Annotated in this window: 54 protein-coding genes (1 of these 54 cut by a window edge); 18 read left to right on the top strand and 36 right to left on the bottom strand. The window is 70.8% G+C overall.

Annotation, left to right across the window (positions count from 1 at the left end; translation table 11 throughout):
* Window positions 1–186: 186 nt before the first annotated feature.
* The 3 genes from JJ691_RS46550 (at window position 187) to JJ691_RS46540 (ending at window position 2,706) form a co-directional block, all read left to right on the top strand.
* On the top strand, window positions 187–675 hold the full coding sequence (locus JJ691_RS46550) for a beta-class carbonic anhydrase (protein WP_211765773.1): 489 nt from the start codon (window positions 187–189) through the stop codon (window positions 673–675).
* Between the two features lie 209 nt (window positions 676–884).
* Complete coding sequence (locus JJ691_RS46545; protein ID WP_211765772.1) at window positions 885–1,955, top strand: hypothetical protein; 1,071 nt, start codon at window positions 885–887, stop codon at window positions 1,953–1,955.
* Entirely contained in the window at window positions 1,945–2,706 is a 762-nt protein-coding gene (locus JJ691_RS46540) for a hypothetical protein (protein WP_211765771.1), read from the top strand. The genes JJ691_RS46545 and JJ691_RS46540 overlap by 11 nt, the downstream gene beginning before the upstream one ends.
* A gap of 16 nt (window positions 2,707–2,722) precedes the next feature.
* Here JJ691_RS46540 and rlmN read toward each other — a convergent pair whose 3' ends face one another.
* Window positions 2,723–3,829, bottom strand: coding sequence for a 23S rRNA (adenine(2503)-C(2))-methyltransferase RlmN (gene rlmN / locus JJ691_RS46535; protein ID WP_211765770.1), 1,107 nt, complete (start codon window positions 3,827–3,829; stop codon window positions 2,723–2,725).
* A gap of 126 nt (window positions 3,830–3,955) precedes the next feature.
* Between rlmN and JJ691_RS46530 the strand changes: the two genes are divergently transcribed.
* The gene (locus JJ691_RS46530) at window positions 3,956–4,603 is read left to right on the top strand and encodes a PadR family transcriptional regulator (protein WP_249227468.1); all 648 of its coding nucleotides are present in this window, start codon (window positions 3,956–3,958) and stop codon (window positions 4,601–4,603) included.
* 12 nt (window positions 4,604–4,615) lie between these two features.
* Here the strand turns inward: JJ691_RS46530 and JJ691_RS46525 are convergent, their stop codons facing one another.
* Window positions 4,616–5,341: a class I SAM-dependent methyltransferase gene (locus tag JJ691_RS46525; protein WP_211772161.1), complete on the bottom strand. Its 726-nt coding sequence runs from the start codon at window positions 5,339–5,341 to the stop codon at window positions 4,616–4,618.
* A gap of 125 nt (window positions 5,342–5,466) precedes the next feature.
* Between JJ691_RS46525 and JJ691_RS46520 the strand changes: the two genes are divergently transcribed.
* The gene (locus tag JJ691_RS46520) at window positions 5,467–6,237 is read left to right on the top strand and encodes a VOC family protein (protein ID WP_211765769.1); all 771 of its coding nucleotides are present in this window, start codon (window positions 5,467–5,469) and stop codon (window positions 6,235–6,237) included.
* Here the strand turns inward: JJ691_RS46520 and JJ691_RS46515 are convergent.
* Window positions 6,234–7,253, bottom strand: a complete 1,020-nt coding sequence (locus JJ691_RS46515; RefSeq protein ID WP_211765768.1) for an ROK family transcriptional regulator — start codon at window positions 7,251–7,253, stop codon at window positions 6,234–6,236. The two genes, JJ691_RS46520 and JJ691_RS46515, sit on opposite strands and share 4 nt — an antisense overlap.
* A 105-nt stretch (window positions 7,254–7,358) precedes the next feature.
* Here JJ691_RS46515 and JJ691_RS46510 point away from each other — a divergent pair, with 105 nt between their 5' ends.
* A complete protein-coding gene (locus JJ691_RS46510) occupies window positions 7,359–8,588 on the top strand; it encodes a DUF1479 domain-containing protein (RefSeq protein WP_211765767.1) in 1,230 nt (409 codons plus the stop codon).
* A gap of 115 nt (window positions 8,589–8,703) precedes the next feature.
* On the opposite strand, the gene JJ691_RS46505 is transcribed toward JJ691_RS46510, so the two are convergent.
* The 5 genes from JJ691_RS46505 to rpsB all read right to left on the bottom strand — a co-directional run bounded on the left by JJ691_RS46505 (window position 8,704) and on the right by rpsB (window position 12,864).
* Entirely contained in the window at window positions 8,704–9,495 is a 792-nt protein-coding gene (locus tag JJ691_RS46505; RefSeq protein WP_442912809.1) for a phosphatidate cytidylyltransferase, read from the bottom strand.
* 128 nt (window positions 9,496–9,623) lie between these two features.
* A complete protein-coding gene (gene frr, locus JJ691_RS46500; RefSeq protein WP_211765765.1) occupies window positions 9,624–10,181 on the bottom strand; it encodes a ribosome recycling factor in 558 nt (185 codons plus the stop codon).
* Between the two features lie 61 nt (window positions 10,182–10,242).
* Window positions 10,243–11,019: a UMP kinase gene (pyrH, locus tag JJ691_RS46495; protein ID WP_211765764.1), complete on the bottom strand. Its 777-nt coding sequence runs from the start codon at window positions 11,017–11,019 to the stop codon at window positions 10,243–10,245.
* 92 nt (window positions 11,020–11,111) lie between these two features.
* On the bottom strand, window positions 11,112–11,927 hold the full coding sequence (gene tsf, locus JJ691_RS46490; protein ID WP_211765763.1) for a translation elongation factor Ts: 816 nt from the start codon (window positions 11,925–11,927) through the stop codon (window positions 11,112–11,114).
* Between the two features lie 94 nt (window positions 11,928–12,021).
* On the bottom strand, window positions 12,022–12,864 hold the full coding sequence (gene rpsB, locus JJ691_RS46485; protein WP_211765762.1) for a 30S ribosomal protein S2: 843 nt from the start codon (window positions 12,862–12,864) through the stop codon (window positions 12,022–12,024).
* 360 nt (window positions 12,865–13,224) lie between these two features.
* On the opposite strand from rpsB, the gene JJ691_RS46480 reads away from it, so the two are divergent.
* The 5 genes from JJ691_RS46480 to JJ691_RS46460 all read left to right on the top strand — a co-directional run bounded on the left by JJ691_RS46480 (window position 13,225) and on the right by JJ691_RS46460 (window position 17,508).
* Window positions 13,225–13,920: a M23 family metallopeptidase gene (locus JJ691_RS46480; protein WP_211765761.1), complete on the top strand. Its 696-nt coding sequence runs from the start codon at window positions 13,225–13,227 to the stop codon at window positions 13,918–13,920.
* A 140-nt stretch (window positions 13,921–14,060) separates the two neighbouring features.
* Window positions 14,061–15,566, top strand: coding sequence for a class I adenylate-forming enzyme family protein (locus JJ691_RS46475; RefSeq protein ID WP_211765760.1), 1,506 nt, complete (start codon window positions 14,061–14,063; stop codon window positions 15,564–15,566).
* A 44-nt stretch (window positions 15,567–15,610) separates the two neighbouring features.
* On the top strand, window positions 15,611–16,378 hold the full coding sequence (locus JJ691_RS46470) for a phosphosulfolactate synthase (RefSeq protein ID WP_211765759.1): 768 nt from the start codon (window positions 15,611–15,613) through the stop codon (window positions 16,376–16,378).
* Window positions 16,379–16,402: 24 nt separating this feature from the next.
* A complete protein-coding gene (locus JJ691_RS46465; RefSeq protein WP_211765758.1) occupies window positions 16,403–16,801 on the top strand; it encodes a VOC family protein in 399 nt (132 codons plus the stop codon).
* Window positions 16,801–17,508: a histidine phosphatase family protein gene (locus tag JJ691_RS46460; protein ID WP_211765757.1), complete on the top strand. Its 708-nt coding sequence runs from the start codon at window positions 16,801–16,803 to the stop codon at window positions 17,506–17,508. Before JJ691_RS46465 ends, JJ691_RS46460 begins: the two co-directional genes overlap by 1 nt.
* A 179-nt stretch (window positions 17,509–17,687) precedes the next feature.
* Here JJ691_RS46460 and JJ691_RS46455 read toward each other — a convergent pair whose 3' ends face one another.
* The 18 genes from JJ691_RS46455 to ffh form a co-directional block, all read right to left on the bottom strand.
* Complete coding sequence (locus tag JJ691_RS46455) at window positions 17,688–18,551, bottom strand: FliA/WhiG family RNA polymerase sigma factor (RefSeq protein WP_396521737.1); 864 nt, start codon at window positions 18,549–18,551, stop codon at window positions 17,688–17,690.
* A gap of 70 nt (window positions 18,552–18,621) precedes the next feature.
* Window positions 18,622–19,695 carry a tyrosine recombinase XerC gene (locus JJ691_RS46450; protein WP_211765755.1) on the bottom strand — a complete coding sequence of 358 codons (1,074 nt, stop codon included), beginning with the start codon at window positions 19,693–19,695 and terminating at the stop codon, window positions 18,622–18,624.
* A 184-nt stretch (window positions 19,696–19,879) separates the two neighbouring features.
* Window positions 19,880–21,004 carry a DNA-processing protein DprA gene (dprA, locus tag JJ691_RS46445; protein WP_211765754.1) on the bottom strand — a complete coding sequence of 375 codons (1,125 nt, stop codon included), beginning with the start codon at window positions 21,002–21,004 and terminating at the stop codon, window positions 19,880–19,882.
* A complete protein-coding gene (locus tag JJ691_RS46440; protein WP_211765753.1) occupies window positions 21,001–22,512 on the bottom strand; it encodes a YifB family Mg chelatase-like AAA ATPase in 1,512 nt (503 codons plus the stop codon). Before JJ691_RS46440 ends, dprA begins: the two co-directional genes overlap by 4 nt.
* Window positions 22,512–22,892, bottom strand: coding sequence for a YraN family protein (locus tag JJ691_RS46435; RefSeq protein WP_211765752.1), 381 nt, complete (start codon window positions 22,890–22,892; stop codon window positions 22,512–22,514). The genes JJ691_RS46440 and JJ691_RS46435 overlap by 1 nt, the downstream gene beginning before the upstream one ends.
* A 251-nt stretch (window positions 22,893–23,143) precedes the next feature.
* Window positions 23,144–23,485: a DUF2469 domain-containing protein gene (locus JJ691_RS46430; protein ID WP_043722832.1), complete on the bottom strand. Its 342-nt coding sequence runs from the start codon at window positions 23,483–23,485 to the stop codon at window positions 23,144–23,146.
* Window positions 23,482–24,237 (bottom strand): ribonuclease HII, encoded by a 756-nt coding sequence (locus JJ691_RS46425; RefSeq protein WP_249228353.1) that lies wholly within the window; start codon window positions 24,235–24,237, stop codon window positions 23,482–23,484. Before JJ691_RS46425 ends, JJ691_RS46430 begins: the two co-directional genes overlap by 4 nt.
* Before the next feature lie 19 nt (window positions 24,238–24,256).
* Window positions 24,257–25,225, bottom strand: coding sequence for a signal peptidase I (gene lepB, locus JJ691_RS46420; RefSeq protein WP_211765750.1), 969 nt, complete (start codon window positions 25,223–25,225; stop codon window positions 24,257–24,259).
* A gap of 56 nt (window positions 25,226–25,281) precedes the next feature.
* On the bottom strand, window positions 25,282–26,106 hold the full coding sequence (lepB, locus tag JJ691_RS46415; protein ID WP_211765749.1) for a signal peptidase I: 825 nt from the start codon (window positions 26,104–26,106) through the stop codon (window positions 25,282–25,284).
* 21 nt (window positions 26,107–26,127) lie between these two features.
* Window positions 26,128–26,490, bottom strand: coding sequence for a 50S ribosomal protein L19 (gene rplS / locus JJ691_RS46410; protein ID WP_211765748.1), 363 nt, complete (start codon window positions 26,488–26,490; stop codon window positions 26,128–26,130).
* Window positions 26,491–26,704: 214 nt separating this feature from the next.
* The gene (gene trmD, locus JJ691_RS46405) at window positions 26,705–27,469 is read right to left on the bottom strand and encodes a tRNA (guanosine(37)-N1)-methyltransferase TrmD (RefSeq protein ID WP_211765747.1); all 765 of its coding nucleotides are present in this window, start codon (window positions 27,467–27,469) and stop codon (window positions 26,705–26,707) included.
* Window positions 27,469–27,996: a ribosome maturation factor RimM gene (gene rimM / locus JJ691_RS46400; protein WP_211765746.1), complete on the bottom strand. Its 528-nt coding sequence runs from the start codon at window positions 27,994–27,996 to the stop codon at window positions 27,469–27,471. Before rimM ends, trmD begins: the two co-directional genes overlap by 1 nt.
* The gene (locus JJ691_RS46395; RefSeq protein ID WP_043722819.1) at window positions 27,993–28,232 is read right to left on the bottom strand and encodes an RNA-binding protein; all 240 of its coding nucleotides are present in this window, start codon (window positions 28,230–28,232) and stop codon (window positions 27,993–27,995) included. The genes rimM and JJ691_RS46395 overlap by 4 nt, the downstream gene beginning before the upstream one ends.
* A complete protein-coding gene (gene rpsP / locus JJ691_RS46390; RefSeq protein ID WP_184865902.1) occupies window positions 28,229–28,681 on the bottom strand; it encodes a 30S ribosomal protein S16 in 453 nt (150 codons plus the stop codon). Before rpsP ends, JJ691_RS46395 begins: the two co-directional genes overlap by 4 nt.
* 219 nt (window positions 28,682–28,900) lie before the next feature.
* Window positions 28,901–29,626, bottom strand: a complete 726-nt coding sequence (locus tag JJ691_RS46385) for a CPBP family intramembrane glutamic endopeptidase (protein WP_211765745.1) — start codon at window positions 29,624–29,626, stop codon at window positions 28,901–28,903.
* A gap of 45 nt (window positions 29,627–29,671) precedes the next feature.
* The gene (locus JJ691_RS46380) at window positions 29,672–30,349 is read right to left on the bottom strand and encodes a CPBP family intramembrane glutamic endopeptidase (protein ID WP_211765744.1); all 678 of its coding nucleotides are present in this window, start codon (window positions 30,347–30,349) and stop codon (window positions 29,672–29,674) included.
* Window positions 30,350–30,365: 16 nt separating this feature from the next.
* Window positions 30,366–31,439, bottom strand: a complete 1,074-nt coding sequence (locus JJ691_RS46375) for an amidohydrolase family protein (RefSeq protein WP_211765743.1) — start codon at window positions 31,437–31,439, stop codon at window positions 30,366–30,368.
* 73 nt (window positions 31,440–31,512) lie between these two features.
* Window positions 31,513–33,066 carry a signal recognition particle protein gene (gene ffh / locus JJ691_RS46370; RefSeq protein ID WP_211772160.1) on the bottom strand — a complete coding sequence of 518 codons (1,554 nt, stop codon included), beginning with the start codon at window positions 33,064–33,066 and terminating at the stop codon, window positions 31,513–31,515.
* A 70-nt stretch (window positions 33,067–33,136) separates the two neighbouring features.
* Between ffh and JJ691_RS46365 the strand changes: the two genes are divergently transcribed.
* The 5 genes from JJ691_RS46365 (at window position 33,137) to JJ691_RS46345 (ending at window position 38,379) form a co-directional block, all read left to right on the top strand.
* Window positions 33,137–34,198 (top strand): zinc-binding dehydrogenase, encoded by a 1,062-nt coding sequence (locus JJ691_RS46365; RefSeq protein ID WP_211765742.1) that lies wholly within the window; start codon window positions 33,137–33,139, stop codon window positions 34,196–34,198.
* A gap of 11 nt (window positions 34,199–34,209) precedes the next feature.
* The gene (locus tag JJ691_RS46360) at window positions 34,210–34,857 is read left to right on the top strand and encodes a Crp/Fnr family transcriptional regulator (RefSeq protein WP_211765741.1); all 648 of its coding nucleotides are present in this window, start codon (window positions 34,210–34,212) and stop codon (window positions 34,855–34,857) included.
* A gap of 87 nt (window positions 34,858–34,944) precedes the next feature.
* Window positions 34,945–35,718, top strand: a complete 774-nt coding sequence (locus tag JJ691_RS46355) for a hypothetical protein (RefSeq protein ID WP_211765740.1) — start codon at window positions 34,945–34,947, stop codon at window positions 35,716–35,718.
* Window positions 35,715–37,610, top strand: coding sequence for a hypothetical protein (locus JJ691_RS46350; RefSeq protein WP_211765739.1), 1,896 nt, complete (start codon window positions 35,715–35,717; stop codon window positions 37,608–37,610). The genes JJ691_RS46355 and JJ691_RS46350 overlap by 4 nt, the downstream gene beginning before the upstream one ends.
* A 4-nt stretch (window positions 37,611–37,614) precedes the next feature.
* On the top strand, window positions 37,615–38,379 hold the full coding sequence (locus tag JJ691_RS46345) for a hypothetical protein (RefSeq protein ID WP_211765738.1): 765 nt from the start codon (window positions 37,615–37,617) through the stop codon (window positions 38,377–38,379).
* A 78-nt stretch (window positions 38,380–38,457) separates the two neighbouring features.
* Here the strand turns inward: JJ691_RS46345 and JJ691_RS46340 are convergent, their stop codons facing one another.
* From JJ691_RS46340 to ftsY, 6 genes are all read right to left on the bottom strand, one after another.
* Window positions 38,458–40,812 (bottom strand): [protein-PII] uridylyltransferase, encoded by a 2,355-nt coding sequence (locus JJ691_RS46340; protein WP_211765737.1) that lies wholly within the window; start codon window positions 40,810–40,812, stop codon window positions 38,458–38,460.
* Window positions 40,813–40,820: 8 nt separating this feature from the next.
* Window positions 40,821–41,159: a P-II family nitrogen regulator gene (locus tag JJ691_RS46335; RefSeq protein WP_211765736.1), complete on the bottom strand. Its 339-nt coding sequence runs from the start codon at window positions 41,157–41,159 to the stop codon at window positions 40,821–40,823.
* Window positions 41,156–42,436 carry an ammonium transporter gene (locus tag JJ691_RS46330; protein WP_249228351.1) on the bottom strand — a complete coding sequence of 427 codons (1,281 nt, stop codon included), beginning with the start codon at window positions 42,434–42,436 and terminating at the stop codon, window positions 41,156–41,158. Before JJ691_RS46330 ends, JJ691_RS46335 begins: the two co-directional genes overlap by 4 nt.
* Before the next feature lie 245 nt (window positions 42,437–42,681).
* Window positions 42,682–44,160, bottom strand: coding sequence for a sodium:solute symporter family protein (locus JJ691_RS46325; RefSeq protein ID WP_211765734.1), 1,479 nt, complete (start codon window positions 44,158–44,160; stop codon window positions 42,682–42,684).
* A complete protein-coding gene (locus tag JJ691_RS46320) occupies window positions 44,157–44,351 on the bottom strand; it encodes a DUF3311 domain-containing protein (RefSeq protein ID WP_211765733.1) in 195 nt (64 codons plus the stop codon). The genes JJ691_RS46325 and JJ691_RS46320 overlap by 4 nt, the downstream gene beginning before the upstream one ends.
* Before the next feature lie 212 nt (window positions 44,352–44,563).
* Window positions 44,564–45,886, bottom strand: a complete 1,323-nt coding sequence (gene ftsY / locus JJ691_RS46315; protein WP_442912808.1) for a signal recognition particle-docking protein FtsY — start codon at window positions 45,884–45,886, stop codon at window positions 44,564–44,566.
* Window positions 45,887–45,960: 74 nt separating this feature from the next.
* Between ftsY and JJ691_RS46310 the strand changes: the two genes are divergently transcribed.
* Window positions 45,961–47,094: an anhydro-N-acetylmuramic acid kinase gene (locus JJ691_RS46310; protein WP_211765732.1), complete on the top strand. Its 1,134-nt coding sequence runs from the start codon at window positions 45,961–45,963 to the stop codon at window positions 47,092–47,094.
* The gene (locus tag JJ691_RS46305) at window positions 47,081–48,565 is read left to right on the top strand and encodes a sodium:solute symporter (RefSeq protein WP_211765731.1); all 1,485 of its coding nucleotides are present in this window, start codon (window positions 47,081–47,083) and stop codon (window positions 48,563–48,565) included. Before JJ691_RS46310 ends, JJ691_RS46305 begins: the two co-directional genes overlap by 14 nt.
* On the opposite strand, the gene JJ691_RS46300 is transcribed toward JJ691_RS46305, so the two are convergent.
* The 4 genes from JJ691_RS46300 to smc form a co-directional block, all read right to left on the bottom strand.
* Window positions 48,498–49,667: an MFS transporter gene (locus JJ691_RS46300; protein ID WP_211765730.1), complete on the bottom strand. Its 1,170-nt coding sequence runs from the start codon at window positions 49,665–49,667 to the stop codon at window positions 48,498–48,500. The two genes, JJ691_RS46305 and JJ691_RS46300, sit on opposite strands and share 68 nt — an antisense overlap.
* On the bottom strand, window positions 49,664–50,926 hold the full coding sequence (locus tag JJ691_RS46295; RefSeq protein WP_249227467.1) for a GGDEF domain-containing protein: 1,263 nt from the start codon (window positions 50,924–50,926) through the stop codon (window positions 49,664–49,666). Before JJ691_RS46295 ends, JJ691_RS46300 begins: the two co-directional genes overlap by 4 nt.
* Window positions 50,927–51,182: 256 nt before the next feature.
* Complete coding sequence (locus JJ691_RS46290) at window positions 51,183–54,464, bottom strand: AfsR/SARP family transcriptional regulator (protein WP_211765728.1); 3,282 nt, start codon at window positions 54,462–54,464, stop codon at window positions 51,183–51,185.
* Window positions 54,465–54,503: 39 nt separating this feature from the next.
* A protein-coding gene (gene smc, locus JJ691_RS46285) for a chromosome segregation protein SMC (protein WP_211765727.1) crosses the window boundary here: on the bottom strand, window positions 54,504–56,808 show its 3' portion. 1,523 nt of this gene lie beyond the right edge of the window; 2,305 of the gene's 3,828 nt are visible here — the last part of the coding sequence; its start codon lies off the right edge, out of view; it ends in the stop codon at window positions 54,504–54,506.

Here is a 56,808-nt window from a genome sequence, read left to right as displayed (position 1 = left end):
TGCGTGCTTGCGCATGCGCTGATTGGTTCAGTTCACTGACGCGATGGGCGTGACGTCGTTTGAGGCCTTCTGGCCCACCCGGCGCGTCCGTCTGTTCGACGAAGCCTGTCACTAGGCCGCGCCCCACCTGTCGTGGGCGCGGCCTACGTGTGTCTCTGTCTCCTTTTCGAGCAAAGGACCACAGGTATGTCCGTCACCGATGAACTGCTCGCCAACAACGCCGCCTACGCCTCAACCTTCACCGGGCCACTGCCCCTGCCGCCGGCCAAGCACATCGCCGTCGTCGCCTGCATGGACGCCCGGCTCAACGTCTACGCCCTGCTCGGCCTGGCCGAGGGCGAGGCGCACGTCATCCGCAACGCCGGCGGCGTCGTCACCGAGGACGAGATCCGCTCCCTGGCCATCAGCCAGCGCCTGCTCGGCACCCGGGAGATCATCCTCATCCACCACACCGACTGCGGCATGCTCACCTTCACCGACGACGAGTTCAGGGCCGGCATCCAGACCGAGACCGGCATCAAGCCCACCTGGGCAGCTGAGGCCTTCCCCGACCTCGACGCCGACGTCCGCCAGTCCGTCGCCCGCATCAAGGCCAGCCCCTTCGTCCCCCACACCGACCAGGTCCGCGGCTTCGTCTTCGACGTCGCCACCGGCCGGCTCACCGAGGTCGTCTGAGCTGTCCACTTCGGACATGAGCCGTACTCAGATGCGGCTCATGTCCTTGTGCTCCAGGGATCCAGCACCATCACGCTGGGATAGCCGGCGAGTGTCTCTCCTCCGGCAGCGGACACGGCACTTGCCGAACCAGTTCACGCAGGTCAGAGCATCATGTGACCCCATCCCCGCCGACATGACACCGAAGATGTTCGGTGTTCGGTATTGACATGACACCGAACATTTACGACCATCGGGCTGTGCCCACCGATCCGCGAACCGCGCTGGACGCCGCCATAGTGGCGTTTGCGGCAGTAGGCATCAATGCCACACCGCCAGCGGCATCCGATCCTCAAGCCGACCTGGTGCTTGATGTTCACGGAACACCGCTGGCCGTGAACATCAAGGTCGTCGCGACCGCCACGCCGGAGATCGTGGCCAAATGGCTTCGCACACCGCCGGTTGCCTCATCAGACCACGGCCCAGCATGCCTGGTCATCGCCGACCGGGTTGTCTCCGGCGCTCGGCAGCTCTTGACCGACAGCGGCTGGGGCTGGCTCGACCTGCGTGGGCATCTACGTCTGTCCAGCCCGGGTGTGCACATCGACACCAAGGTGCCCGCGACGTCTCAGCCCATGCGACCCTCGCGAGTGTTCGCCGGCAAGGTGACGCTTGAGGTCGCAGCGTCCCTACTGCTTGTTCCCGACCGACCTGCCTCGATTCGCGGACTCGCCCGCGAGCTCAGTCGGTCTCCGAGCAGCATCTCCGCCGCGGTCTCCGCATTGCAGAACGCGCAACTGGTCGACGATCGACATCTCCCGGTCGTACCCGATTTGTTCTGGGAAACGGCCGATGCGTGGCGGCCGGCCACGATCGCAGTCAGCAGAATTGACCTGCTCCATGATCCGGCGATCACCGGAGTCCTACGCACGGCCTGGGACGACGTGGTTGGCAGCAGCGGCTGGGCGCTCACCGACACGCTGGCCGCAGCCGCCTACGGCGCACCGGCGGGAGTCCGCGCCGACTATCCGCCGGACTTCTACGTCCCGGACGAGGCGATAGCTCATAGAGCCGCGACCATGCTCGGCGTTCCCACATCGGAAGCGGCCCGCGGCGCGACCCTGCACATAGCACCGGTACGCCAGGTGTGCGCAACCCGCCGGCCAGCCCGAGACGCCGCGACACGCTGGCCGCTGGCTCATCCGCTGTTCGTCGCGCTCGACCTGGCAGCCGACCCTGGCCGTGGCCGCGAGATTCTGGACGGCTGGACGCCACCTGCGGACGTGACCCGTGTCTGGTGATCCGCCCACACGGGTTGACCTGTTCGGACAGGTCACACTCGCGCTTCTGCAAGCGATTCCCGAGGTCGAGTATCGGTTGGGCCGACCCGTCACGCTCGTCGGCGGCCTGGCTGTGCTCTCTCGCCTCGGCACGGCCGCCCACCGCGTCACCACTGACGTCGACACCGTGAACCGACGCGCAGATGGCGAACGAGGCCAGTTGGAGGTCCTACTCGCCAGCGGCGCGACTGCGATCGACGGTGCCGGGGCAATGATCACCACTGAGTCCGGCGAAGTCCGAATCGACGTTCTCGAGATCAGCGAACGGGAACTCGCCGAGCTGTCGGAGGATCCTACGGACCGGCTCTACGCTCTCGCTCACGACTGGGCTCTCAGGACAGCGACACCACTCCAGATCCGCGCCGCCGCGGGTGGAACGGCCTTCGAACACTCCGTCAAGGTGGCCGAACCGGGGCCACTCATAGCCACGAAGCTCCAAGCATTGCCGAACCGCTCGAAAACCAAGGAAGCCACGGATATCCTCGACATCATCCGGCTCGCTCTCGACCCACAGACCGGTCCCGCGATTCGCAGGCAGTTGGCATTTTCCGACAGTCAGTTGAGGCATGACGCCGCCCTGCACGTCCAGGCCTGGTTCGTCGACAACGCCAGCCGGACGCTACGCCTCGTTCGAACAACCCCGGCAGGCGCCGACACTGCGTCCGACACCGTCGCTCTCGTCGGGGAACTGCTACTCGCCAGTCTGCGGTAATCGCCGCCTCAGAACCTCAACCCTCGGCGGCGAGTTGGCCGCAGGCGGCGGCAATCTCCTGGCCACGGGTGTCGCGCACGGTGCACTCCACGCCCTGATCCTTGACCCGCTGCACGAACTCGTCCTGCACGGGCTTCGGGGAGGCGTCCCACTTCGAACCCGGGGTGGGGTTGAGCGGGATCAGGTTGACGTGCGCGTACTGGCCCAGGTGCTTGTGCAGCTTCTTGCCGAGCATGTCGGCGCGCCAGCCCTGGTCGTTCACGTCGCGGATGAGGGCGTACTCGATGGACACCCGGCGGCCGGTCTTGTCGGCGTAGCCGCGAGCGGCCTGCAAAACCTCCGACACCTTCCACCTGGTGTTGACGGGGACGAGAGTGTCGCGAAGCTCGTCATCGGGGGTGTGCAGGGAGACGGCCAGCCGAACGTGCAGGCCCTCCTCGGTCAGCTTCCGAATCGCCGGCACGAGCCCGACGGTCGACACGGTGACGGAGCGCTGTGAGATACCGAGGCCGTCGGGGGCGGGGTCGCAGATGCGGTGCACGGCGTCGATCACCCGCTTGTAGTTCGCGAGCGGCTCACCCATACCCATGAACACGATGTTCGACAGGCGGCCGGGACCGCCGGGCAGCTCGCCGTCGCGCATGGCGGCGGCCGCGGCCCGGACCTGGTCGACGATCTCGGCGGTGGACAGGTTGCGGGTGAGCCCGCCCTGCCCGGTGGCGCAGAAGGGGCAGGCCATGCCGCAGCCGGCCTGGCTGGAGATGCACAGGGTGGCCCGGTCGGGATAGCGCATGAGCACGCTCTCCAGCAGCGTCCCGTCGTGCGCCCGCCACAGCGTCTTGCGGGTGGTGCCGTCGTCGCAGCTGAGCTTGCGCACCTCGGTGAGCAGGCTCGGCATCAGCTGGCCGACGAGCCGTTCCCGCGTGGCGGCCGGGATGTCGGTCATCTCGGCCGGGTCGACGGTCAGCCGGGAGAAGTAGTGGTTGGACAGCTGCTTGGCCCGGAACGGCTTCTCCCCCAGGTCGGCGACGGCCTGGGCGCGTTCGGTCGCGGACATGTCGGCCAGGTGCCGGGGCGGCATGGCGCGACGAGGGGCATCGAAGACAAGGGGGAGCGCAGTCATAACCCACCCATTCTCCCACGCCAGCGAACGTGACACGGGTCACACTATCGGCCGTTGTATCGCGATATGTCAGCGATATATCGTTAGCGTCGTCAGAACGACACACCACCCCGAAGGGAGCGCATCATGCGCAGGCATCACTCTCACTTCCAGCACGAACACGGGTTCGGCACGCTGCCGGGCTTCCCGCACCACACCCCGCCGCAGCGGCCGGAGCCGCCGATGGGCCCGATGCCCTTCGCGGCGGGCGGCCCCTGGCCGGGCGCGCTCGGCGCGATGGCCGGCTTCCGCGGCGGTCGTCGCGGCGGCCGCCGGCAGCGCCGTGGCAACGTCCGCGCGGCGGTGCTCGCCCTGCTGGCCGAGCGTCCCATGCACGGCTACGAGATGATCCAGGAACTCGGCGAGCGCACGAACGGCGTCTGGCGACCCAGCCCCGGCTCGGTCTACCCGACGCTGCAGATGCTCGACGACGAGGGCCTGATCATCGCGGACGCGGCCAGCGGCAAGAAGCTGTTCACGCTCACCGAGTCCGGCCGGGCCGAGGCGGCCAAGCTGGGCGAGGCCAAGCCGTGGGCGGACGCGGTCGGCGAGGCCGACGAGGTCCGCGAGCTGCACACCGCCCTGCGGCAGCTGTTCATGGCCGTGGAGCAGATCACCCAGGCCGGCACCGAGGACCAGAAGTCCCGCGCCGTCGACGCCATCAACGAGGCCAAGCGCCGGGTCTACGGCCTGCTCGCCGAGGACGTCGACGACGATGACACTGAGTCGATTTGATCGGCGATGTAATCACAACAGGATGATCCCGGTCGGTTTGCGCCGCACGTGCAGCCGATAGCCGACCGGGATCTCCGTGCCGGCCGTCTCCGCGATGGCCCGCTCGGCCACCTTGGCCGCGAACTCGATACGCAGCACGGCTTCCAGGTCGGCTCGCCGCTCGAACCGCCACACCGTGGCGATCCGCACGGTGCTGAATCCCTGTTCGTCGAAGAACCGTTGCACCGCAACGGGATCGTAGCCACGGACGTCATCGCACAGCCACCGTCCGTACGGCGGCGCGGCGCCGTCGAGGTCGACGATCGCCAGGGCGCCGCCCGGCCGTAACACCCGATCCGCCTCGGTCAGCCCGGGTTCACAGCCGGGCCCGAAGAAGTAGGCCGTCCGCGCGTGCACCAGATCCGCGCAGCCGTCCGACAGCGGTAGTCGCTGAGCGCCGCCCTCATGCACTCGAATGTTGTCCACGTCACGCGTGCGCGCCTTGGCCCGTTCCACCAACGGCGGGTGCGGCTCCACGCCCGTGACACTCGCGGCGTCCTGGGCGAACACCGGCAGATGGAAGCCGTCGCCACAGCCGACGTCCACGACGTCGAGCCCGCGCCAATCACACTCGGCGCGCAGCGCCCGCCAGATCTCACCGGTGCTGTCCTGAGCGCGGTTCTCCACCGCGTACAGCTCGGGCCACTGCCAGATGTTGGGGCTGGGAAGCACGTGCACGGCTGTCAGTCTGGCCCTCATCCGCGCCGCGAGCTGCGGCACCCACGTCATCCCCATGGCACAAGCCAATCATGTGGCGGCTTGCCATGGGGATGATGCTGTGTCAACTATTGACTACACGCCGTGAACACGCGAGGAGGTGCGCCATGCCGCACACCAACGGCCTCCTCTCCGGAACCCCGTGCTGGGTCGGCCTCGACAGCACGGATCCGCCCGCCAGCCGCGACTTCTACGCCGCGCTGCTCGGCTGGCGGTACACAGTGGACCAACGCGGGGGCGCCCTCGCCCACGTCGGCCCGGACGCGGTGGCCGCCGGCATCGATCCCGGGCGACGCCACGAATGGCGGCTGCACCTGGCCATCCGCAATCCCTGGATAGCCGCCGAACGGGTGCGCCAACACGGGGGCCGGGTGGTGCGCGGCCCGCTGGAGGGCCGCACCGTGATCGCCGAGGACCCCAGCGGCGGCCTGATCGCGCTGAGCGCGCCGAGACCGGATGTCACACTGGCGTACGGGATTCCGGGTTGCTTCGAGTGGGCCGATCTGAACACGCGGGACGGCCAGTTGGCGGACAAGTTCTTCCGCGGCCTGTTCGGCTACAGCCAGGGCCAGGTCGGCGACGGCGTCGACCTGGACTACACCGTCTGGTGGCTCAACGGCGAAGCCGTGCTGGGCCGATACCGGATGGGCCAGGAGTTCCCCGCCAGCACTCCGCCGCACTGGATGGTGTTCTTCCAGGTCACCGACACCGACGAAGCGGCCCGCTGCGCCCGCCGGCAGGCGGGAACCGTTGTGGTGGAACCCTTCGACTCCGCCTACGGCCGGGTCGCCGTGCTGACCGACCCGCAGGGCGCCACGTTCTCGGTGATCGAGCCGGCCGAGGAGGTGGAGGAACCGGTCGACCCGTACGACGACTAGGCCAGCAGCTGGTCGCGCCCATGGTCGACGGCCCAGGCCAGGGCGCCCCGCATCGGGGCGGCGTCGCCGAATTCGCCGGCCGCGACCCGCATCGGGGCCGGCGTCGCGCCGTCCAGCGCGGCCCGGATGTGCGGCAGGATCTCGGGATGGCCGCCCAGCGGCCCGCCGAACAGGACCAGTTCGGGGTCGAACACCGTGCACGCCGAGGCGACCGCCCGGCCGATCGCGGCCCCGAACGCCTGCTTGTCGCCGGCCAGCACGGTCGGCACGTCGATCGCCGGCGGCGTGCCGAATCCCTGACGCAGCAAGGCATCCGTCAGCGTGACGTCGTTGTCGTCCTTGAGGTAGCCGATTTCGCCGGCCAGTCCGTGGGCGCCGCGGACGAGCTGGTCGCCGAGGCAGAGGCTCATGCCGATGCCCGCCCCCACGTGCACGTAGGCGAAGCTGGCGGCCTCCTTCGCCGCGCCCTCACGCCGTTCGGCCAGCGCCGCCCAGTTGACGTCGTTGTCCACCACCAACGGCGCGTCGACGACGTCGTCGAGGCGGACGAAGCCTTCGGGGAACGGCGATCCCGACAGCGGGATCACCGCCCGGGTCGCCGGGTCGACCGGGTTGGCGACCGACACCGCCACCGCCCGCAGCGGACCGGGGGCCTCGATGCCGGCGATGGTCGTGCGGACCTTGTCGGCCAGGTCGCCCCCCGGCTCGGCCCGCCGCTCGGCGATCGCCGTCTGCCGCAGGTCGTAGGCCATGACGTGCACGCCGAACTGGTTCAGTTCGAGCGCGATGACGTGCCCGGTGTCGGCGCCCAGCTCGTAGAAGGTGGCGATCCGCCCGCGCTGGCCGGTCTCCCGTGACCCGGTCGCGGTCAGCAGCCCGGCCGCTTCCAGCCGGCGGACCGATTCGGAGATGGTCGGTCGGGAGATGCCGGTACGGTCGGCCAGGTCGACGCGGGTCACCCGGCCGTGGGCGAAGACGTCGGCCAGCACGGCCCGGTCGGTCAGCTCCCGCAGCATCTTCAGGCGCGGTAGCGGCCGGGCGGCGGCGTCTTGTGGCTGGCTGGCGATGGGGCTACCGTAGCAAAGCGTTCTAGTTAGGAGTCCTAATCAAAAGGAGCCGCCGTGGTCACCGCCCTGCCCGCCGACGTCCGCGCTGCCATCCGGGACACCAAGGCCCGGCTCCGCCGGCAGATCGGCGACGTCGCCGGCCTGTTCGCTGAGGTCGAGAAGGCGATGCTGGAAGAGGTGCACGCCGTCACGAGCGCCGGCGCCGCCGCGTTCCCCGTCGTCCAGTACGACGACGTCGCCGCCGGCACCGTCCCCACGACGGTCATGGACGCCATCCGCCGCCGTGGCTGCGCCGTCGTGCGCGGCACCTTTCCCCGTGCGCAGGCCGAATCCTGGGACGCCGAACTGGCGGATTATCTGGCCCGCAACAACTTCGCCGGCACCTATGCCGGCCCCGCCGACGACGTGTTCGGCGGCCTGTCGTCCAGCAAGCCGCAGATCTACCCCATCTACTGGTCCAGGCCCCAGCTGCAGGCTCGGCAGTCCGACCGGATGACCACCGTGCGGACGTTCCTGAACTCCTTCTGGCGCAACGAATCCGAGGGCCGCGTCTGGTTCGATCCCGCTCGGGACACCGGATACCCCGACCGGATCCGCCGCCGTGAGCCCGGCTCGTCGTCCAAGGGCCTGTCCGCGCACACCGACTCCGGCTCGGTCGAACGGTGGCTGCTGCCGGCCTACCAACGGGTTTTCCGGCACGTCCTCGCCGGCCGCTGGTCCTCCTACGATCCCTGGGATGCCGCCCACCGCACCGAGGTCGACGAGTTCGAGTCCACGGTCATGTGCTCCGCGTTCCGGACCTTCCAGGGCTGGACCGCGCTGTCCGACATGCGGCCCACCGACGGCGTGCTGCACGTCGTGCCCATTCCGTCCGCCATGGCCTACCTGCTGCTTCGGGCGCTCCAGGACGACGTCGCCGAGGACGATCTCTGCGGCGCCGCCAACGGCCGTGTCCTCGCCGTCACCGAGCAGTGGCATTCCCTCCTGCTGCCCGCCCTCACGCCCATCCCGGCCGTCGAGCCCGGCGACACCGTCTGGTGGCACTGCGACGTCATCCACTCCGTCGCCGACGTCAGCGACCAACAGCGCTGGGGCAACGTCATGTACATCCCCGCCGCCCCGCTCTGCGAGAAGAACGCCCGCTACGCCGCCGACTGCGGCCGTCACTTCCTGACCGGCACCAGCCCCGGCGACTTCGCCGCCGAGGACTACGAGGCGGCATGGCCCGACCGCGCCACCCTCGCCGACCTCACCGACACCGGCCGCGCCCAGCTAGGCCTCTAAGCAGCCCCCACCACTCCCGGGGGGCGACCCCAGACTCAGCCTACCCGCCCAACACCGTAGTCGATCTTGCACATGGGCCACCTGTGGACAACTCGAGCCCTGTGCACAACTGCCGTCACGCGGGAATGAACGTCCGCAGCAGCAGCCAGGCCACCACCGCCGAGGGCAGCAGCGAGTCCATCCGGTCCATCAGACCGCCGTGACCGGGCAGCAGATTGCCCATGTCCTTGATGCCAAGGTCCCGCTTGATCAGCGACTCCACCAGGTCCCCGACCGTGGAGGTGATCACCAGCGCCGCGCCGAGCAGCACGCCCTGCCACCACTGGCCGTGCAGCAGCAGGGTCACCGACAGGGCCGAGCCCACCATGCCAGTGAGCATCGAGCCGGCGAAGCCCTCCCACGACTTCTTCGGGCTGATCAGCGGGGCCATCGGGTGCTTGCCGAACAGCACACCGGCCGCGTAGCCGCCGGTGTCCGAGCAGACCACGCCGATCAGGAAGCACAGCGCCCGGTACACGCCGTCGTCGGGCACCACCAGCATGGCCGCGAACGACGCGAACAGCGGCACGTAGGAGGCCACGAAGATGGTCGCGGTCACGTCCCGCACGTAGCCGTCCACGCCCTCCCGGAACCGCCACACCAGGCAGGCCAGGATGGTCACCACGAACGCGGCCAGCAGGCCGACCCGCTCGAACGGCCACGACAGCCACACCATGGCCTGTCCGCCGACGAGCACCGGCACCAGGGCGACATTGATGCCGCCGGCCCGGCGCAGCGCACCGGCCAGCTCGACCGTGGAGATCGCGACCGCGACGGCCACGATCCCCACGAACAGCTTCGGCACGGTGAACAGGCACGTCAGGATGACCGCGCCCAAGCCGACACCGACCCCGATCGCGGCCCACAGGTTGCGGCCCGCCCGCGAGGACTTTGCCGGCGGCTGGTCGCCGGAGTCGCCCGCGGACGCGTCCTGGTCGTCCCGCCGGCCCCGTGTGGTCGTCACGTCCGTGAACTTCTTTCCTGCCGGCCGGTCGGTCAGACCTCCAGCAGCTCGGCTTCCTTGTTCTTGACGAGCACGTCGACCTGGCCGACGTACTTGTCGGTGAGGTTCTGCAGTTCCTTCTCGGCCCGCGCGACCTCGTCCTCGCCGGCCTCGCCGTCCTTGGCGATGCGGTCCAGCTCCTCCTTGGCCTTGCGGCGGATGTTGCGCACCGCGACCTTGGAGTCCTCGCCCTTGCTCTTGGCCACCTTGACCATCTCCCGGCGGCGTTCCTCGGTCAGCGCCGGGATCAGCACGCGGATGATCGAGCCGTCGTTGCTCGGGTTCACGCCCAGGTCGGAGTCGCGGATCGCCTTCTCGATCTCCTTGAGCTGGCTGACGTCGTACGGCTTGACGACCGCCATCCGGGCCTCGGGAATGGTGATGCCGGCGAGCTGGTTGAGCGGCGTCAGCGAGCCGTAGTAGTCGACGTGGATGCCCTGGAACATGGTGGCGGTGGCACGCCCGGTGCGGACCGAGGCGAGATGGTCCTTGGCCACGGACACCGCGGTTTCCATCTTCTCCTCGGCGTCGAGAAGGGTCTCGTCGATCACGGCTGCTCCTTAACGATGCTGCTGGCCGGTTGTGACTTTGCCGGTGCTCACGATCCCAGCGTCAGGCCGAGGGCCTGTCGTCAGGGGTGCTCACCACGGTGCCGATCCTCTCACCGCGCACCGCGCGGGCGATGTTCCCCTCGGTGAGCAGGTTGAACACGATGATCGGCATGTTGTTGTCCTTGCACAGCGCGAACGCCGTCGCGTCGGCGACCTCGAGGCCGCGCTCGAGCACCTCCTGGTGGGAGATGGTCTCGAACTTGCTCGCGTTCGGGTTGCGCCGGGGGTCGGAGTCGTAGACGCCGTCGACGGCCTTGGCCATCAGCACCACGTCGCAGCCGATCTCCAGGGCCCGCTGGGCGGCGGCGGTGTCGGTGGAGAAGTACGGCATGCCGACGCCGGCGGCGAAGATCACCACACGGCCCTTCTCCAGGTGCCGCTCGGCCCGCCGCGGGATGTACGGCTCGGCGACCTGCCCCATGGTGATGGCGGTCTGCACCCGGGTGTCAATGCCCTGCTTCTCCAGGAAGTCCTGCAGCGCCAGGCAGTTCATGACGGTGCCGAGCATCGCCATGTAGTCCGCGCGGTCCCGGTCCATGCCGCGCTGGCTGAGCTCGGCGCCGCGGAAGAAGTTGCCGCCGCCGATGACCACGGCCACCTGTGTGCCGCCGCGGACCACGTCCGCGATCTGGCTGGACACGGTGTGCACCACGTCGGGGTCGACGCCGACGGCGCCCCCGCCGAACATCTCGCCGCCCAGCTTCAGCAGCACCCGGCGGTAGCCGTCACCGCCGCCGGCCGTGGCGTCCTTGGTCGATCGGTCCTGGGTCAACGACATCGAAGCTCGCTTTCCTCTCGTCGTCCGCTGTGGTCCTGGCGTGCGAAAGCGGGGCCGCCACGTACTGTGGCAGACCCCGCCTGCGCCGGGCCTCAGCCCTGGCCCACCTCGAAGCGAGCGAAGCGAGTCACGGTGACCCCGGCCTCGTCCAGCAGGGCCTTCACGGTCTTCTTCGACTCCTGCACCGACGGCTGCTCCAGCAGCACGACGTCCTTGTAGAAACCGTTGACCCGACCCTCGACGATCTTGGGCAGGGCCGCTTCCGGCTTGCCCTCCTCGCGGGCCGTGGCCTCGGCGATGCCGCGCTCGTGCTCGACGATGTCGGCCGGCACCTCGTCACGGGTGACGTACTTGGCCTTCATCGCGGCGACCTGCATGCCGACGCCCTTGACCGCGTCACCGTCCGGGCCGGTGAACTCGATCAGCACGCCGACGGCCGGCGGCAGGTCGGCGGAGCGACGGTGCAGGTAGATGCTGGTCTGGCCGTCGAAGACGACGACCTTGGCCAGCTCCAGCTTCTCGCCGATCTTGGCCGACAGCGCCTGCACGGCGTCCGCGACGGTGCCCTCGCCCAGCTTGGCGACGGTCAGCGCGGCCACGTCGGTGGCGCCGGAGTCCTTGGCGGCGGCCACGATCTTGGCGGCCAGCTCCTGGAACTCCTCGTTCTTGGCGACGAAGTCGGTCTCGCACTGGAGCTCGATCATCACGCCGGCGTCGGCGGCGACCAGGCCGTTGGCGGTGGCCCGACCGGCCCGCTTGCCGACGTCCTTGGCGCCCTTGATACGCAGGATCTCGACGGCCTTGTCGAAGTCGCCGTCGCTCTCCTCAAGAGCCCTCTTGCAGTCCATCATGCCGGAGCCGGTGAGCTCGCGGAGTCGCTTCACGTCGGCCGCGGTGTAGTTCGCCATCGTGCGGTGTCCGTTTCCTTCTGCGGGTGCGCGCGGGTAGTGCGGTGGGCACACGCCCGCCCGCGCTGGGTGGCGCGGGCGGGCGGGTCGCCGGTCAGGACTGGGCGGTGACCTCGGTCGCGGCGGCGGCCGGGGCCTCGGCGGCGGCCGGGGCGGCTTCGGCGTTCGCGCCGACCAGGAGCTCCTGCTCCCACTCGGCCAGCGGCTCCTCGGCCGAACCCGGCTTGTCGGCGGCCTGGGTGCGAGCGCCCGAGCGGGCGATCAGGCCGGCGGCGGCGGCCTCGGCGACCACCTTGGTGAGCAGCGTCGCGGAGCGGATGGCGTCGTCGTTGCCCGGGATCGGGTAGTCGACCTCGTCCGGGTCGCAGTTGGTGTCCAGGATGGCCACGACCGGGATGTTCAGCTTGCGCGCCTCGCCGACGGCGATGTGCTCCTTCTTGGTGTCCACGATCCACACGGCGCTGGGCACCTTGGACATGTCGCGGATACCGCCGAGGGTCTTCTCCAGCTTGTCCTTCTCACGGGTGAGCATCAGGATCTCCTTCTTGGTGAGACCCTGGAAGCCGCCCGTCTGCTCCATCGACTCCAGCTCCTTGAGCCGCTGGAGGCGCTTGTGCACGGTGGTGAAGTTGGTGAGCATGCCGCCCAGCCAGCGCTGGTTCACGTACGGCATGCCGACCCGCAGCGCTTCCTGCGCGATCGCTTCCTGCGCCTGCTTCTTGGTGCCGACGAACAGGATGGAGCCGCCGTGCGCGACGGTCTCCTTGACGAACTCGTAGGCGCGGTCGATGTACGACAGCGTCTGCTGGAGGTCGATGATGTAGATGCCGTTGCGCTCGGTGAAGATGAAGCGCTTCATCTTCGGGTTCCAGCGCCGGGTCTGGTGCCCGAAGTGGACGCCGCTGTCGAGCAGCTGCCTCATGGTGACGACGGCCATGGCCGGTTGCACCTCTTGGTGTCGTGCGCGCCGGGGTGGCGCGCGGTTCGGTTGACGCAACGGGTCGGGTGACCCAGTGCCCTGGTGCCTGGCCACCGCCCGAACCCGCCGGCCGCGCTCACCTCTCGGGAGCGCCGCCTTCGGGACCGCCGGACGGCGTGCCCCTATTGATCAGGGGCAAGCGCTGGCACGCGAAGTCGACCCGCGATACACAGGTCGCGGCAGAAGTGTACGCCCGAACCCCCCGAACGCCCGAATCGGGCTCCCACTTGTCCACAGCCCCCGCCGCCCGGACCCCGTTGTCCACAAGTGGATCATCGCCCGTGGTCAGACCCGCCCCGCCCGGTCGACGCTGGCCCCATGCCCACCGCACTCGTCCTCGCGTCGCTCCTCCTGACTCTGGTCGTCCAGGCCTGGCCACCCGCACCGGCCGCCCTGGCCACCGCGCCGGCCGACCGGCCCCAATCATCGATCGCCCCCACCATCACCCGCCCCTCCCGGCCACCCATTTCCCCCGCCGCGATCGCTTTTCTCACCGCGCTGCCCTTTCCCGCCGCTCACCTTCTCCTGCCGCTCCCGGTCATCCGGGCCAAGCCGCCGCCCGCGACCACCCGCTATGACTGGCCGCTGGCCCCGCCGCATCCGGTGCTGCGCCCGTTCCAGCGGCCGAGCAGCCCCTACGGCCCGGGCCATCGCGGCGTCGACCTGGGCGCGGACGCCGGTCAGCCGGTGCTGGCGGCGGCCGACGGAGTGGTTTCCTTCGCCGGCTCGGTGGCAACCCGAGGCGTGGTGGCGGTGGCGCACGCGGGCGGCCTGCGCACCACCTACGAGCCGGTGCAGCCGGAGGTGACGGCCGGCCAGCGGGTCCGGCGGGGCGAGGAGGTGGGGCGGCTGATGCCTGGTCACGAGGAAGGCGCGGCGGCCTGCCTGCGCAGCGCTTGTCTGCACTGGGGCGCACTGCGGGGCAATGAATATCTGGATCCGTTGGGGCTGTTGTCGACGCAGCGCGTTCGACTGTTGCCATGGCGTGAACCGCCGCCTGAGGAAGTCGCCTGAATGCGCTGTCGAATTCCTGTCGGTTGCCGCCCAATTCACCCAAATCGGTCGCACACAGGAGGTTCTTAATCTGCTCCTAGGAGACTCACATCGATCAAGTCAAGAATCGATCTGGTCATCCCACTTCGTGAGGAGGCCGCATGGCAGTGGTGTCCCGCCTACTGGCCGCCCGGGCACTGGAGCGGCCCGCGTCGGCCGCGTTCGTCGTCGGCGCGGACGGTAGGTCGCTCACCTGGTCGGAGCTGGCGTGCCAGGCCGAGAACTGGCGTGCGGCCAGTCGTGCGCTGCCGCAGCGGGCCCGCGTCGGGCTCGTCGCGGCCGATCCGCTCGCGTTCACCGCCGCCTATCTCGGCGCGCTCGCGGCCGGGCTGACGGCTGTGCCGCTCGACCCCCGGCTCACCGCGTCGGAACTGTCCAATTCGGTCGCCCGGCTTCGTGTCGACGTGTTGGCCACCGACACCCCGGACCTATTCGACGCCGACCCGGAAATGTGGTCGCTCACCGATTCCGGCCCGATTACGGTCCGATCGGCAACGGTGTCCTCTCGCCCCAGCGACGGCGCGGCACGGCGACCGGCGGTATTGCTGGCCAGTTCCGGCACTACCGGCGCGCCGAAGGGCATTCCGCTGTCCGAATGGCAGCTGATGCACGCCGCGCGACGGGTCGCCCGGCACCACGGCTTCGGCCCCGACCAACGCGGCTACACCCCGCTGCCGCTGTTCCACGTGAACGCACAGGTGATGGGGCTGCTGGCGAACGTGGTCAGCGGCGCGTCGCTGGTAGTGGACCGCCGGTTCGACGTGAACGCGTACTGGGAACGTGTCGAGCAGTGGCACCCGACCTGGCTGAACACGGTGCCCGCGATCCTGACCTCCCTGGCGTCGGCGCCCGCGCCGAGCGAGGGCGTCGTGCGCGGCATCCGATTCGCGCGCTCCGCCTCCGCGCCGCTGCCGGAGCACACGTTGCGCGCGTTCACCGAGCACACCGGCATCGGTGTGCTGGAGACGTACGGCATGACCGAGGCAGCCGGGCAGATCACCGCCAACCCGGTCGAGGCGGCCGCCCGCCGTATCGGCTCGGTCGGCCTGCCGGTCGGCATCGGGCTCACGGTGCTCGACCAGGACGGCCGCCCGGCCGCGCCCGGGCAAGAGGGCATGGTCGCACTGCGCGGCCGACAGGTGGTCAGCCACTACCTCGACCTGTCCGCCGACGTCCCTGAGCGGGCCCGGCTGGCCCGGGACGCCAGCGGCTGGCTGCTCACCGGCGACCTCGGCACCCGTGACGAGGCCGGCTTCGTGCGGCTGGCCGGCCGCGCGGACGACGTGATCAACCGGGGCGGCGAGAAGATCCACCCGCTCGAGATCGAGAACGTGCTGCTCGGGCACCCGGCGGTGCGGTCCGCCGCGGTCGTCGGCGCCCCGCACGACCGGCTCGGCCAGGTGGCCGTCGCGTTCGTCACCGCCCATCCCGGGGCGCACGCCGACGGTCTCGCCCGCGACCTGCGCGAGCTCTGCGAGCGGGAGCTGACCCGGTACAAGCGGCCGACCACCATCGAGGTGACCGGGCAGCTGCCCACCGGGCCCACCGGCAAGGTGCTGCGCCGCGCCCTGCGGGTCGAGCTGGCGACCGCGGGCGGGGCGCGATGACGCCGTCGCCGTCGAACAACGATTCCGAGTCCAGGAGGCAGCGCATGAGCAGGGGTTTGCCCGGCACCACCATGATGATCGACCCCGGACTGCCGACCGGCGCGTTCGCCGACGTCATCGACAGCCACGGCCACCTGGTCGACCTGGTCAAGTTCGGCTGGGGCACCGCGCTGGTGACCAAGGACATCGACCGCAAGGCCGCCGTGCTGCGCGCGGCCGGCATCGACTTCTACTTCGGCGGCACCCTGTTCGAGCACGCCGTGTGGACCGACCAGCTGCCCGACTACCTGGCGCTGGTCGAGCGCACCGGGGCCACCCACATCGAGGTCTCCAACGGCACCATCCCGCTGGACCAGCGCAGCAAGGCCGACTACGTGCGGCGGATGTCGGCCCACCGGCCCGTGCTGTCCGAGGTCGGCTACAAGGACGCCGACCGGTCCGCGCTGCTCACCCCGGCCGACTGGGTGGAGGCGCTGCGCGAGGACCTGGACGCCGGCGCCGTCACGGTGATCACCGAGGCACGGGAGAGCGGCCGCAGCGGCATCGCCAGGGCCGACGGGCACATGCGGGAGGACGTGCTCGGCGCCGTGCTGGACGCGCTCGACCCCGGCCTGATCATGTTCGAGGCCCCGACCAAGGACCTCCAGGTCGAGCTCATCCGCACCGTCGGGCCGCACGTCAACCTCGGCAACATCGCCACCCACGACGTGGTCGGCGTCGAGACGCTGCGCCGGGGCCTGCGCGGCGACACCCTGCTCAGCCTCACGACCGGGGCCGTGCCCGCAGCCCGGTCGATGTCCCACTCGAACTGACCACGCGGCGAAGGAACCACGAGAATGCGCAACCAGTACGACGCCTGCCACATCGCCGTCCCCGCCCGCGACCTGGACGAGGCGCTGGAGTACTACGTCTTCGGCCTCGGCGCCAAGCTGGCCCGGCGCTACGACGACCGGATCACCCTGGACTTCTTCGGCGACCAGCTCGTCTGCCACCTCTGCGACGACGTGCCGGCCGAGGCCGTCGCCTATCCGCGCCACTTCGGCGTCAGCTTCGCCGCCGCCGAGGACTTCGACCGCCTGGTACGGCTGGTCGAGCACCGCAAGCTGCGGGTGCTGTCCGGTCCGTCGATCCGCTTCGAGGGCACCGCCGAGCAGCACCGCACCCTGTTCCTGGCCGACCCGTCCAACAACGTGATCGAGTTCAAGAACTACGACGATCCCCGCATGCAGTACTGATGACCGACGTGACCCTCGAACGCCCCGTCCCCGGGCCCTCCGATCACGCCACGCCGGAGCCTTTCGACCACCCCACGCCGGGGCCATCCGATCACCACACGCTGGAGCCAGCCATTCGTCCCGCATCTGGGCCGTCCGTCCTGCACCTGGTCCGGCACGGCGAGAGCACCTGGAACCTGGCCGGCCGCATCCAGGGCCAGTCGGCTCAGGCCGGCGGCCTCACCGCTGCCGGCCGGGCGCAGGCCCATCTCACCGCCGACCTCCTCGCCGGACGTCCCACCCGGCCTGCCGCCATCATCGCCAGCGACCTGATCCGGGCCCGGGAGACCGCCGAGATCATCGCCACGCGTCTCGGCCTACCGCTGGAGTTCGACTCCGAGCTCCGGGAACAGCAGCTCGGCGAGCTGGAGGGCCAACGCCTCGACTCCCCCTTCGCCGACGACCCCACCGCCCAGCACTCCGTCGACCGACTGTGGCGTGAGCCCTTCCGCCGCCCCTCCGGCGGCGAGAGCATCGCCGACATGTACGCCCGGGTGCACCGCGCCCTCCGCCACCACGCCGTTTCCCGCCCCGGCGTGGAGATCGTCCTGGTCACCCACGGCGGTCCCGTCCGCATGGCCTCCGCCCCAGAGCCACCCACCCCCGGCGTACCCGTTCCTCGCGTCGGCGTCGACAACGCCTCGATCACCTCGATCACCGTCCCCTGACCAGAACCGGGGTCGGCGAACGCCACGACCAGTGGCATCGCCGCCCCCGGTCAACGGCATGCCGCCAGCGGGGACGCCGGAGGTGTGATCGGGCCGGAGCACGGCCGTGAGCTGACCGAAGTCAGCTGAGCAGTGCGGGCGGTGGGGACATCCATCCCAGCTGTCCGGTTCGGCGCGGGTCAGCTCTCGGACTGTTCGGCGAGCTTGGTGCGCAGGCGCAGGACGGCGCGGGTGTGCAGCTGGCAGACGCGGGACTCGGTGACGCCGAGAACGCGGCCGATCTCGGCCAGGGTGAGGTTCTCGAAGTAGTACAGGGTCACCACGATGCGGTCCCGCTCGGCCAGCTGGGCGATGGCGTCGGCCAGCTGGCGGCGGCTGTCCTGGTCGACGAGGCTGGCAACGGGGTCCTCGGCGTAGTCGTCGGGCAGGGTCTCCGCGAGGGAGGCGGTGCCACGGCCGGCGGCGATGAGCTCGTCGAGGGCGACGACGCTGGTGAGCTGGAGCTGGGCGTAGAGCTCCCGCAGCTCACTGATGGTGATCGACAGCTCGTTGGCCAGCTCGGAGTCGGTGGGGGTGCGCTGGAGGCGGCCGCCGAGGCGCTCCAGGGCGCGTTCGACGTCGCGGGCGCGGCTGCGCACGGAGCGCGGCACCCAGTCCTGGGAGCGCAGGTCGTCGAGGATGGCGCCGCGGATGCGCTGCATGGCGTAGGTCTCGAACTTCAGGCCCCGCTCGGGCTCGAACTTCTCGATCGCGTCGACCAGGCCGAAGATCCCGGACTGGATCAGGTCGCCGACGTCGACGTGCGCGGGCAGGCCGGTGCCGACCCGGCCGGCGACGTACTTGACCAGCGGGGCGTAGTGCAGCACGAGCCGGTCCCGCAGCTCCTGCGCCCGGCTGCCGCCGTAGCTGCGCCACAGCGCGACGATGCCCGCCTCGACGTCGTCGGCCGTGCGCTGATCACCGGGGAGGACCCCGTCTGGCTGACCCGCACCGTACGAGCCCCGCGAGCCACCGGCGGCCGGGCCGTGGCTGCCGTTGCGCATCGCTGTCGTCTCCGGGGCGCGTGTCTCCAGGGAGGGCACGGTTGCCGTGCGGGAACCTCCCCCGGCGTCCTCAGGAACGGGGGTGGGTTCGCTCATGGATCGCCTTAAGCCGTTCGACGGTGACGTGGGTGTAGAGCTGCGTGGTGGCTAGCGTAGCGTGACCGAGAAGCTCTTGGACGGTTCGCAGGTCCGCGCCGCCCTCCAGCAGGTGCGTCGCGGCGGAGTGCCTTAGGCCGTGCGGACCTGTGTCGACTGCTCCGGGTACCGCACCGACCGCGCCGTGCACGATCTTGCGGGCCGTCCGCTGATCCAGCCGGCCGCCTCGCGCGCCCAGCAGCAAAGCGACCGGCGAACCCGGCCTGACCAGGGCGGATCGCCCCTCGTCGAGCCACCGGCGCAACGCCCGCTCGGCCGGTGCGCCGAACGGCACGACCCGCTCGCGGCCACCTTTGCCCAGCACACGAATCACTCGGCTGGAGTAGTCCACATCGCCCAGGTCCAACCCGCATAGTTCGGACACCCGGACACCGGTGGCGTAGAGCAGCTCCAACAGAGCTTGGTCACGCAGAGCGACGGCCGCGCCTTCCGCGGCCCCGCTCTCGGCGGCGGACAGCATCGCCGCCGCCTGGTCCTTGCGCAGCACCCCGGGCAGCGTCCGATGCGGCCGCGGCGCCATCAGCAGCTGCCCCGGATCCGTCGCCAGGTGCCCACGCCGCCGCGCCCAGGCCGTGAACGTCCGAGCCGCCGCCGACCGCCTGGCCAGCGTCGACCGGCTCGCCCCGGCGGCCCGCAGGCCACTCAGCCACCCGCGCAGGGCAGCGAGGTCGATGTCGGCCACCCGGACCGGCAGCGGCTGGTCATCCACGCCGTCTCCGCCGTCGCCATGGTCGCCGCCGGCGGTCACACCGACAGGTGCCTGTGCCTCGGTGGCGGTGTGGCCGGCGGCGTCCGCCTGGGTGGGCGGGGCCAGATGTCCCAGCAGGGACACCACATCGCCGAGGTAGGCGCGCACGGTGTGCTCGGAGAGGTTGCGCTCCAGCCGGAGGTGCCGCTCGTAGTCCGCGAGCACCGCCTCGACGTCAGCGGGCAGCCGTTGGCGGAGCCGAATCAGCTCCTGCGCCGCCGGCCGTCGTGAAGAGGGCATCGAACGCGTGTCACATCCCCGCGAGCGGCGAACAGGCGCGCGGCCTCAGCGCGGCGGCCCGCTCGATTCCGTGATGTCCACCCGTGCGGATGACCCTCGTGTGACGACACATAGCCCAACACGGTGCGCCGCAACCCGTTCGTGGTCAAGCATCGCCACACCCGTTGGAGTGGCCTCTGCCCGTTCATCCCTGTCCGCGACACCACCCCGCTTCACACTTTTGGACTAGCCCCAACATTTCCAGCTCCGGCAGCAACGCTCTGACCCGCGACAATGGGACGCCGGAACCGACGGCGATGCGCTCGGCGCTCACACCACCCCGAGACGGCAACTCCTCGTGCACGCGCAGCATCACCCGATCGAGACCATCGGTGGAGCGCGGGGGTTCATCCGATCGAGTAGTTGCGTCCACACCAATTCGTCCGGCATCCGCCATCACGTCGGCCACGGTGCACACCGCCGTCGCACCGGCCGTGCGCAACAGGTCGTGGCACCCCACCGACATCGCCGACGTCACCGGTCCGGGCACCGCCATCAGCGGCCGCCCGAGCGCACTTGTTGTCGCGGCGGTGTTTCTCGAACCGCTTCGACGACCCGCCTCCACCACGACAGTGCCCGCCGCCAGCGCGGCGATGAGCCGATTCCGCACCAGGAAACGATGCCTGGCCGGCCGCGTGCCCGGCGGATACTCGCTGACCACGGCCCCGCTCACGGCGATCCGGGCCAGCAGCTCGGTGTGGCCCGCCGGATAGGCCACATCGACGCCGCAGGCCAACACCGCGACCGTGGACCCCTTGGCCCCCAACGCTCCGCGATGCGCGTAGCCGTCGATCCCATACGCAGCACCGGAAACGACGGTCACCGACCGCTCGGCCAGGCCGTAGGCGAGATCGGCGGCGACATGCTCGCCATAGCCGGTCGACGCCCTCGCGCCGATCACCGCCACTGCCTCCTCGACGAGCTCGTCGAGTCGGGCAGAACCCCGCACCCACAGCCCCAGCGGCCCCGTCATGCCGGGCACGCCCCGGGCCGCCGCGTTGGTGAGGGCCAGCAGCGGCCAGGCCGGCCACTCCTCGTCCTCCGGAATGACCAGGCGGGCCTGCCTGGTCGCCGCCTCCGCCATGTCCCTCTCGGCGAAGTCCAGGTGCCGACGCGCGGCCGTCTCGTCCTCGGCCGCCTTGCCGGCCCGCACCAGCTCAGCCGCTCGCACCGGCCCCAAGTCCGCCACCAGCGACACCACCTCGGGCGCCGGCGGCTCCGCGACCCGGAGCAGATAAGCCCTGGCCAAGCGGATCTCGTCGGTGGTCACGCCGCTCTCCGGTCCCGGAACTCCAGGGCGGCCGCGACATCGTCGCTGTCCGGGCAGTCCTTCTCGGCCAGGTCCGCCAGCGTCCAGGCGATCCGGATGCACCGGTCCGCCCCTCGCGCGCTGACGAACCCCGATTCGAGGCCGCGATCAAGCAGACGGACCGCCTTAGCCGGCAACTGGAAGTAGCGTCGCAGCTCTGGACCAGGCACCTCGGCATTGGTCCGCCAACCGTGTTCGGCCCACCGCTCCGCGGCCCGCGTGCGAGCCTTGGCGACCCGTTCGCGCACCGTTGCGGTGGTCTCCGGTGGCCCGAGACCACCAGCCTCCATGGCCGTAATGGGCCTCATCCGGGTGCGGATATCGATCCGGTCCAGCAACGGACCGGACAACCGCGAGAAGTACTTGCGGCGCTCGATCGGCGAGCACCTGCAGTCGACATCCCGAGGCGGTGCGCATGGGCACGGGTTCGTCGCCAGCACCAACTGAAACCGGGCCGGATACCGGGCGACACCATCACGTCGGGCAAGGCGTATCTCGCCTTCCTCGATCGCGGTCCGCAACGCCTCCATATGCGGCGCTTTGTACTCGCAAGCCTCGTCGAGGAAAAGCACCCCTCGATGGGCTTTGCTGATCGCACCAGGACGGGCCATACCGACGCCACCGCCCACGAGCGCGGCGACGGACGCCGAGTGGTGCGGGGCGATGAACGGCGGCAGCGTCACCAGCGGCACATCGGCGGACAGTGCGCCGACGATCGAGTGGATGACCGTCACCTCCAGCGCCTCATCGGGCGTGAGCGATGGCAACAGTCCCACGAGGCGTTCGGCCAGCATCGTCTTTCCGGTGCCTGGCGGGCCCACGAGCAGCATGTTGTGCGCACCGGCGGCGGCGACCTCCAGCGCCCACCGGGCTTCGGGCTGGCCTACGACGTCGACCAGGTCGGGCACTTCACCCCTGGCGACCAAACCGGGCGGCCCTGGCTCAATCAGCGCCGATTCATCGCCCTTGAACCACGCCAGGACGTCGGTCAGGTGGACAGCGCCACGCGTCTCCACGCCGTCGACGAGTGCCGCCTCGGCGAGCGTCTCCACCGGCACGACGGCGTGCTTCAAGCCGGACCGCTTCGCGGCCAGCAGCCGGGGCAGCACCCCGCGCACGGGACGGATGCGGCCGTCCAGGGCCAACTCGCCGATCAGGACCGTGCCGCCGAGCATGGTCTGTGGCACGCTCCCGGCACCGGCCAGCACCGCGCAGGCCAGCCCCAGGTCGTAGCCGGAGCCGCCCTTGGGCAGGTCGGCCGGCGACAGCGCCAGCGTGACCTGGTCCGGCCATTCCAGTCCGGAGTTGCGGACCGCGGCCCGCACGCGGTCCTTGGCCTCGTTCAGCGCCGAGTCCGGCAGCCCCAACAGCTGCACCTTGGGCTTGCCCTGGCCGACGTCCGCCTCGATCTCCACCGGCTGGCCGTCCACACCGAGCAGGGCGACCGACCAGGTCCGTGACAGCGGCATCAGAACGCACCCCGCAGGTGCTCCAACCGCGCCGGACCATGGCCCGGCCACAGGATGGAGATCAGGTCGAACCGGGTGTCGCAGTAGGCCACGTTGTGCGCGGCCCGCCATCGGTGGGTGAGCCGGCGGATCCGGGTCGCCTTCTCGTAGTCGACCGCCTCCGCCGGCTTGCCGTAGGTGGTGCTGGAGCGGGTCTTCACCTCGCACACCACGAGCCGGCCGCCGTCGGTGGCGACGATGTCCAGCTCACCCTCGGGACATCGCCAGTTCCTGGACAGCACGACCAAGCCCTGCTCCTCCAGGAAGAGGGTCGCCAGTTCCTCGCCCAGCCGGCCCAGCTCGGCAGGGCTCGGCGTGGTGCTGCATCGCTCGCGGGTCATGCGTCGACAGTGCGCCGAACGCCGCAGCGACTGCCAGGCCGTTCGCCGCCGCTGTGGACAAGTCGGGAGTTGTCCACAGGCCATCCCCAACGGGGCCCACAGGGGCGAAGGTTGTGGTTGGCTGGCCGGGGACCTGCGTGCCCAGGGCGGACAGCTGGGGCGTGTGGGGAATTGACTCGCAACGAAAGGGGCCTTCGCCGCACCGAGTGCGGCGAAGGCCCCTTTCGTCGAACCAGGGTGCCGGTCGGCTCCTAGGTGGCGGGACCGCCACCGGCTCCGAACGGGCCGTCTTCGGGGAGGCGCAGGTCGGGCTTGTCCAACTCCTCCACGTTGACGTCCTTGAAGGTGATCACCCGGACGTTCTTGACGAACCGGGCCGGGCGGTACATGTCCCAGACCCAGGCGTCGGACATCCGCACCTCGAAGTACACCTCGCCCTCGGCGTTGCGCACCTGCACGTCGACGGCGTTGGCCAGGTAGAACCGGCGCTCGGTCTCCACCACGTAGGAGAACTGACCGACGATGTCGCGGTACTCCTTGTAGAGCTGAAGCTCCATCTCGGTCTCGTACTTCTCGAGATCCTCCGCGCTCATCGGACCCGCGTCCCTCCTCGTCGTGAGCCAGGTACCCCGACCTCCGGGGACGCTCCATTCTGAACCACCCGGCGGGCCACCTCGTGCGGAGGGCACATGTTGTGCAGCCGCCCCGCCGCGGCGACGTTCACGTACGACCACCGGTGCTCGGCGGTCGGCCCGTGCTCGTTGAGCGCGGCCGTGTGGTCGGCGGTGCAGTAGCCCTTGTGCACGTCAAAGCCATAACACGGCAGGTCGCCGTGCAATTCCGTCATGATCCGGTCCCGGGTCACCTTGGCCAGCACCGACGCCGCGGCGACGCAGGCGACCACCTGGTCACCCTTGATCACTGCGGTGCTGGGGGCGGTCAGGCCCGGAACCTTGAAACCATCGACCAGAACATAACCCGGATGGGTGGTGAGCTGCGCCACTGCCCGCCGCATGCCCTCGATGTTGGCGACGTGCACGCCGATCCGGTCGACCTCGGCCGGCGGGATCACGACCACGGCGAAGTCCAGCGCCCGGGCCAGCACGAGGTCGTACATCCGATCCCGCGCGGCCTCGGTGAGCAGCTTGGAGTCGGTCAGCCCCTCCAGCTTCCGGGCGTCGCCCGGCCGCAGCACGCACGACGCGACCACCAGCGGCCCGGCGCACGCGCCCCGGCCAGCCTCGTCGACCCCGGCCACGGGCCCTAACCCACGCCGGTCCAGCGCCGACTGCAGAGCCCAGTTCCCCGTGCTGCTCCGGATGACCGCCCGCTGCGGCCGGAGCACGTCGCCCGCGACTACCACCTCAGCGGTCGCCCCGGGCGAACAGTCCGAACAGCCGGCGCCGCACCCGCCGCCCGACCCACACGGTCGGGAACGCGGCGGCCATGCCGATACCCAGCGGCAGCCCCTGCTGCCAGGCGGGCGCGTGCAGCGCGGACGCCTCGGCCTGCGGGTTGACGGTCGTCACGGCCCCCCACCGGGTCGGCGGCAGCACGATCAGCCGCGCCTTGCCGATCACGTTGGACACCGGCACCGTGCCGGCCAGCAGGTCGCCGTGGCCCTGGAACCGCGAGTCGTCGGAGTTGTTGCGGTTGTCGCCCATCACCCACAGCTTGCCGTCGGGCACCTTGACCGGCCCGAACGTCGGCTGGGTGGGCGGATAGTCCGGCCGCCAGTAGATGTACGACTCGTTGATCGGCTTGCCGTCCACCACGACCTTGTTGTCCTGGCAGCACGACACCGTCTGCCCGCCGACCGCGATGACCCGCTTGATCAGGTCGTACTCGTTGGGCGGGAACAGCGAGATGGCCGACCCGACGTTCTCGATGGCGCTCACGATCGGGTTGTCCGACTGCTGCGACTGGAACTCGCTCTTGTCCCAGTTGTCCGGCGCCTTGAACACGACCACGTCACCCGGCTGAACGCTGGTGAAGTCGTAGGTCAGCTTGTCGACGAGCACCCGGTCGTCGGTGCAGCCGGCGCAGCCGACGAGGGTCATCTCCATCGACTCGGAGGGGATGACGTAGACGCGCGCCAGGAACGTCTGGATCAGGATCGTCAGCACCAGAGCGGTGACGATCAGGATCGGCAGTTCCTTCCAGAACGAGCGCTTCTTCTCGGGCTTGCGCTGCCGGCGGGTGCGCGCGGTGCTGGCGCCGTCGAGAAGACGCGGTTCCGACTCGGCCTGCTCGGACTCGGAAGCGGAAGTCGTCTTGGGTTCCTCCGGCTCCGGGTTGCTCTGCGGATTCTGCGAGGGCACGACGTCGGTCACCGGGCCAGGTTACGCTAGCGCTGGTGGGGTCCAGGTACAGCAGGCCGTACGGTCCCCTACACGGGTAGTAGCGAATCCGCCCAATTCCGGCGTCGCCACCACAGCAGCGCCAGGCCACCGGCGGCGACCTGCGGATCGTGGTCGGAGATGAAGCCCCAGCGCCCCGGCGGCAGCACGATCACCCGGGCCTTGCCGATCACGTCGCTCACGCCGATGGTGCCGTTCACCCCGCCGCCCCCCTGGAAGCGCGAGTCCAGCGAGTTCAGGCGGCTGTCACCCATCACGAACAGCCGGCCGGCCGGCACCTTCACCGGCGCGAAGTCGGCCATCTTGGGCGGCTGCCCCGGCACGTAGTAGATGTACGGCTCGTCCAGCGGCTTGCCGTCGACCAGCACCCGGTTGCGCGGGTCGCAGCACTGGATGGTCTGCCCGCCGACCGCGATCACCCGCTTGACAAAGTCGCGCTCGTCGATCTGGGCCAGCCCGACCAGCGAGCCCAGGCCCTGCAGCGCCTGCACGACGGGATTGTCGGAGTGCTCGGAGGTGAAGTCGTTGTGCGTCCAAGCCTCGGGGCCGCGGAACACCACGACGTCGCCGGGCGACGGGTCGCGGAACCGGTAGGTGATCTTGTCGACCAGCACGCGGTCGTCGGTGCAGCCCGTGCAGCCGTGCAGCGTCTGCTCCATGGAGCCGGACGGGATGACGTAGACCTTGGCCAGGAAGGTCTGGATGAGGACGGTCAGCACGAGGGCGATCCCGATCAGGATCACCGTCTCCTTGACGAAGGAGCCGACGCGGCTACGGCCCTTGCCGCCATCTTGCGATGGGGGCAAGGGCCGTTCCACGTCGTCGCGCTCGTCCCGGGACTCGTCAGTGCTCACCGGGGCGGTACGAGGATCAGATCAGGAGTTGGCCGGGACCGCGTCCCGCTTCTCCTTGATCTTGGCGGCCTTGCCGCGCAGGTCGCGCAGGTAGTACAGCTTGGCCCGGCGCACGTCGCCGCGGGTCACGCGCTCGATCTTGGCGATGTTCGGGGAGTGCACCGGGAAGGTGCGCTCGACGCCGACGCCGAACGAGATCTTGCGGACGGTGAAGGTCTCGCGGATGCCGCCGTTCTGCCGGCGGATCACGACGCCCTGGAACACCTGGACCCGCTCGCGGGAGCCCTCGATGACGCGGACGTGGACCTTCAGGGTGTCGCCCGGGCGGAAGTCCGGGATGTCGGAACGCAGCGACTGAGCGTCCAGAGCGTCCAGGGTGTTCATCGGTGGTCCGTCCTCGTCCTTCGGGTGTCTGTCGTACAACCCCCGCGAAGCGCACGGACGAACTCCACTGCCGGAATCCGGGTGCTGGTCCTGCCTGGGGGCCTTGCCCAACTGGCGCACGCCGGCAACGTCCAAACTCAACGTCCAGCCGGGTGCAGCAACCTGTCCAGTGTGCCAGACGGGTGTCGGCGAGCCCAAATCGGGGGGTTGGGGATCAGTTGTGGTCCGGGTCGCGCAGGCGGTCCAGCAGCGCCCGGTCATGTTTGTCGAGCTGGTCGTCGGCCAGCCGGTCGAGCAGCTCCGGCCGACGCCGGTAGGTGCGCTCCAGCGCCTGGTCGCGACGCCACCGGTCGATCAGCTTGTGGTTGCCCGAGCGCAGCACGTCGGGCACGGCCAGGCCGCGCCAGACCTCGGGCCGGGTGTAGCTGGGGCCCTCCAGCAGGCCGTCGGAGAACGAGTCCTGCTCGGCCGACTGCGGATTGCCCAGCACGCCGGGCAGCAGCCGGGCCACGGCCTCGACCATGACCAGCACCGCGACCTCGCCGCCGACCAGCACGTAGTCGCCGATGGAGACCTCGTCGACCTGCATCCGGCCGGCGGAGTCGTCGACGACCCGCTGGTCGATGCCCTCGTAGCGGCCGCAGGCGAAGGCCAGCCGCGGCAGCGTCGCGTACTCGCGGGCCAGTTCCTGGGTGAACGGCCGGCCGGCCGGCGTGGGCACGATCAGCCGCGGCAGCGCGCCGTCGGCGTCCGGCCCGCACACCGCGTCCAGCGCCTCACCCCAGACCTGGGGCTTCATCACCATGCCCGGGCCGCCGCCGTACGGGCTGTCGTCCACGGCCTTGTGCACGTCGTGGGTGTAGTCCCGCAGGTCGTGCACGTCGACGCTGATGAGCTTCTTGTCGATGGCCTTGCCCAGCAGCGCGGCCCGCAGCGGCTCGAGGTACTCGGGAAAGATGGTCAGAACGTCGATCCGCATCAGGCGTCCAGCAGCCCCTCGGGCGGGTCCACGACCACGCGGCCGCCCGCGACGTCCACTGTGGGCACGATGTCGGCGACGAACGGAATCAGGGCCTCGCCGCCGTCGGGCAGCCGCACGGACAGCAGGTCGCTGGCCGCCGTGTGCAGCACCTCGGCGACCACACCGATCTTGTTGCCCTGGACGTCCACGACCTCGAGCCCTTCCAGCTCGTGGTCGTAGAACTCCTCGGGATCGTCGGAGGGCGCGATGTCGGCGGCGTCCACCACCAGCAGCAGGCCGCGCATCGCCTCGGCCGCGTCGCGACCGGCGACGCCCTCGAACGTCACCAGCAGCCGCCCGGTGTGAGGCCGGGCGGCTGCGATGGTGACGGTTCCGGACGCGCCGTCCCGCGCACGGGTCGCCAGCACGGCGCCCGGCGCGAACCGCTCCTCCGGGGAGTCGGTGCGCACGTCCACGACGAGCTCGCCGCGAATGCCGTGCGGCTTGACGACCCGTCCGACGACGCGAACGTCGGGACTGCTCAACGGTCGGTGTCCACCACGTCCACGCGCACGCCGCGACCGCCGATGCCGGCCATCACGGTGCGCAGCGCGGTCGCGGTCCGACCGCCCCGCCCGATCACCTTGCCGAGGTCGTCCGGGTGGACGTGCACCTCGAGGGTGCGACCGCGGCGGGTGGTCAGCAGGTTGACCCGAACATCGTCAGGGTGGTCGACGATGCCCCGGACGAGGTGCTCGAGCGCGTCCGCGAGCAAACTCACGCCTCGCCGCCCTCGGACTTCTCCTCAGCGGCGGCCTCGTCCTTGGACTCGGCCTTCTTGGCGGACGCCTTCTTCTTCGGCGTGGTGGCCTCGGTCGTGGGCTCCTCGCCCGCGGCGGCCAGCGCGGCGTTGAACAGCGCCTGCTTGTCCGGCTTCGGCTCGGCGTGCTTGAGCGTGCCCTCGGCGCCCGGCAGGCCCTTGAACTTCTGCCAGTCGCCGGTGATCTCCAGGATGCGCTGCACAGGCTCGGTCGGCTGCGCGCCGACGCCCAGCCAGTACTGCGCCCGCTCGGTGTCGACCTCGATGAAGCTGGGCTCCTGCAGCGGGTGGTACTTGCCGATCGTCTCGATCGCCTTGCCGCTCCGGCGGGCGCGCGAGTCGGCGACAATGATCCGGTACTGGGGCTGGCGGATCTTGCCGAGCCGCTGCAGCTTGATCTTGACGGCCACGGGTGGTGGTACTCCTCAGGCTCTCGTTGCTCCGGGTCGAGCACAGCAGACCGCGTGGGGACACGATCGTCGCGCTCAGGTTTCAGGACGCCACGGCACAGCGAGAGGGACCGGCAATGGCGGACAGCCGTCCATTCTGCCAGACGAGGACGTGGCGACACCAATCGCCCCCTGCCGGAACTCGACACATAGTTGCCCGAGAGCGGGACTCGCGGGGTCTCAGTGCCAGAGGCCCAGGGACATCAGCAGGATGCCTACCGCCGGGACGAAGTTGTTGATCTGGTGCGCCACGATGCTGGCCGGCAGACGGCCGGTGACCAGGCGTGCCCAGCCGATGGGGATGGCGATGACCAGCAGCAGCGAGGTGCGCAGCGGCTCCAGGTGGCTGACCGCGAAGATCGCGGTGCTCAGCACGAGGGCGGCCCAGCGGCTCCACTGCAGCCGCTCGATGGCGCCCCAGAGCAGACCGCGGAAAATCAGCTCCTCGCAGGCCGGGCCGATCAGCCAGGTGTAGAGGAACATCACGATGCCCAGCGCCAGCGGCAGCGGCTGGGCGTCGACCACGGAGGCCAGCGCCGAGGTGGGGTCGAGCTTGCCGACGGTCTTGGCCCAGACCGCGGCGGCGATGGCGGTCAGCACCAGCCCGGCCAGGCCGAGCTTGAGGCCGGCCCGCACGTCCGGCCAGCTCCACTGCAACCGCAGGTCGATCGTCGGGCCGTTGCCACGCAGCAGGGTGGCCAGCACGGCGACGCCGGCGGCGAGCATGGTGGGCAGCGCGGTCACCACGACAATCACGACCGGCGGGATGGGCTCGTCGGAAACCGGGCCGGAGGCCGCGACCAGGAACACCGCGGACAGGATCAGCACCAGCTCGGCGAGCACGAAGGCGCCGAACCCCCATCTGTGCGACGGGGGCACCTCGACCTGCGTTGTGGGTGGGGTCACCGGGCCTCCTCGGTCCGACGGCTGACGAGCGTAGTCAACGTTCGGTCAGGTCGCCGCGAGTGTGACGATCCCGGGCAGCAAGTTGTTGGTGGCGTGGGCGACCATGCTCGCGCCGATCCGCCCGGTGACCAGCCGGGCCGCCCCGATTGCGACGCCCTGTGCGAACAGCGACGCCAGCCGGCTCGGGTCCAGGTGCAGGAAGGCGAAGATCAGCGCGGTGAGCGCGAGGATCGTCAGCCGCGGCACCTGGTAGCGCTCCAGCGCGCCCCAGAGCGCCCCGCGCACCAGCAGTTCCTCGGTAACGGGCGCGCCGATCACCAGGAACGCGACGTAGCCGATGAGCCAGGCGTCGACGTGGCTGGTGATCGGCGAGGCCTGCGGCGGGATGACCTGCGCGACCACCATCGCGATGATCAGGCCGACCACGACGGACGCCACGCCGCAGACCAGACCGACCAGCACGTCCCGCCGGGTGGGCAGGAAGCCGAAGTCGGCCAGCACGCCACGGCCGCGGCGGCGGGAGAACCACCACGGCACCAGGCCCAGGAACAGGTTGGCGACCAGCGGCACGACCAGGCGTGCGCCGGAGCGGGGTCCGCTCGGCGCCGGCAGGAAGCCGACGATCACCAGCGACACCAGGTAGTACAGCCCGAAGCCGAGCAGGAACGCGGTCAGTCCCCAGGCCAGGTCGGTCGGCGGATGCTGTTGCCGCTGCTCGTCCACCGCACTCCCCGCCTCGCTAGCGAACCACCCGTCCGCGCAGCATGATCATGGACGGATCACGCAGCACCTGGAGATCATCTCGTGGGTCGTCGGCGAATACCAGCAGGTCAGCGGGTGATCCCTCAGTCAGGCCGGGCCAGCCCAGCCAGGACCGGGCGGCCCAGGAGGCCGCGCCGAGCGCCTGTTCCCGACTCATCCCGGCCTCGTGCAGGGCGACCACCTCGTCGACCAGCCGGCCGTGCTTGATGCCGCCGCCGGCGTCGGTGCCGGCGTAGACCTGAACTCCGGCCTCCACCGCGCTGCTCACCGTCTGTCGCACCCGGGCGTGCAGATCGCGCATGTGGGCGGCGTACACGGGGTACCTCTCGGCACCGTCCGCGATGGACGGGAACAGCTCGATGTTGATCAGGGTCGGCACCAGGGCGGTGCCGTGGCTGGCCATCTCGGCGATGGTGTCGTCGGTCAGGCCGGTGCCGTGCTCGATGCAGTCGATGCCAGCGTTGATCAGACCGGGCAGCGCGTCCTCGCCGAACGTGTGCGCGGTGACCTTGACCCCGGCGTCGTGCGCGACCGCGACGGCCTCCTTGAGCACCTCGTCCGGCCAGAGCGGGGCCAGGTCACCGAGGTCACGGTCGATCCAGTCGCCGACCAGCTTCACCCAGCCGTCGCCGTCGGCCGCCTGCTCGGCCACCGCGGCCGGCAGCAACGACGGGTCGGCCAGCTCGACGCCGATGTGCCGGATGTAGCGCTTGGGCCGGGCCAGGTGCCGGCCGGCGCGGATGATCCGGGGCAGGTCGAGCCGTTCCTGCAGCGGCCGGTTGTCGATCGGCACACCGCAGTCGCGGATCAGCAGCGTGCCGTTGTCCCGGTCCAACTCGGCCTGCTCGACGGCCTCCTCCAGGGAGGTGCCGCCGTCCGGGCCGAGGCCGACGTGGCAGTGCGCGTCGACCATGCCGGGCAACAGGAAGCCACCGTCCACGATGGTCTCCGCGCCCGGCACCGGCTTCGTGCGCACCCGCCCGTTGACGACCCACAGGTCGCGTTCCTCGCCGTCCGGGAGGACGACGCCGCGCAGGTGGAAGCCGCTCACTGCGGCACCTCGCTAGCGCTCGGTGTCCGCATTCGCGGACGCTCTGTGCTGAACGATTCGCTCGCAAGCTCGCTCATTGGTCCTTGCCGAACTTGAACTTCTTCGGGTCGAAGCCGGGCGGCAGCTGGTCCAGGCCGGCCAGGCCGGGCGGCAACTCCTGCAGGCCGGGCGGCAGGTTGGACAGGTCGGGCATGCCGGCGGGCAGACCGCCCGGCAGACCGGGGAAGCCGCCGCGCATCTTCGGCGGGGTCGGGCCGCGGTTGCCCTTGCCCTTCTTCCCCTTCTTGCCCTTGCGGCTGCCGCCGCCCCCGCCACCGGGGAAGCCGAACCGGCCGGCCATCTGCTTCATCATCTTGCGGGCCTCGAAGAAGCGGGTGACCAGGTCGTTCACCTCGCTGACGGACACGCCCGAGCCCTTGGAGATGCGCAGCCGGCGGGAGCCGTTGATGATCTTCGGGTCGGCCCGCTCGGCCGGCGTCATGCCGCGGATGATGGCCTGCAGCCGGTCCAGCTTGCGCTCGTCGAAGTTGGCCAGCTGGTCCTTCATCTGGCCGGCGCCGGGCAGCATGCCCAGCAGGTTGGCGATCGGGCCCATCTTGCGGACCGCGAGCATCTGCTCGAGGAAGTCCTCCAGCGTGAGCTCGCCGGTGCCCAGCTTGGCCGCGGTGGCCTGGGCCTTCTCCTGGTCGAAGTGCTGCTCGGCCTGCTCGATCAGGGTGAGCAGGTCGCCCATGCCCAGGATCCGGCTGGCCATCCGGTCCGGGTGGAAGACGTCGAAGTCGTCCTGCTTCTCGCCGTTGGAGGCGAACATGATCGGCTGGCCGGTGACCTCGCGCACGGACAGCGCGGCGCCACCGCGGGCGTCGCCGTCGAGCTTGGTCAGCACCACGCCGGTGAAGCCGACGCCGTCGCGGAAGGCCTCGGCGGTGGTCACCGCGTCCTGGCCGATCATCGCGTCGACCACGAACAGCACCTCGTCGGGCTGCACGGCGGCCTTGATGTCGGCGGCCTGCCGCATCAGCTCCTCGTCGATGCCCAGCCGGCCGGCGGTGTCGACCACCACCACGTCGTGCTGGGCCCGCTTGGCCTCGTCCACACCGGCCTTGGCGACCTGCACCGGGTCGCCGACGCCGTTGCCCGGCTCCGGCGCGAACACCGGCACGCCGGCGCGCTCGCCGACCACCTGCAGCTGGGTGACGGCGTTGGGGCGCTGCAGGTCGCAGGCGACCAGCAGCGGGGTGTGGCCCTGCTTGCGCAGCCAGGCCGCGAGCTTGCCGGCCAGGGTGGTCTTACCGGCGCCCTGGAGGCCGGCGAGCATGATCACGGTGGGCGGCGTCTTGGCCAGGTTGAGCCGGCGGGTCTCGCCGCCGAGGATGCCGATCAGCTCCTCGTTGACGATCTTGACGACCTGCTGGGCCGGGTTCAGCGCGCCGGAGACCTCCGCGCCCTTGGCCCGCTCCTTGACGCCCGCGATGAACGTGCGCACCACCGGCAGGGCGACGTCCGCCTCGAGCAGGGCGATCCGGATCTCCCGGCAGGTGGCGTCGATGTCCGCGTCGGTGAGGCGGCCCTTGCCACGAAGGTTCGCCAGCACCGACGAGAGCCGGTCAGAAAGGGTGTCGAACACAGTCCGCACGACCTCGCAACTAGACGGTGGTGTTGCGTCGAGGGTAGCTGGACAGGTACCCACCAGTCTCATGAGCGCCACGATGCCGGCCGGACGGCTCAACCTCCGCACCCTCGAGTTCGCCGTCGAGGAGGTGCCGGTGCCCACTCCCGGGCGGGGCGAAGTGCTGGTGAAGGTGGAGGCCGCGGGCGTGTGCCTGTCCGACATCCACCTCATCGACGGCTCGCTGCGGCTGCCCGGCAACGAGCTGGAGAAGGTCACCCTGGGGCACGAGGTCGCCGGCACGATCGCCGAACTGGGCGAAGGGGTGCCGGACGTGTTCGCCGAGGGGCAGCGGGTGCTGCTGCTGGCCGGCATGGCCTGCGGCAAGTGCGCCAACTGCGTGCGGCGGCGGCCCGGCTGTCTGCACGGGCTGACCCGTGGCGTCGAGTTCGACGGCGGTTGGGCCCACTACACGCTGGCGCGCATGGAGACCGTCTATCCCATCCCCGACAGCCTGCCCATCGAACAGGCCGCCATCATCCCCGACGCCGTCTCCACGCCATACGCCGCGATCACCCACACCGCCGGTCTGCGCCCAGCGCAGTCCGCCGGCATCTGGGGCGTCGGCGGTCTCGGCGCTCACGGCGTGCAGCTGCTGCGCTTCGCCGGCGCCGCCCCCATCGTCGCCGTCGACCCCCTGCCCCACGCCCGTGAACGCGCCCTCAAGCTCGGCGCCGACGTCGCCCTCGACCCCATGGCCGCCGACTTCCGCCAGCAGGTCCTCGCCGCCACCGACGGCCGTGGCCTCGACTACGCCTTCGACTTCGCCGGCGTGCCCGCCGTGCGCACCCAGGCCGACAGCGTCCTCGCCCGTGATGGCGCACTGGTGCTCGTCGGCCTCTCCGGGCAGGCCCTCAGCATCCCCAACGACACCGCCTTCAGCGCCGGCCGCCACCGCGTCCTCGGCCACTACGGTGGCCTGCCCGTGCACCTCGAGGAGCTCATCAAGCTCGCCGGCCACGGCCGCCTCGACTTCTCCGCCTCCATCAGCGGCCGCCTCAGGTTCGAGGACGCCGCCGAGGCCGTCCGCCAGCTGGCGGAGAAGGTCAACGACCCGATCCGCCTGGTACTCACGCCGGACGGCGTGTAGAGAAGGAAGGCGTGCCGGTAGGGGGATTTCGCACACTGCTGTCCGGCGAGCAATGGTCCACGTTGCTCGCCGCGGGCAGCCCTCGTCGCTACCGCCCGGGTGACACGCTGGTGCGGCAGGGCGATCCGGGCGGCTTCCTGTTGGTGCTGCAGGCGGGCCGGGTGCAGGTGCTGCGGACCGAGGCCGACGGCAGCCGGCTGCTGTTGGAGGTCCGCGCGGCCGGGGACCTGATCGGCGAGATGGCCGCGCGGGATTCCGGGGTGCGCAACGCGACCGTGGTGGCGGTCGACGAGTGCTTCGCCCGGCAGCTCCCGATTCCCGTGTTCGAACGGCTGCCGGCGGCCGCGCTGCTGTCCGACTACATCGTCAGCAAGATCAACCAGCACCTGCCGGTGCGAGTGCAGCTGGCGCACTTCAGGCCGACTCAGAAGGTGGCCCGGCTGTTCGCCGAACTGGTCGCGCTCGCCGGCCCGGAGCTCACCGACCCCCGGCGAATTCCGCTGTCCCAGCAGGAAGTCGCGGACGCGCTCGGGCTGTCGCGAAGCAAGGTGGCGGCAGTGGTCGCCGACCTGAGGACCGAGGGTGTGCTCGGCCCCGGCCCGAAGTTGACCGTGCTCGACCGGGACGCGCTGCTGCGCCACACCTCAACTGTGAGCTGAGCCACATTCCAGGTGTCCACGCGTGGACACCGGCCTCCGGCCATCCGGCGGAAAGTCGACGGCACCGCAGTCAAGGAGGCCAGAGACATGCCCGCCCAGCACACCATCGCCCTGCCGCCCTACCGCGCGATGCTCGTGGTCGATCTGAAGGACTTCAGCGGCAACGCCGCCGCCGACCAGGGCCGGATCGGCGCGGACATCCCGGTGCTGCTGCGCGACACGTTCCAGCGCATGGGGCATGGCTATCTGCACGCCGAGGCGAAGTTCCTCGACCACACCGGGGACGGCTACGCGATGGGCTTCCGCCCACGCGCGCTGCCCGCCCTGCTCGACCTGTTCCCCGCCACACTGCAGGCGGAGCTGGCCGACCGCGCCAAGCGGGCCGGCACTCGCCCGCAGCGGATGCGGGTGAGCATCACCGTCGGTCCGCTGACCGACAAGGCGGGCACCTCGATCCGCGACGGCCAGGGGGCGGCGCGGATCGAGGTGCACCGCCTGCTCGACGCCAAGCCGGTGCGCGACCTGCTCACCCGGTCCAACCCCGAGGTGACGCTGGTGGCCACGATCATCTCGGCCCGCGTGTACGAAGACGTCGTCATGGGCGGCTACTGCCAGCTCAGCGCCGAGAGCTTCGTCCCGGCTCCGGTCGAGGTGAAGTCGTACCAGGGCAAGGCCTATCTGCACGTGCCGGTGCCGTCCGGTGACCTGCTGGTCAACGGCTTCGCGCCGCAGCAGCCGGTCATGGAACCGGCTGCCGAGCCGGAATCGGCGGCGTCGGTGCGGATCGGCGACGTCGACCGCAACAGCGGCGTGGTCATCGGCACGAACACCGGCGGCTTCACATTCGGCGGCCAACGATGACCGAGACGGTGGAGATCGGCGACGTCGACCGCAACAGCGGCGTCGTCATCGGCAGCAGCACGCTGTCCGTCGAGACGATGAACCTGCTCCAGATCACCGGCCAGCAGACCGCCATGCGGGTACGCGCCCGGCAGTGGTTCTCCCCGCACCGCCTGACCGAACTGGCAGCCTGCTTCGTGGAGCCGGCGGGCTTCGCCCAGGCGCTGGCGGTGTTGGGGAGCAAGCAATCGGTGCTGCTGGCCGGTCCCGCGGGCACCGGCCGGACCACCGCCGCGGCCATGCTGCTGCACCGGATCGGCGGCGCGGGCCGGATCCGGCAGCTGGACGTGAACCTGAGCGACGACGAGCAGCCGGTGCTCGACGTCGAGCAGGTACGCCGGGAGGAGTCGCTGCTGCTGGACTTGTCCACAATGGACATGCCGGATTTCCTTCGGGTGGCCGCGGAACTGGGGCCGTTGCTGAGCCGGGCCACCGAGGTCGGCAGCCGGCTGGCCGTGGTGCTGCCGGACTACGAGCGGCAGGTTCCGGAGGCCGTGCCACGGGGGTTGCGGGTGGAGCTGATGCTCACACCGCAGCTGGCCCAACAAGTCTTCGAGCACCACCTTCGGGTGCACGGTGTGGCGGCCGGCGCGGCGAATCCGGCCCTGGCGGCGATGTTCGCCACGCCTCGAGCCGGTGAGCTGGCCGAACTCGCCGACCTCATCGCCAGGTCGGAGGCAATGGCCTGGTCTGAGGCGCTGGCGACGGCGTTGGACGAGTTGTCCAACCGATCCGCCGAGCTGACGGAGATGTTCGCCAAGCACCCGGACGCGGCCTGGCGGAGCCTGCTCGTGGCGGTGGCGCTGGTGGACGGCGGGCCGGCGGACGCGGCGTTCGAGGCGGACCGGGAACTGTTGCGGCTGCTGGAGTTTCCCGACTCCGAAGAGCATCCCCTGGCCCGCTCCGGGCTCACCGCGCGGCTCGCCGACGTCGGGGCCGAGATCGCCGACGGCCGGGTGCGGTTCACCTTGCCTCGCTACGGCGACGCCGTGTTGACCTACGTGTGGCGCAACTTTCCCGGCCTGCGGCCGAAGCTGGCCGGTTGGGTGCAGCGCGTGCCGCGCCTGCCGCGAACCGGCATGGCCGACGGCGACCGGGCCGCGGTGGCGGAGCGGTTCCTCGACCTCTCGTTGCGGCACGGCGGTGTGAACGATGTCCTTGCCACGGTCCGCGACTGGGCGACCGGCGACTCGCGGACCACTGCCCTGGCAGTGCAGACGTTAGGCGCTGCGGTGGTGGACAGCCGCTACGGCTGGCGGGTCCGTGGCCGCGTCTACGACTGGGCTCGCGACCCGGGCCTGCCGCCGCGGCTGGCCGGCGTGCTGATCACCGTGTGCGAGAACGTGTTGTGGCCGGTGTATCCCTCGGTGGCGATGGTCCGGCTGCATCTGCTGACCGCCCATCGTGACGACACCGTCGGCCATGCGGCGATCGACGCCCTGCTGCGGCTGGCCGACGACCCGCAGACACGAAACTTGGTGCTGGAGCGGGTCGCGGCGCAGCTGTACGACGGCGATCCCGGCCGGGACGTCGAACTGCTCGGCCGGCTGGTCGACCCAGGCCAACCGCTGCCGAACCGGGATCTGGTGACGGTCGCCTGGCACGGGGCGCTGATCCGGCCCGAGGTCGAGCCACTGGTGCGGGCGTGGCTGGCCGTCGGCACCGAGGACGTGCTGGATGTGCTGGTCGACGCGTGTGACGGCGGCATCGAGCGGCTGGCCCGGCTGCGGGGCATGGCGGCGGCCTGGGCACGGGAGGAACCAGCTGGTCGGCGACGCGTCGGCCTGATGCTCGACACGAGGATCGACTCGGCGATGGACCTGGCGCGGACCGCGCCGGGCCGGGAGGGGTGACGTCATGTTGCGGGAACTGCTCGCACTGCTGTTTCGGCCGCGGGAGGTGCCGCCGGTGCAGCAGGTCAGGATCGACGACCAGGGCCTGCGCAGTGCGACCGCGGGCTACGACTTCCGGTTCTCCTGCGTCGTCTTCTACCAGGAACAACTGCGGCCCGGCACGCATCCGAGCGTCTACGGAGTCGCTCGGCAGTCGGTGGTCCAGCACGCGTTGGAGCTGGCGGCCCGCGCGGAGCTGGTCGACCACGTGAACTTCCAGAATCAGCTCGCGGCGGAGCTGGGCGTGCCACGGTACGAGCTGAACGGGGCGCTGCGGGTCTGGGCCGCCGAGGTCGTCGCCGTGCCGGCGGAGGCCGATCTCCAGGCCGTGCGGCGACAGCGGGAACTGGAGCGGAACCTGCTGGAGTGGCAGCACCAGAAGGAGATGGAGCGCCGCGAGCGGGACTTCGTCGCCGAGATGCTGCGCGAGCCGCAGCGGGCGGTGGCCTGGTGGCTGTCGCGCAACCCGCAGCAGGTGGCGCAGGCGGTCGACATGATCGAGCCGCTGGCCCGGCTCAGCGCCACGATCCACGGGCGGCCGGCTGCTCCGCCGGTCCTCTCGCCGGGTGATCAGCTGCTGGCGGCGAGCGAACGGCTGTTCGCACCGTTGGACGAGTGGAATCGGGCCCTGCTCGGCGATCAGCTGGCCAAGACCCTGGTCGCTTTCGGCCACGTCGAGCTGGCCGAGCGCCTGCGCACCCAGCTCGACGCCCCCGGTCTGGCCGGCTGACGTGCGTGAAAGGACCATTTCGCTCGTTCAACGAGAGGAATGGTCCTTTCCGAACGTCAGGGGGTTGACAGGGGCGGGTCAGCCTTTGGCGGCGGCCACGACGGCGCGTTCGATGGCGCGGCGGCGGGCGGGGTCGAGGTCCTCGCCGTCGTGGGGGACGAGGCAGAAGGAGTCGACGACGGTGCCGCCGAGGGTGGCGACCTTGGCCCAGCGGACGTCGAGCTTGTTGGCCTCCAGGGTGGCGGCGACGGTGTGGAGCAGGCCGATGCGGTCGGCGGCGCGGAGCTCCATGACGATGGCGCCGGAGGCCTCGTCGTCGAACCAGAGGACGCGAGGGGGTGGGGCGTCGGTGGGCGGGCCGCCGTAGTCGCGTTCCTTGGCGGAGAGGCGTTCGGACAGGGGGAGTTCGCCGGCGATGGAGCGGGTGAGCTGCTCGCGGATGAGACCGGGGTCGGGGAGGGAGCCGAAGCGCGGCGACACGGAGAAGATGTCGACGGCGACGGCGGAATCGCTGCGCAGGACGGCGGAGTGGACCTCAAGGGAGTTGAGGGCCAGCACGCCGGCAGCCCGGGACAGGAGGCCGGGGCGGTCGGGGGCGACGACGGTGACGGTGGCGGACGAGCGGTCCTCGGTGATGAGCACGTCGGGCTTGCCGGACAGGGACACCTTCTGGGCCAAGGCCTGTTGGGAGGCGTCCAAGGGCTCGGGCCGAGGCGAGGGCTCGCCGGCCATGGCGGAGCGGCAGCGCCGGACGAGGTCGGCGATGAGCCCGGCCTTCCAGTCGGTCCACACGCCGGGACCGGTGGCCAGCGAATCGGCCTCGGCCAAGGCGTGCAACAGCTCCAGCAGCACGGGGTCGCCGCCGAGGGTCTCGACGACCCGGGCGACGGTGGCGTCGTCCTCGACGTCACGGCGGGTCGCGGTGTGCGGCAGCAACAAGTGGTGCCGAACGGCGGCGGACAGCAGCTGGACGTCGTTGGGCCACAGGCCCAGGCGCTCGCCGATCTGGGTGGCGAGGGCGGCCCCGACCTCGGAATGGTCGGCGTCCCGGCCCTTGCCGATGTCGTGCAGCAAAGCGGCCAGCAGCAGGAGATCCGGCCGGGAGACGGTGGTGGCCAGGCGGGCGGCGTGGGCGGTGGCCTGCACGAGGTGCCGGTCGACGGTCCACGTGTGCGCGAGGTCCCGCGGCGGTAGATCCCGAACGGCGCCCCACTCGGGGAACAGCCGCCCCCACAGGCCGGTCCGGTCGTAGGCCTCGACAACGTCGATCAGCCCAGGACCGGTGCCCAACAAGGAAAGCAGCTCGTCACGGGCCTCACGGGGCCAAGGCTTGCGCAGCTCCGGCGAGGAGTCGGCGAGCCGGCTCAGGGTGCCGGGGGCGATGGGACTGTTGGTACGGGCGGCAGAGCCGGCGACGCGGAGCAGCAGCCCGGGGTCGCGGCTGGGCACGGCGTCCCGAGCCAGGGCGACCTCGTTGCCGTGGAGGACAACGCCGTCGTCCAAGGGCCGCCGGGCCGGGCCACGACGCAAAGCCGACCGCCCGAACGCGCCGATTCCCTTGCGAGGCGCGGCAGCCCGGGCCGAACGCAGGGCGACGTCGACGGCGTACACGACGGTCCGTCCGGCCGAGGACAGGGCCCGGGCGAGCCCGAACCGGTCGCCCATGGACAAAGCAGCGGCGACCTCGTCACCCTCCTGGGCATGCAGCACGTCACGCGGTTTTCCACTGGCCCGCCGCAATTCGGTGCGCACGTCGAGCAGCAGCTCACGGGCCTGCTCGACCTCGGTCCCGGGACGGTCGATCACCTGCGCGACGGCCAGGGCGTCCACGAGTTGCACATCCCGCAGCCCACCACGACCGTGCTTGAGGTCGGGCTCCACCCGGTGCGCCACCTCGCCGGACGCCGCCCACCGCCGCTTGGCCTGGTCGGCGAGCTCGTCGAGGCGGTCCCGGATGCCGGCCCGCCACTGCTGCCGGGCCGAGTGGATCAGGCGGTCGGCGACCTCCTGGTCACCGGCCAGGAACCGGGCTTCGAGCAGGCCCAGGGCCACCCGCAGGTCGCTGCCGGCCACCCGCAGCGCCTCGCCGACGGTCCGCACCGAGTGGTCCAGCCCGATGCCGGAGTTCCACAGCGGATACCACAGCTTCTCGGCCACCGACTCGATGTCCTTGCGTCCGTTGTGGACGAGAACGAGGTCGAGGTCCGAGCCCGGCACCAGTTCCCGCCGGCCCAGCGCGCCGACGGCCACCAGGGCGGCCCCCGCGCCCACGCCGGACGTGCCGGCGTGGGCGGTGAGCCAGAACTCGTGCAGGTCGACCAGCGCCTCGCGCAAGGCGTCCGCCGGCAACCGGCGGTGACCCGGTGCGGGCTTGAGCAACAAGTCCCGTGCCCGCACCAGGTCGTCCGCAGTGACAGCCCCCAGGTCCGTCATCAGTCACCTCACAGTGCGTCGTTGCCGCGTTCCCCGGTCCGCACCCTGACCACGGTCTCCACCGGCACGACCCAGACCTTGCCGTCGCCGATCTTGCCGGTGCGGGACGCCTCGACCACGGCGTCCACCACCTTGTCCACGGTCAGGTCGTCGACCAGCACCTCGACCCGCAGCTTGGGCACGAAGTCCACGGCGTACTCGGCGCCGCGGTAGACCTCGGTGTGGCCCTTCTGCCGGCCGAAGCCCTGCACCTCGCTGACCGTCATGCCCAGCACGCCCAGCCGTTCCAGCGACGCCTTGACGTCGTCCAGCACGAACGGCTTGATGATCGCCGTCACCAGCTTCATGACTTGCTTCCCTCCAGGACCGTGCTCGTGCCGGAAACCTTGCCAACACCGCGACCGGCGCCCACGAAGCCGCCGAGTTCGTAGGCGGTCTCCGCGTGCTCGCTCTCGTCGATGCCGGTGACCTCGGCCTCGGCGTCGACCCGGAACCCGATCGTCTTCTTGATGATCCAGCCGATGATGAAGGTCAGCACGAACGAGTAGGCCAGCACGGAGAACGCGCCGATGGCCTGCTTGCCCAACTGGGCGAACCCGCCGCCGTAGAACAGGCCGTCGGCGCCGCCCGAGTTCACGCTGGTGGTGCCGAAGAAGCCGATCAGCAGGGTGCCGATGATGCCGCCGACCAGGTGCACGCCGACCACGTCGAGGGAGTCGTCGAAGCCGAGGCGGAACTTCAGGCCGACGGCCAGGGCGCAGACCACGCCGGCGATCAGGCCGATGGCCGCGGCGCCGAGCGGGCTGACGAAGGCACAGGCCGGGGTGATGGCGACCAGGCCGGCCACGGCGCCGGAGGCCGCGCCGAGGGTGGTGGGCTTGCCGTCACGGAACTGCTCGGTGATCAGCCAGCCGAGCACGGCGGCGGCGGTGGCCACGGTGGTCGTGGTGAAGGCGACGGAGGCCAGGTCGCTGGCGGCCAGCGCGGAGCCGGCGTTGAAGCCGTACCAGCCGAACCACAGCAGGCTGGCGCCCAGCAGCACGAACGGCACGTTGTGCGGACGCATCGGCTCCTTGGGCCAGCCCTTGCGGCGGCCCAGAAGCAGGGCCAGGGCCAGGCCCGCGGCACCCGCGTTGATATGGACCGCGGTGCCGCCGGCGAAGTCGAGTGCCTTGATCCGGTTGGCCAGCCAGCCGCCGAGAGTGGAGCCGTCGGCCGAGTCGAAGGCGAACACCCAGTGCGCGACCGGGAAGTAGACGACGGTGACCCAGACGATCAGGAAGACCACCCAGGACCAGAACTTGGTGCGGTCGGCGATCGCGCCGGAGATCAGCGCCGGGGTGATCACCGCGAACATCAGCTGGAACATGACGAACGCCAGCACCGGGATCTGATGATCCTTCGGTCCGGTCAGCTGGCCGACCGTGCCGGCCAGGCCGGAGTTGTCGAAGTTGCCGACCAGCCCGGCGAACGCGTCGTTGCCGAACGCCTCGCTGTAGCCGTACAGCATCCACAGCACGGTCACCACGGCGAGCGCGATGAAGTTCAGCATGAGCATGTTCAGCACGCTCTTGGAGCGGACCATGCCGCCGTAGAAGAACGCGAGTCCCGGTGTCATCAGCATGACCAGCGCGGCGCTGGCCAACACCCAGGCGGTGTCTCCTGTGTTCACATCGTCCTCCCGTGCGGGCGCCAGTTGCACGGAAGCATCGACAGCGGCTGTTTCACCGGGTTTCGTCCCATGTTTCGCCGACGTGAACTGTCGGCGGTCCGGTGTTAACAGGGCATTTCGAAGGCCTTACCCGCCCGGTTTCGGTGACGCTCGGTCAATGGGTGGGCGGCTGTGCGTCGCCCGATCTGGTGGCGACTTCAGACCGTGACCGACTCGGTCGGCGCACCCCGCACCGCACGGTGGCGACGGGTGATCATCGTGACCACGGCCAGCACCACCACGTTGGCCACCAGCGCGACCACGCCGGTGTTGAGGTCCTTCAGCGGCTGTGGCAGCCATGGCGCCAGGTTGTTGAGGGTCGCTCCGCTGATCGTGAACGCGGCGACGACGGCCACCCCGACCACGATGCCGGCCGCCGCCCCGGCGGTGGTGACCACGCGCCGCTTGCACAGGCTGAGCACCATCGACGGGAACAGCTGGGTGACCAGCGAGTAGCCCATCAGCAGCAGCGAGACGATGGTGTCGCCGCCGTTGAACGTGAAGTACAGGGCGACCACCGCGACCACCGGCACCAGGATCTTGGCCAGCAGGCCGACCTGCCGGTCGGTGGTGTCCGGCCGGGCCACCCGGTAGATGTTCTTGGCCAGCATCGTCGCCGAGGTCATCAGGATCAGCGAGCCGGGCACCAGGGCGGTCAGCACGCCCGCGCCGCCGACCACGCCGACGAACCACGGGTCGAAGGTCTTGGTGGTGATCCGCAGCAGCGACAGGTCGCCGTCGCTGCCCTTCAGGCCGGGCACCACCAGCACGGCGGCGAAGCCGGCGAAGAACACGAACAACAGGATCAGCTGGTAGAGCGGCAGCACGACCGCGTTGCGCCGGAACACCCGCTCGTCGCGGGCGGTGTAGACGGCGCTGAACGAGTGCGGCCACATGTAGAAGCCGAACGCCGACAGCAGCACCGTGGACACGAACCAGCTGGGGCTCATGCCCTTGGCCGGCAGCGTGAGGAAGCCGGGCTTGGCCGCGTCGATGGCGTGGAACATCTGGCTGAAGCCGCCGAAGTAGTGCACCGGCAGGTAGATGCCCAGAAACACCACGACCACCAGGATCAGGACGTCCTTGAGCGCGGCGGTCCAGGCCGAGCCGCGCACGCCGGAGATCGTCACGTAGGCCGCGAGCACCACGGTACCGGCGATGATCGACCACGCGTAGGGGATGCGGCCGCCGGAGGTCTCGGACACGATGCTGCCCAGACCCCTGAGCTGGAGCACCAGGTAGGGCACCAGCGCCACCACGCCGACCAGCGACACCAGCACGCCCAGGCCCGGGCTGTCGAACTTGGCCGTGTAGAAGTCGGCCTGCGACAACAGGTTCTTGCGCTTGGCGTAGCGCCACACGGTCGGCAGCAGCCAGTACGACATGACGAAGGCCAGCGAGCCGTAGCAGAGGATGTAGAAGGCGGGGCCGCCCTTGCCGTAGGCCCAGCCGGAGCCGCCGAGGAAGGTGAAGGTCGTGTAGATCTCGCCGGCCATCAGCAGGAACACGAAGATCGAGCCGAAGCCTCGGCCGCCGACCGACCACTGCTCCAGGTTCATGTCGTGGCCGCGGCGGGCCTGCAGCGCCAGCGCCACCGCGACCAGCACGGTGGCCGCGACCACCAGCAGCGCGGTCACTCGCCGCTCCGGTTGGCCGGGTCGAGTTTGTAGATCACGGCCAGCACCACGGTGGTGAGCACGACACAGGCCACCATCCAGAACAGGATGAACGGCAGGCCGAGCACGTACGGCTCGGTCCGGTCGGCGAAGAACGCGCCGCCGAGCATGCCCAGCACGGGCAGCGCGGCCAGCAGGTGGCGCAGTCGCATGGAGCCCCTCCCCAGCCCGGCAATTCCGCGATGCGGAATCCGATTACCAGGTTTGACGCGAATCCAACGTCGCGCACAGACGGTGTGTCAAGACCCGTCCACGGGCCGTCACCCCGCCGAAACGCGCCCGCCCCAATGCCGGGAAGGGGGCTTTCCCTGCGTTCATGCAAGGAAAGCCCCCTCCCCAGCGAAAACAGGGAGGCGGGAGAGGGTCAGCCCAGGAGGGCGTCGACGAAGGCGGCGGGCTCGAAGGGAGCCAGGTCGTCGGGGCCCTCGCCCAGGCCGACCAGCTTCACCGGGACGCCGAGTTCGCGCTGCACCCGGAAGACGATGCCCCCCTTGGCGGTGCCGTCCAGCTTGGTCAGCACGACGCCGGTCACATCGACGACCTCGGCGAACACCCGGGCCTGGGTCAGGCCGTTCTGGCCGGTGGTGGCGTCCAGCACCAGCAGCACCTCGTCGACCGGGGCCTGCTTCTCCACCACCCGCTTGACCTTGCCCAGCTCGTCCATCAGGCCGGTCTTGGTGTGCAGCCGGCCGGCGGTGTCGACCAGCACGGCGTCGACCTTCGAGTCCACGCCCTGCTTGACGGCGTCGAAGGCGACTGCCGCGGGGTCGGCGCCTTCGCGACCCCGCACGATGTCCGCACCGACCCGGGAACCCCAGGTGGCCAGCTGCTCGGCGGCGGCGGCGCGGAAGGTGTCGGCGGCGCCGAGCAGCACGGTCCGACCGTCGGCCACGAGCACCCGGGCCAGCTTGCCGGTGGTGGTGGTCTTGCCGGTGCCGTTCACGCCGACGACCAGCAGCACGGCCGGCTTGCCGTCGTCGGGCAGCGCCCGCACGGCCCGGTTCATCTCCGGGTGCAGGGAGTCGATCAGCACCTCACGCAGCAGCGCCCGCGCCTGGTCGGCGTCGCGCACGCCCTGGGCGACGATCTTCGTCCGCAGCGTGCCGACGATCTCGGCCGAGGTGGCCGCGCCCAGGTCGGCCATCAGCAGCTGGTCCTCGATGTCGGTCCAGGAGTCCTCGTCGAGGTCGCCGGCGCCGAGCAGGCCGAGCAGGCTCTTGCCGAACATGGTCTGGGACCGGGCCAGCCGGCCGCGCAGCCGCTGCATGCGGCCGGCGGTGGGCTCGATCTCGTCCAGCTCGGGTTCCGGCTCCGGCTCAGGTTCGGGGGCCGACTCCGGCTCGGGTTCGGCAACCGCCTCGGGTTCGGGCAGGTCGACGTCGACCAGGGTGCGGCGCTCGGAGTCGCGCGGCACGGAGGCGTCGTCGCCGACGCCGGGCTGGCCGTCGACCTCGGTGCGGTCGGCCACCGGATGCTCGACCGGCTCGACTGTGGCTGCGCCGCCGCCGGTGGAGAGGGTGAAGCCGCCGCCGGCTTGGTAGCCGCCGGACTTGGGCTTCTCCAGCTCCTCCTTCTTCTTGGTCATGTCGATCCGGCGGCGCCGGGCCAGCACCAGCCCGACCACCAGGGCGACGAGCAGCACCGCCAGCACGACGACGCCGATCAGGAGCAGCATGTCCGGGGTCAACACCGTCACATCCTCGCATCCCAGCTTCGGCCAACATCTAACGCATCGGCGTCTGATTTGGTAAAAAAACACCCATGAAGGTGCTCGGCCTGATCTCCGGCACGTCGATGGACGGGATCGACACGGCCGTGGCCGACCTGCGCCTGGCCGGCGACACCGTCGTGCTGACCCCGCTGCACGCGACCGGAAGCCCTTACCCGGAGCGCGTGCACGCGGAGCTGCTGGCCGCGCTGCCGCCGAACGACTGCACCGCGGCCAAGATGTGCCAGCTGGACACCTGGGTGGGGCAGGCGTTCGCCAAGGCGGCCACGCAAACGCTTGCCAACCACCCGGACCTGGAGCTCGTCGCCTCGCTGGGGCAGACCATCTACCACTGGGTCGAGGGCGACCGGTGCGAGGGCACGCTCCAGCTCGGCCAGCCGGCGTGGATCGCCGAAGCCACCGGGCTGCCCACCGTCGCCGACCTCCGCGCCCGCGACGTGGCCCGCGGCGGCCACGGCGCGCCGCTGGCGGCGATCCTGGACGCGCTGTGGCTCGGCGGCCGCGACGACCGGACCTGGGTCGGCCTGAACCTGGGCGGCATCGCCAACATCACCGTCGTCGCACCGGGCCGCGCACCGATCGCGTACGACACCGGCCCGGGCAACGCCCTGCTGGATCTCACCGCCCGCCGGGTCGGGCAGCACCAGGACGAGAACGGCGAGCTCGCCGCCGACGGCACGGTCCAACACGACCTGTTGAAGCTGCTGCTGCTGGAGCCCTACTACGCGCGGCCGGCCCCGAAGTCGACCGGCAAGGAGCTGTTCCACGTCGGCTATCTCGACGGCACCGAGCACCGGGCCGTGGAGGACGTGCTGGCCACGCTGGTCGAGCTGACCGCCATCACGATCGCTGACGCCTGCCACACGCACGGCGCTAACGTGGTCGTGGCCTCCGGCGGCGGCGTGCGGAATCCGGTCCTGATGCGGGCGCTGGAACGACGACTCGCCCCGGCGGAGCTGCGCGTGAGCGACGACTTCGGGCTGCCGAGCGACGCCAAGGAGGGTTATCTGACGGCGTTGCTCGGCTTCCTGACCTGGCAGGGCGTGCCGGCCAACGGCCGGCTGCTCGGCTCCGTGACACCCGGCCGCGGGCCGCTGCGCCCGCCGCCCCCGCCCGACATCCCGGTGACGAAGCTACGCGTGGAGGCCCCTGATGCATCCCGTTGACCTGGTCATCATCGTTCTCTACCTGCTGGCCATGCCGGTGGTCGGCCTGCTGCTGCGCGGCAAGCAGCGCACCGGCGCGGATTTCTTCGTCGGCGGCCGCAACCTGCCGTGGTGGGCGGTGTGCCTGTCGGTGGTGGCCACCGAGACCTCGACCCTCACGGTGATCAGCACGCCGGGCCTGGTGTGGGGCACCGGCTTCACCTATCTCCAGCTGGCCCTGGGCTACATCATCGGCCGCGTCCTGGTGTCGATCATCCTGCTTCCCCGCTACTTCAAGGGAAACCTGGTCACCGCCTACGCCTTCCTGGGCCAGCGCTTCGGCACCGCCGCGCAGGGCGTGGCCTCGCTGGCGTTCGTCGTGACGCGGCTGCTGGCCGAGGGCGTGCGGCTGTTCGCCGGGGCGATCCCGATCCAGGCCATCCTGGCCAGCTACGGGATCCACACCGCCTACTGGCACATCGTGCTCGGACTGACCGTGCTCACGGTGATCTACACCTACGTCGGCGGCGTGCGGTCGGTGGTGTGGGTGGACGTCGTGCAGCTGGCCCTCTACCTCGGCGGCGCGCTGGTGGCCGTCGGCGTCCTGGCTTCACGGCTGCCCGGCGACTGGCTGTCGGTCGCCGCGGCCGGGAACCGCTTGCAGTTCTTCGACTTCACGTCCAACCCGCTGTTCAGCCAGTACGCGTTCGTGACGGCGATCGTCGGCGGCGCGGTGTTCGCGATGGCCTCGCACGGCACGGATCAGCTGATCGTGCAACGACTCCTGGCCACCCGGAGCCTGCGTGACGGGCAGAAGGCGCTGATCGGCAGCGGCATCATCGTGTTCGTCCAGTTCGGACTGTTCCTGCTGGTCGGGGCCGGTCTGTGGGTGCTCTACCACGGCGCGACGCCGGCCTCGCTGGGGCTGACCAACACCGACGGCTTCTTCTCCAAGTTCATCGTGGAGGATCTGCCGGTCGGCGTGGCCGGGCTGCTGATCGCCGGCATCCTCGCGTCCACCATGGGCGCGCTGGCCTCGGCGCTGAACGCGCTGTCCACGTCCACGGTCAGCGATCTGTACCAACGGTTCCGGAAACAGCCGCTACCGGAGGAGTCGGCGCTGCGGCACGGCCGGATCTGGACCCTGGTGTGGGCGGCGGTGTTCGTGGTGTTCGGCTCGATGTTCTCCAGCACCACCGGCCCGGTGATCGAGCTCGGACTGGGCATCACCGGCTACACCTACGGCGCGCTGCTCGGGTCGTTCGTGTTGGGGCTGCTGGTGAAACGGGCGTCGCAGGCCGACGCGGTGGCCGCCTTCCTGGTCACCGTCGCGGCCATGGCGGTCATCGTGTCGCTGAAGTTCACCGTCGGCGGCAAGTCGGTCGGGCTGGCCTTCCCCTGGTACACGCTGACCGGCGTGCTGATCACGCTGCTGGTCGGTGGCCTGCTGTCGCTTCGGCATCGGGCTCCGGCGCTGACGTCGGTCGGCTGACCAGCCAACCCAGGGCGGCGGCCAGCAGCTGGAGGCCGCCGACCAGGGCGATCACGCCGGCCACGCCGAGCGCCGGCAGCGCCGGGCCGACCAGCACCGCCCCCAACGAGAACGCGCCGATCTTGAGGCTGGCGCCGGTGGTGCCGACCTGGCTGAGCAGCTCAGGCGGGCTGTAGCGCTGGCGGGCGGACAGCAGGGCCGGGAACTGCGGCCCCATGGCGAGTCCGGCGACCAGTGCGAGCACCAGCAGCACCGGGAAGTTGCCGGCCAGGGACCAGCCACCGAGCACGACACCGTAGGCCGCGACCGAGACAAGCACGGTGCGCCAACGGTGTTGGAGCCGCATCAGGGCAACATTGGTGATCACGCAGCCGATCTCGAACACCGTGAGCAGGAAACCGGCCGGGTCCTGGCCGACACCCAGTTGCTCGGTCCGCAGCGGCAGAACGACCAGCAGCAGCCCCATCGAGCCCCAGGACATCGTCGTCGCCAGCGTGACGGCGCGCAGTTGTGGCGTGTGGACGATGTGCCGCAGGCCGGTCAGCACCGGCTGCCGTCCGTGCGGGTTCGGCGGCACCGGGGCGACGAAGGCCAGCGCGACGATGCTGCCGACGGCCGCGGCCGCGATGGCCAGGACCGATCCGGTCGGGGTGATCAGCCGGGCCAGCACGCCGGCGACGGCCGGCCCGGCCATGGCCGCCGCGCTGAACGACAGCGAATCCCGGGAATTGGCCCAGGTCAACCGATCCGGGCCGGCCAGGCCCGGCACCATCGCCGAGAAACCGGCGCTGGTCATAGGGAGCGCCAGCCCGGCAAGCACGGCCAGCGGCGGCGCGGCCCAGCCCGGCGCGAGCACGATTCCGACCATGGCCACGGCCAGGGCGAGTTGGTTGGCCGCCAGCACGGCCCGACGGTGCCGTGTGCCGTCCAACCAGGACCCGAGCAACGGGCCGGTGAGCATCGACGGCAGCGAGTAGGCGGCGACCGTGACGCCGGTCAGCGCGGGATTTCCGGTGCGGGCCAACATGAACAGGGGGATCGCGACAGCGACCATCTCATCGCCGAGGCGGGCCAGCGTGGCTGCGGTGTAGTACGCCCTCACGGAGCCTGTGTACTGCTGATGACGCAGTTGCGGCCAGCGCTTTTCGCCCGGTACAGCGCGGTGTCGGCGGCCAGCAGCAGCTTCTCCAGCGTGTCACCGGCGGCCGGGTGCACGGCGATGCCGATGGAGACGGTCAGGCCCTCGACGTCGGCGTGCATGCCGTCCAGCGGCACGGTGACCGCCATGGCGGCGATGGCCAGGCGGATCCGCTCGCCCACGGTGACCGCGCCCGGCTCGGTGGCCCCGGGCAGCAGGATGGCGAACTCCTCGCCGCCGAAGCGGCCGACCACGTCGTAGTCGCGGACCTGGCCGCGCAGGGTGTCGGCGACGGCCTTCAGCACCACGTCGCCGGCCACATGGCCGTAGGTGTCGTTCACCCGTTTGAAGTAGTCGAGGTCGGCCATCAGTACGCCGAAAGTTCTATTCTCGCGTATCGATCTGGAGTATTCGCGTTGTGCGGAATCATGCCATGCAAGTGCATTAAGCAATCCCGTTTTGTCGTCGGTGCTCGCCGCGACTTCCAACTGTTTGACTAGGACACTGCGATGCAACATCAACAGCGGCGGCAGCACGAGGAGCACGAGCACCGACTGGTAGACCAATGCGAGGGCGGCCAGACCACCGAGACACAGCGTTACCGTTTCGAGCGCGTTGTCGCTCCAGGTGCCGAACAACGCCTGTCTCGACCGTTTACGTCCGTACAGGTAAATGCCGGCAGCGGCCAAGCAGGCGTTGGCTGATTCGAACACCAGAGCGGCCGTCAACACGATCGCGGCGGCCCGCCAGGTCGAGGGCGGGCCGACGTCGAGCGGCCCGAGACCGGTCACGCGCAGCACCGCCGACGCGGCGAGACACGACAGCACCGCCCACGCGGTGCTCACCGCCACCCGATGCGGCGGCCGGGCCCGCACGTGCCGCCAGACCCGGATCCACAGGTGCAGGTACAGCAGCGCGGCCAGCAGCGAGACCACCGCCGGCGAGAGCAGCACCGCGCCGGCCAGCAGCCAGACCGAGGTCATGTTGATGTGCGTCTCGCCGGACATCCAGCGCCGCATCCGCTCGATCCGGGCCGACAACTCGGCCTGCCCGACGCCGAGCACCAGCAGCACGGCCAGCCAGACCAAATCCATTAGGCGCTGTGGAAACAGCACGAGGTCCGATATCGGCAGCGCGACGGCGGCAAACTCGCAACTGAGTGCGAATGCCAGCCAGCCGGGCGACTGCTTCCACACGTCCCAGTTCGAGATCGTGCCCCTCACGACACGAAATCGTGCGATACTCGTGCGCAGCGCGATACCGAGAAGTGCCATAATAGAACTCGACACCCCCTCCAGTTCGACCGCTCCGCATCGACAACCACCCGACGTGTCTGCCGTCAGCGTAGTCGGCCGTACGTCCCGCGTACCTCGAGGAGGCGACCTACCATGGCGACTCGCGAAGGCTGAGCTCCGTATTCTCGCGCAGACGGCGGCCCACCACCCGCCCCCGGCGGTCGGAAATCCACCCCGTCTTCGTTCACGCTCCGTCACCATGAAGCAGGTCGGCGGCCGCCCCTGCCTCGGGCGCCCCGAGTTCGCCCAGCACCTGCGCCGCTCGTTCCCATGCCCGCCTGGCCGCCCCGGTCGCGCCCAGCGCCCGGTGCCCCCGACCCGCCGTGAGCAGGGATCTGCCCTCGACGAGGCGCTGGCCCGTCCGCGCGGCCAGCGCCGCGGCCGCTTCGGCGCGACCGACGGCCGGGCCCGACTCCCCAGACGCCAACTGAATCTCCGCCATCACGTGCAGGGTCGCCGCCTCGGCGCAGCGCATCGTCGCCGCGTCGCCGATGTCCAGCGCCTGGGTGGCGTGGGCCAATGCCGAGGCCAGCTCACCCAGAGCCAGCTTGGTCCGGGCCAGGCCGAGTTGTGACTGAAGCTCGCCGTTGCCGAAACCGATGCCCCGGCTGAGCTGCAGGGCCTCTCCGTGTCGCGGCAGCGCCTGCTCCGGCCGGCCGGCGGCCAGATCCAGCGCGCCCAGGGTGTTCAGCGCGTTCACGGTCGCGCCGCGAGCCCCGGCGCGCACCGCGAGCCGGTGCGACACCTCGGCCTCGCGCCGGGCGATCTCGTACTGGCCGGTGTCCAGGTGCACCCCCGCGCACGTGTCCAGCACGTCGAACTCGTCCTCGCCGCCGACCGTACGGCGGATCCGCAGCGACTCTCCTGCCTGCTCGATCGCTTCGGCGTAGCGGCCGAGCTCGCGGTAGGTGTTGGCCATGTTGTTGCGCACCAAGGCCTCGCCGACCGGCGAGGCGATCTGCCGGTAGCACTCCAGGGCCTGCTCCAGGAACGTCACCGACTCGTCGAAGTGGCCCAGGTCGAAGTAGATATAGCCGAGCCGGGCCAGGGTCTTGGCCTCGGTCTCCACCGCGCCGGCCGCGCGGGCCAGCGACAGCGCGTCGGTCGCGTTGGGCGCGGCCCGCTCCGTGACGCCCAACTCCGCGTGCGTGGCCGCCAGGGCGCTCAGCGCGGCCGCCTCGCCGGCGGTGGCCCCGGACTCGCGAAACAGCTCGACGGCCTGCTCCAGGTGGTCCAGGGCCGGCCGGGTCTGGCCGAGGTCGGCGTGGGCGGTGGCCAGGCAGTAGTTCGCGGCGGCCTCGCCGAAGACGTCGCCGAGCCGGGCGGCCAGCCGACGGGCGGCCTGGGCGGTGGCCACGGCGTCGGCCGAATGCCGCTGGGTGACCAGGAACCGGCTGATCACGACGGCCAGCTGCCAGCCCATCGGCAGGCCGGCCTCGGCGGCGTCGCGAACCAGCGCGACCAGATTGGCCCGCTCGTCCCCGAGCCAGTTCCTCGCGACGTCGCGATCGGACGGCCGGCACACCGGCGTCTGGTCCGCGGTCGGCGGCAGGCCGATGTCGAACGGCGGCGCGAGGCCCACCAGCTCGACCGCCGCGACGGCGGTGTGCAGATAGCTGTCCCGCAGCCGCGTCAGCGCCGGTGCGCGTTCCTCCTCGGTGACCAGGCGGCCGGCGTGGCGGCGGACCAGGTCGGGCAGGTGGAAGCGTTCTGCGTCGTGCTGGTCGATCAGGTGCGCCCGGTCGAGAACACCCAGCAGGGCAAGGGCCTCGCCGCCAGTGACACCGCCGGCCGCCGCGGCCGCGAGGATGCCGAACTCCAGGATCGGGATCTGCCCGAGCAACCGCAGCAGCCGCCGGGCCTCCGGCGGCAGCGCCTCGTAGGCGAGGTCGAAGGTCGCGTGCATCGCCGCTTCTTCGTCGCTCTCGACCGCGAGCGAGGTCAGCAGGTCGCTCTTGCGCAGCCGGCGGACGTAATCGGCGACGCCGGTCGTGATGGTGCCAGCGGCGATGCGCAGCGCCTGCGGCAGATGCGCGCACAGCGTGGCCAGTTCGGCGACCGCCGCCGGCTCGGCCCGCACCGCCCGCTGACCGAGCAGCGCGGCCAGCAGTGCGGAGGAATCGTTGGCAGTCAGCACATCCAGGCTCAGCGGGCTCGCGCCCTGGAGCACGATCAGGCCGCGCAGGGCGTTCCGGCTGGTGATCAGGACCGCGCAGCCGGGCTCGCCGGGCAGCAGCGGCCGCACCTGGTCCGGCGTGGCCGCGTTGTCCAGCACCAGCAACACCCGCTTGCCGGCCAGTTGCGAGCGGTAGAGCGAGATCTGCTCGTCCTCGTCGGCCGGCACCTGCTTCGGCGCGACCCCCAGCGCCTGCAGCAGCCGGGGCAGCACCTCGGCCGGCGTGAGCGGATGCGCGGGTTCCTGCCCCCGCAGGTGCACGAACAGCTGGCCGTCCGGGAACCTCGGTCTCAGCTCGCCGGCGGCCCGCACCGCCAGCGCGGTCTTGCCCACGCCGGCCGGGCCAGACAGCGTCACCACGGGGACGGCCAGGTCCAGCTGCGCCGGCACGAGCAACGCCGTCAGGCGGGCCAGTTCCGCCTCCCGGCCGACGGACTCCGCGTCGTGGGCCGGCATCCGGAACACCGGCGCCTGCGAGCTGATGCTCGGCTGCGGCGGGGCCAGCTTCGGGTCGCTGGTCAGGATCGACTGGTGCAGATCACGCAGCTCGGCGCTGGGCTCCACCGCCAGTTCCTCGGCCAGCAGCCGGCGCACCTGGTGGTAGATCGTCAACGCCTCGGCCTGGCGGTCGGCCCGGTACAGGGCCAGCATCAGCTGCCCCCAGAACCGCTCCCGCAGCGGGTTGGCCGTGGTCAGCGTCCGCAGCTCGGTGACCAGCTCCTGGTGGCGGCCCAGCGTCAGCTGCGCGTCCAGGCGCAGCTCCGCCGCATGCAACCGGCGCTCGTCCAGCGCCACCGCCTCGTTCTGCCGCAGCCGCGCACTCGGCACGTCCGCCAGCGCCGGTCCCCGCCACAGCGCCAGGCCCTCGCTGAGCAGGTCCACCGCCCGGCCCGGCCGCGACGTCCGGGCCAGCGCCAGCAGCTGGTCGAAGCGGCCCGCGTCCACGTCCTCCGGCGGCACGTCCACCCGGTAGCCGTCGGTCACCGTCGTGATCAGATCCGGCACGCCGATCGCCTGCCGCAGCCGCATCACGTAGGCCCGCAGCGTGGTGCGGGCCCCGTCCGGCGGGTCCTCGTCCCACAGGTTGTCGATCAGCTCCTGCGCGCCGACCGTGCGCCCGGTGTGCAGCAGCAGGGTGGCGAGCACGATCCGGTGCTTGCCCGCCCGCACCGGCGACGGCACGCCGTCGCGCACCAACTCGACCGGCCCCAGCAGACGGAACCGTATCTTGGCCGCGCGTTCCGCGCGGAGTCTCGGCCCCGCGGAGTCAGGTGAGGACGCGCTACCCACGGAACATGAGGGTAGGGCGTCATTCGCCGCGAGCGGGAATCAGGACTCGGGGGTCTGGTCCTCGGGCTGGACGTCGGCTTCCGGCACGGCATCGGCCGCGGGCTCCGGCTCAGCCATGGTCGCTTCCGCCGGCGGCTCGACCTCGGCGGCGGCTTCCGAGGCGACGTCGGCTGCTTCGGCCAGCGGTTCAGCCTCGCCCGGGGCCTCCGGGGCATCGGCCACTGCCGCGGCAGTGTCGTCGGCTGCCGGGGCGTCCACCACGGTCGGGGCGGGCTTGTCGGGGGCCTTCTCCATCTTGCCGCCACGCAGGCGCTGGGAGATCACCGCGCTGATGCCGTCGCCGCGCATGGACACGCCGTAGAGCGCGTCGGCGATCTCCATCGTCGGCTTCTGGTGGGTGATGATCAGCAGCTGGGACTTCTCCCGCAGCTGCTCGAACAGGGAGATCAGGCGGCGCAGGTTGGTGTCGTCCAGCGCGGCCTCGACCTCGTCCATGACGTAGAAGGGCGAGGGGCGGGCCCGGAAGATGGCCACCAGCATGGCCACCGCCGCCAACGACTTCTCGCCGCCGGACAGCAGGGACAGGCGCTTGACCTTCTTGCCCGGCGGGCGGGCCTCCAGCTCGATGCCGGTGGTGAGCATGTCCTCGGGCTCGGTCAGCACGAGCTTGCCCTCGCCGCCGGGGAACAGCACCTTGAACACGACCTCGAACTCGCGGGCCACGTCCCAGTAGGCCTCGGTGAAGACCTCGAGGATCTTGTCGTCGACCTCCTTGACCACGGTCAGCAGGTCGCGCCGGGTGGCCTTGAGGTCCTCCAGCTGGGTGGAGAGGAACTTGTAGCGCTCCTCCAGGGCGGCGAACTCCTCCAGCGCCAGCGGGTTGACCTTGCCCAGCTGGGCCAGGTCGCGCTCGGCCCGCTTGGCCCGCCGGGCCTGCACGTCCCGGTTGTACGGCATCGGCTGCGGGGCGGTGACCTGCTCGCCCTGCTCCTTGGCCGCCTCGTACTCGGCCAGCTCGGTGGGCGTGGGCGGCACCATCACGTCCGGCCCGTACTCGGCGACCAGGTCGTCGAGGCCGATGCCGTACTCGTCGGCGATCTTGGTTTCCAGCTGCTCCAGCCGCAGCCGCTGCTCGGCCCGCACCACCTCGTCACGGTGCACGGCGTCGGTCAGTTTCTCCAGCTCGGTGGTCAGCTCGCGGACCCGCCCGCGAACGGTGCCGAGGGCGGCTTCCCGGTCGGCCCGGCGAGCCTGGGCGGCGTCCCGATCGGCGGCGGCGCGGTGCAGCGACGAAGCGATCCGCTGCAGGGCGGTCTCACCGCCGGCGACGACGGCGTTGGCGACGGCGGCCCCGCGAACCCGCGCGGCCCGGGCCCGCTCGGCCCGTTCGCGAGCTTCCCGCTCGGCGCGGGCGGCCCGGCGCAGCTGCTCGGCCTTGCCCTGCAACGCTCGTGCCCGCTCCTCGGCGGTGCGCAGCGACAGCCGGGCGTCCATCTCGGCCTGGCGGGCGTGGTTGAGCTGGTTGGCGGCCTCGTCCCGCTCGGCGGTGTCGGGCTCTTCCTCGACGGCCTCTTCCTGCACGGCCGCGAGCCGTTCCTCCAGCTCGGCCAGCTGGCCGACGGCGTTCTCACGGGCCTGCTCCAGCTTGACCCGCTGGCTCCCGATCCGCTCCACCTCGGCCTCGGCCGACCGGACGGCCGCCTTGAGCCGGTTGATCCGCTCGCCGGACCGGGCCCGGCGGACCTTGGCCTCGTTGAGCTGGTCCTTGAGCTCGCCGACCTCGTTGCGCCGGGTCTGCTGCTCGGCGCGGGCCCCGGCCAGCGCGGCGCTGGCGTGCTCCAGCGCCCGCTCGGCGGCGGCCAGCTTGTCCTGCGCCTCGTCGACGGCGGCCTGCACCTCGATGGTGCTCTGCGCCCGCCCCGAGCCGCCGATGGCCCAGTCGGCGCCGAGCACGTCACCCTCGCGGGTGGCGGCACGCAGCCCCATGGCGACGAGTTGCCGTGCGGAGGCGAGGTCGTCGACGACGGCCAGTTTCTCCAGGGCCCGTTCCACGGCCGGCCGCAGCGCCTCCGGGGCCCGCACCAGCTCGACGGCCCACCGCGCACCTGGTGGCAGCATCGGCCAGGTCGACCGGTCCGGCACCGGGCCGCCGGCGCCGATGAGCAGGCCGGCGCGACCGGAGTCGGAGGACCGCAGCAACTCCAGGGCGGCGACGGCGTCCGAACCGCCGTTGACGGCAATGGCGTCGGCCACCGGGCCGAGCGCCGCCGCGAGCGCCACCTCGGCGCCGGCCTCGACAGTCAGCAGCGCGGCGACGGAGCCGAGCAGGCCCGGCAGCCGGTCG

It is taken from the genome of Kutzneria sp. CA-103260 (assembly GCF_018263855.1).
GTDB lineage: Bacteria > Actinomycetota > Actinomycetes > Mycobacteriales > Pseudonocardiaceae > Kutzneria.
The sequence above is the reverse complement of the archived record's forward strand: the minus strand, read 5'-3'. Positions and strand labels throughout refer to the sequence as shown.

What these genes read in the sequence shown, in the direction of transcription:
- JJ691_RS46480 (WP_211765761.1), top strand. Translation starts at nt 13,225, where the DNA reads ATGCCCACCGCACTCGTCCTCGCGTCGCTCCTCCTGACTCTGGTCGTC.
- JJ691_RS46430 (WP_043722832.1), bottom strand. Translation starts at nt 23,485, where the DNA reads ATGAGCGCGGAGGATCTCGAGAAGTACGAGACCGAGATGGAGCTTCAG.
- JJ691_RS46470 (WP_211765759.1), top strand. Translation starts at nt 15,611, where the DNA reads ATGAGCAGGGGTTTGCCCGGCACCACCATGATGATCGACCCCGGACTG.
- JJ691_RS46310 (WP_211765732.1), top strand. Translation starts at nt 45,961, where the DNA reads ATGAAGGTGCTCGGCCTGATCTCCGGCACGTCGATGGACGGGATCGAC.
- JJ691_RS46320 (WP_211765733.1), bottom strand. Translation starts at nt 44,351, where the DNA reads ATGCGACTGCGCCACCTGCTGGCCGCGCTGCCCGTGCTGGGCATGCTC.
- JJ691_RS46365 (WP_211765742.1), top strand. Translation starts at nt 33,137, where the DNA reads ATGAGCGCCACGATGCCGGCCGGACGGCTCAACCTCCGCACCCTCGAG.
- JJ691_RS46355 (WP_211765740.1), top strand. Translation starts at nt 34,945, where the DNA reads ATGCCCGCCCAGCACACCATCGCCCTGCCGCCCTACCGCGCGATGCTC.
- JJ691_RS46335 (WP_211765736.1), bottom strand. Translation starts at nt 41,159, where the DNA reads ATGAAGCTGGTGACGGCGATCATCAAGCCGTTCGTGCTGGACGACGTC.
- JJ691_RS46460 (WP_211765757.1), top strand. Translation starts at nt 16,801, where the DNA reads ATGACCGACGTGACCCTCGAACGCCCCGTCCCCGGGCCCTCCGATCAC.
- JJ691_RS46305 (WP_211765731.1), top strand. Translation starts at nt 47,081, where the DNA reads ATGCATCCCGTTGACCTGGTCATCATCGTTCTCTACCTGCTGGCCATG.
- JJ691_RS46525 (WP_211772161.1), bottom strand. Translation starts at nt 5,341, where the DNA reads ATGAGGGCCAGACTGACAGCCGTGCACGTGCTTCCCAGCCCCAACATC.
- JJ691_RS46350 (WP_211765739.1), top strand. Translation starts at nt 35,715, where the DNA reads ATGACCGAGACGGTGGAGATCGGCGACGTCGACCGCAACAGCGGCGTC.
- JJ691_RS46345 (WP_211765738.1), top strand. Translation starts at nt 37,615, where the DNA reads ATGTTGCGGGAACTGCTCGCACTGCTGTTTCGGCCGCGGGAGGTGCCG.
- JJ691_RS46530 (WP_249227468.1), top strand. Translation starts at nt 3,956, where the DNA reads ATGCGCAGGCATCACTCTCACTTCCAGCACGAACACGGGTTCGGCACG.
- JJ691_RS46465 (WP_211765758.1), top strand. Translation starts at nt 16,403, where the DNA reads ATGCGCAACCAGTACGACGCCTGCCACATCGCCGTCCCCGCCCGCGAC.
- rlmN (WP_211765770.1), bottom strand. Translation starts at nt 3,829, where the DNA reads ATGACTGCGCTCCCCCTTGTCTTCGATGCCCCTCGTCGCGCCATGCCG.
- rplS (WP_211765748.1), bottom strand. Translation starts at nt 26,490, where the DNA reads ATGAACACCCTGGACGCTCTGGACGCTCAGTCGCTGCGTTCCGACATC.
- JJ691_RS46545 (WP_211765772.1), top strand. Translation starts at nt 885, where the DNA reads ATGACACCGAACATTTACGACCATCGGGCTGTGCCCACCGATCCGCGA.
- pyrH (WP_211765764.1), bottom strand. Translation starts at nt 11,019, where the DNA reads ATGTCGTTGACCCAGGACCGATCGACCAAGGACGCCACGGCCGGCGGC.
- JJ691_RS46475 (WP_211765760.1), top strand. Translation starts at nt 14,061, where the DNA reads ATGGCAGTGGTGTCCCGCCTACTGGCCGCCCGGGCACTGGAGCGGCCC.
- JJ691_RS46440 (WP_211765753.1), bottom strand. Translation starts at nt 22,512, where the DNA reads ATGCCGCTGTCACGGACCTGGTCGGTCGCCCTGCTCGGTGTGGACGGC.
- tsf (WP_211765763.1), bottom strand. Translation starts at nt 11,927, where the DNA reads ATGGCGAACTACACCGCGGCCGACGTGAAGCGACTCCGCGAGCTCACC.
- JJ691_RS46330 (WP_249228351.1), bottom strand. Translation starts at nt 42,436, where the DNA reads ATGCTGATGACACCGGGACTCGCGTTCTTCTACGGCGGCATGGTCCGC.
- JJ691_RS46340 (WP_211765737.1), bottom strand. Translation starts at nt 40,812, where the DNA reads ATGACGGACCTGGGGGCTGTCACTGCGGACGACCTGGTGCGGGCACGG.
- JJ691_RS46515 (WP_211765768.1), bottom strand. Translation starts at nt 7,253, where the DNA reads ATGCTGCGGGAGCTGACCGACCGGGCCGTGCTGGCCGACGTCTTCGCC.
- JJ691_RS46520 (WP_211765769.1), top strand. Translation starts at nt 5,467, where the DNA reads ATGCCGCACACCAACGGCCTCCTCTCCGGAACCCCGTGCTGGGTCGGC.
- JJ691_RS46435 (WP_211765752.1), bottom strand. Translation starts at nt 22,892, where the DNA reads ATGACCCGCGAGCGATGCAGCACCACGCCGAGCCCTGCCGAGCTGGGC.
- rpsB (WP_211765762.1), bottom strand. Translation starts at nt 12,864, where the DNA reads ATGGCCGTCGTCACCATGAGGCAGCTGCTCGACAGCGGCGTCCACTTC.
- trmD (WP_211765747.1), bottom strand. Translation starts at nt 27,469, where the DNA reads ATGCGGATCGACGTTCTGACCATCTTTCCCGAGTACCTCGAGCCGCTG.
- JJ691_RS46455 (WP_396521737.1), bottom strand. Translation starts at nt 18,551, where the DNA reads ATGCGCAACGGCAGCCACGGCCCGGCCGCCGGTGGCTCGCGGGGCTCG.
- JJ691_RS46450 (WP_211765755.1), bottom strand. Translation starts at nt 19,695, where the DNA reads ATGCCCTCTTCACGACGGCCGGCGGCGCAGGAGCTGATTCGGCTCCGC.
- JJ691_RS46550 (WP_211765773.1), top strand. Translation starts at nt 187, where the DNA reads ATGTCCGTCACCGATGAACTGCTCGCCAACAACGCCGCCTACGCCTCA.